The organism is Pseudenterobacter timonensis (assembly GCF_900021175.1).
Lineage (GTDB): Bacteria > Pseudomonadota > Gammaproteobacteria > Enterobacterales > Enterobacteriaceae > Enterobacter > Enterobacter timonensis.
In genome coordinates this window covers 342,705-396,639 of the sequence record NZ_FCOP01000013.1, presented here as the reverse complement: position 1 = coordinate 396,639, position 53,935 = coordinate 342,705, and the positions used below count along the sequence as shown (strand labels likewise).

Sequence of the window (53,935 nt, the reverse complement as noted above, 5' to 3'; positions counted from 1 at the left end):
CGTCGTGGATAACGCGGCGGCCACCTTAAACCGGGGGGGAAGAGTATTCTTCGTCGGGGCCGGATCGTCCGGGCGCGCCGCGGTACAGGCGGCAGAGGAATATGCGCCAGGCAAACATGCCGTTATCGGGCTTGAGGCTCGGGAGGAGGTGGGAAATTACGATCGCGGCGTTTCCGATCTGCAGGCGCGGAACTACAGCGAGCACGATATGTTGCTGGCGTTAACCATCAGCGGTAAAACACCCTGGGTTTGGGGCGCTATGCGCCACGCATGGTCGCTCGGTTCGCCGGTCGCTATCATCACCCAGGATGACCGGAGCGAGGCGGCCCAGCTCGCCAGCATGGTCATTACTCCGCAGACCGGGCCGGAAGTGGTCGCCGGATTTGGCAACAACAAGGCCAGCGTCGCGCAGAAGATGATAATTAATATGATCCTCACCGGACTGGCGGTGCGTACCGGCAGAGTGTATAGCAACCTGCGTGTCGATCTGGAGGCGAGCAGCACCAGATGGGCTGAACGGCAGATAGCCATTGTGATGGAAGCGGGAGACTGCACCCGCGCGACGGCGAAGGCGGCGCTGGAAAGCGCTAACTTTCATTGTAAAACCGCGATCCTGATGGTGCTGACCGGCATGGATGTCTGGAAGGCGCGCGAGCTGCTGGATCAAAACAATGGTTTTCTGCGCGTGGCGCTACAGGAAGCGCCATAACGACGCTAACATAAAAAAGCCCGCGTAGCGGGCTTTTCTGTTTTAAACGGATCAGAACTGATAGATCATGCCCACGCCGACGATATCGTCTGTAGCGATACCCTGCATGGCGTAGAAATCCTCATTTTCATCCAGCAGGTTGATTTTGTAATCAACATAGGCGGAGAAGTTTTTGTTAAAGGCATAGGAAGCGCCAACGTCGATGTAGTTGACCAGGTCGACATCTTCGGTGCGGCCCTGCGGACGGTTTGCGCCGCCAGGATAAGTCAGATCAACGCCTTTAGAGTAGACCCACGCCAGAGACGGACGCAGACCGAAATCGAACTGATACTGAGCAACGGCTTCAAAGTTCTGGGTTTTATCCGCAATGCCATAGTCCCCGTAAGGGGTCATGTTGCGCGTTTCAGCGTACATCATCGCCAGGTAGATGTTGTTTGCGTCATATTTCGCGCCAATGGTCCAGACATCCGCTTCTTCGCCACCCGCAATCAGCGCGTTGTTACGGCCTACGCCTTCCTGCTCGTTGGTACGGTCGGAAGAGGCGTACGCGGCGCCCAGGCTCAGACCTTCCAGATCGCCGGAGAAGTCGTAAGACGTTGACATGCCGAAGCCGTCACCGTTCTGGAAGCGAATATCGTTGTGGCCGTTCTTGGTGCCTTCCTGATCTTCGTTGGCGTTGGAACCTTCATTGGCGCCCTGATACTGCAGCGCAAAGTTCAGGCCATCGACCAGGCCGAAGAAGTCCTGGTTACGGTAGGTTGCCACGCCATTTGCACGGCCTACCATAAAGTTATCGGTCCAGGTATAGGAGTCGCCGCCGAACACCGGCAGCATATCGGTCCAGGCTTCCACGTCGTACACGACGCCGTAGTTACGGCCGTAGTCGAAGGAGCCAACGTCGGTGAGTTTCAGACCGGCATAGGCGAGACGGTTGAAGGATTTGTCTCCCGCGCTTTCGGTGTTGTTCGCGTAGGTTTTATATTCCCACTGACCATAACCGATCAGCTGTGAGGTGATCTGAGTTTCGCCTTTGAATCCGACCTGCACGTAGGTCTCATCGCCATCATCGCCAGAGTTATCGGAGAAGGTGTGGCGCGCGTCGACTTTACCGTAAAGATCAACTTTATTGCCGTTCTTATTATACATTTCAGCCGCGTTGGCCGCGCCAGCCAGTAATAAAGCGGGTACTAAAATAGCCAGAACTTTTCTTTTCATTATATATCCCTTATAAATATAATCTCTATGAATATATGTAGTTACGCTCCGTAACTACATTCGCGATACTATTCTATCTGTCCGGAAACAGTTCCATTATTAAATGTAATTAGAAGCTAAAAAGTATTTCAAAATATTTATAATGTTCTCATTATTTTTCTTATGAATGTGATTGGTTACTATTATATTAGATAAAAATAGATTTCTATTTCAGCATGTTATGTGTTCTATGTTGTTATTTGTTCGGGTGATGTGTTTCAGGGGGAGGAAAAAAGAAAGGCCCGGCACGTAAACGCCGGGAAAGTGGATGATGTTTGAAAATAATTTCAAAATAAAAGCAGGAGACTTAAAACGTACTTATCATCGCACAACATTTTTTCACCGACAACGTCTGGTGATATCCAGTTCAGGAATATAAAAAGGTAATCATTCGACATGAATAAATAATTGGGCAGAATGTTTTCCTGCAAGCGAAATAGCAGAAATCGTAATCATAAGGCGCTCGTTTACGTGTGATGAGGCCGTATCAGGCCGATTGGCGCGGGGCCAGGCATGTCAATCTGTGATAATCTGTTGCCAGTCTCTCTCTTCCGGTTAAAAGTATGCAGGAAAAATCATCAGTGACTGAGTCGGCACGCGGGGTGGAGAAATCTACCGCGACGGTGCAGGCGCTTTTAAACCAGCTGTTGGCTATCTATGATGCCAAAACCCTGGCCGCCAGGCTGAACGACATCGGGGAAAGCCGCTGGAGCCCCGCCATTCTGAAACGTCTCGTTACCAGCGAGCGGGCAGGGCGCCGGTTAAGCGAGAATGAATTTGATTTTTTGCGCGGCCTGCTGCCCCGTCCGCCCGCTGCGCATCCTCACTATGCGTTTCGTTTTATCGATCTGTTTGCCGGTATCGGCGGTATCCGTCACGGCTTTGAGGCCATCGGCGGCCAGTGCGTCTTTACCAGCGAGTGGAACAAACATGCCGTGCGCACCTATAAGGCGAACTGGTACTGCGATCCTGACCATCACCGCTTCAACGATGATATTCGCGACGTGACCCTGAGCCATAAAACCGGCGTGAGCGATGAAGAGGCGGCGCGACATATTCGCCAGCTCATCCCGGCGCACGATGTCCTTCTGGCGGGCTTTCCCTGTCAGCCTTTCTCGCTGGCGGGGGTCTCGAAAAAGAATGCCCTGGGGCGTGCCCACGGTTTTGCCTGCGATACCCAGGGAACCCTCTTCTTTGACGTGGTGCGGATAATTGACGCGCGCCGGCCGCCAATCTTTGTGCTGGAGAACGTTAAAAACCTCAAGAGCCACGACGGGGGGAAAACCTTCCGCATTATCATGCAGACCCTGGATGAACTGGGCTATGACGTGGCGGACGCGGATGAGATGGGGCCGGACGATCCGAAAATCATCGACGGGAAACACTTTTTGCCCCAGCACCGGGAGCGCATCGTCCTTGTGGGTTTTCGGCGGGATCTGAATCTGCGCGGCGACTTTACGCTTCGGGATCTCCCTGCGCTTTATCCGGCGCGCCGTCTGACCCTGGCCGAGCTACTGGAGCCGGAGGTTGACGATAAATTCATCCTGACGCCGGTCCTCTGGAAATACCTTTATCGTTATGCCAAAAAACACCAGGCGAAGGGCAATGGCTTTGGTTTTGGTATGGTCGACCCGGCTAATCCGCACAGCGTGACCCGCACGCTCTCGGCCCGCTACTACAAAGATGGCGCGGAGATCCTGATCGACCGCGGCTGGGATAAGGCGCTGGGGGAGAAACATTTTGACGATCCGCAGAACCAGCGTCGGCGCCCGCGCCGTCTGACGCCCCGGGAGTGCGCGCGACTGATGGGGTTTGAAACGCCGCAGGGCTATCGCTTTCGCATTCCGGTATCAGATACTCAGGCCTACCGTCAGTTTGGCAACTCCGTTGTCGTCCCGGCGTTTGCCGCTGTGGCCAGGCTGCTGGAGTCGCGCATCAGGCAGGCGGCAGCGTGCCGTCTGAGCGAGGCCGTCGATGACGGATGTACACAGTAAGGCGACTCGCAGCAAAAACATGCGTGCTATCGGCACGCGTGACACCGCCATTGAGAAACGGCTGGCGGGGCTGCTGACGCAGGCGGGATTCACCTTCCGCATGCAGGACGCGGCCCTCGCCGGGCGGCCCGACTTTGTGCTGGATGACTATCGTTGCATCATCTTTACCCACGGCTGCTTCTGGCACCATCACGACTGCTATCTCTTTAAGGTGCCCGCGACCCGCACCGCGTTCTGGCTGGAAAAAATTGGCAAAAACGTCGCGCGGGATGCTCGCGATACCGCCACGCTTATCGGTGAGGGCTGGCGGGTGTTGATTGTCTGGGAGTGCGCGCTACGTGGCCGCAAGCGCCTCGATGATAACGCCCTGACGGAGCGGCTGGAGGAGTGGATCTGCGGCGGCGGGCAGGCCGCGGAGATCGACACGCTGGGTATTCATGCCCTGACGGTGGCCGCGCCCTGAATCTCTTCGCGGCAACGTCCTGTCGCCATTCTTCCTTTACGCTGAAAAATGTTCCACGCCGTGCGTAAAGTTTCGGGGTTGGCCGTTTTGCTTCATACTATCTGTTCAGATTGCAAAATAAGAAGGATGACATTTTGGCAGGAAGTAGCTTATTAACGTTGCTGGATGATATTGCCACGCTTCTGGATGATATTTCGGTAATGGGGAAACTGGCGGCGAAAAAGACCGCCGGTGTACTGGGCGATGATCTCTCTCTTAATGCCCAGCAGGTCACCGGCCTGCGCGCTAACCGGGAGCTGCCGGTTGTCTGGGGCGTGGCGAAAGGATCGTTTCTCAATAAGGTGATCCTGGTGCCGCTGGCGCTGCTTATCAGCGCCTTTATTCCCTGGGCCATTACGCCGCTGCTGATGATCGGCGGGGCATTTCTCTGTTTTGAAGGGGTGGAGAAGGTTATTCACTCCTTCTCCCATAAAGAGGGCGAAACGCCGCAGGCACGTCGGGAGCGGCTCGAAGCGCTGGCAGCGCAGGACCCTAAGGCCTTCGAGCGCGATAAGGTGAAAGGGGCGATTCGCACCGACTTTATCCTGTCGGCGGAAATCGTCGCCATTACGCTCGGCATCGTTTCCGAGGCGCCGCTGCTCGACCAGGTACTGGTGCTCTCCGGGATTGCCATTCTGGTGACGATTGGCGTCTATGGCCTGGTCGGTTTTATCGTCAAGCTGGACGATATGGGCTACTGGCTGGCAGAGAAACAGAGCGTGGTGGCAAAGGGGATCGGTAAAGGGCTGCTGGTGCTGGCCCCGTGGCTGATGAAATCGCTCACGATTATCGGCACCCTGGCGATGTTTTTAGTCGGCGGCGGGATTGTCGTACATGGCATTGCGCCGCTGCATCATGCAATTGAACATCTGGCCGCAGGGCTCGGCGCTTTCGTCGCCGCGGTACTGCCTACGCTGCTGAATATGGTGGTGGGTTTTATCGTCGGCCTGGTGGTATTCGCGGGCGTTAAAGCGGTGGAAAAGCTGCGCGGTGGCGTTTCGGAGTAAAATTCAGACGGTGCGCTGTGCAAAAAGGCCATTCCTCGTCTAAATTGAAACGGTTTCACCCTGATAAAGGAGGCAGGTATGGTCTTTTTAGTCAGTGATGAAGTCAGACCGAAAAACGGTGGCCCACGCATGATTGTCACCGGCTATGCCAGCGGCATGGTGGAGTGCCGCTGGCACGATGGCTACGGCATCAAGCGCGAAGCGTTTCGTGAAGAGGAGCTTCAGCGCGGCGATGGACGGCAACGGCACGAGAAGGCTTAATCACGCAGCGCCCGGCTTGTCCGGGCGTTTTTGTTGTTGACGTTGATTCCGCGCGGTGCTTTTTTTAAGAGATGACCGCCGCGGGTCAATGTTATGCGAAAAGAGTAGGGCGGTCAGCAGGGAGAGAGCGTGCAACGTGATACCTTCGTTGAAAAAAGGTCAGTTCTGAGGCGGTTACGCAATCGTCCGGAACGCATCGTCAATCTTTGTTTTCTGTTCGTCCTCATCTTCTCAACGCTTTTGACATGGCGCGAGGCGGTGTTGCTGGAAGAGGCCTATATCTCAAGCCAGAAAAACGATCTGGAATCGGTCTCCAGCGCGCTGGACAGCAAGCTGCAGTTTAACATCGACCAGCTTCTCTTTTATCGGCACAGCATGGGGGAGGCCCTGCAGACGCCGCTGGCGTTCCAGATACTTCGTAACGAAGTGACGCGATTCCCTCAGGTTCGCCGTCTCACCTGGTGGCAGCTGGCGGTGGAGGAGAAACGCACGCTGCCTCTCAAAGGGGTGTCAGATGCCTTTGTTGCCAGAACCAGCCTCCTTTCCCGTGATAACGCCAGACTGAACAACGAGCTGACGGCGGCGCTGGAGGTCGGTTATCTGCTGCGTCTCGGCGCCCAGCCTGATTTAGCCCAGAAGCGGGTCATGTATGTCTCCCGCGCGGGCTTTTATCTGGCAACGAACAGCCAGGAACGTGACTACACCATTGTTTCCCGCTATTACCACTACGTCACCCGCCCCTGGTTTACGCTCCAGTCAGAGCGCAACAACCGCGCCGGCGGCCTGAAATGGTTTATCACGCCATCTTCTCCGGAAGGGCTGGACAAGCCTCTCATCACCGCCAGCGTGCCGGTCTGGTTTGACCGCTACTGGTATGGGGTGCTGGCGATGGATTTCTCGCCGTTGTTGATGAAAAAGCTGCTGGCGGAGGCTTTAGAGGACCATGCTGAAGGGCTTTACCAGCTTTATGACAACCGGCTTCACCCGCTTATCTCCTCCACCGGCCAAAGCGCGGCTTTTGACAAACGCGAGCTGGCGCAGCTGGCCCACGCTATAGGTAACGATACGGAAGGAGGGCTGCGGCTGGGAGGCCGTTACGTCAGCTGGCAGCGGCTTCACCATTTTGACGGGGTACTGGTGCGTGTTCATACTCTGCAGCAGGGGATACGGGGCGATTTCGGCAGCATCAGTATTGCGCTCTTCCTGCTCTGGGCGCTTTTTACCGGCATGTTGCTTCTCTCCTGGGTGGTGATACGGCGCATGGTCAACAACATGTACGTTCTTCAGCACTCGCTGCAGTGGCAGGCGTGGCACGATCCGCTGACCCGCCTGCACAACCGCGGCGCGCTGTTTGAACGGGCGAAAGCGCTCTCTGACGAGTGCCTCCAGCAAAAGCGGCCCTTCTCGGTGATTCAGCTTGATCTGGACTTTTTCAAAAGCATTAACGACCGCTACGGCCATCAGGCGGGCGACCGGGTGCTTTCGCACACGGCGGGATTGATTGCCGGTTCGTTACGCAGCAGCGATGTGGCAGGCCGCGTGGGCGGAGAGGAGTTTTGCATTCTGCTGCCGGGCGCAACCGCAGAGCAGGCCGCCAGCGTAGCGGAACGTATCCGCGCTTTAATCAACAGTAAGGAAATTCTGGTGAGGAAAAGCACCACCCTGCGCATTAGTGCCTCGCTGGGCGTGAGCAGTTCACAGGAGCGAGGAAATTTTGACTTTGAGCAGCTCCAGTCGATTGCCGATGCGCGCCTCTATCTGGCGAAGCAGCAGGGACGGAATCGGGTCGTCGCCTCCAGCCCTTCCTGAATATAAGGGAAAATACCAGGATAACTCTTAAATTAATGAGAGGATGTTTTGGTAACGATCCCGCAGAAGCCTTGCGCCGCGCGGAACGCGCCTTATAAATAATGTTAAGCTATATAAAAGAGGCTATTCGTCTCAAGAATAAAGCTTGTCATGCAAATTATTTGCAGATAAGGTAATTCTTACATCAGATTTCCTGGTGTAACGAATTTACAAGTGCTTCTTGCAAAAGCAAGTTTGATCCCGGCCATTCCATGACCGGGATTTTTTTCGTTTTAGCGATTATATTCCGTCACGCTAAAATCGCGGATATCCAGTTCAAACGCCTCAGCCAGCTCGCGGTAAGTGTGAAAATCCTGTCCATTGATACTCACTTTTTCCGGTTCGCCTTCAATGCGATGGACTTCGCTTTCGCTGATCTCATTGATGGCAGCGAGCAGGGCGTCGATATCCACCGTCTCCTCGTGCTTCGCATTCGGGTCTCTCATAACCCTTACCTCTCTTTGGATCGGTCCATCGGTAAGTATAGACTGCCTGGAAAAAGAGCATTCGTCTCTTTCAGCGCTGCCAGACGGGAGCTTTTGTTCTACACTGCTCAAAACCACAGGAGGAGCTTATGAAGGTCAACGATCGGGTAACCGTCAAGACGGACGGTGGGCCGCGCCGCCCTGGCGTGGTGCTGGCAGTCGAGCAGTTTAATGAAGGCACAATGTACCTGGTATCGCTGGAGGATTATCCTCTGGGGATCTGGTTCTTTAACGAAGTGGGCCATCCGGACGGCATTTTTGTCGAAAGCGCGGAGTGAGGTGATGTCGGGCTGGCCTGCGCCGCCCGACAGGCCAGACGCGAACCAGAGGAAAATCTCTGGCCAGGCCAGAGATCAAATAAAAAGCAGAAGAGGGAAAGTTAACGCATATTGACAAAGATACCGTTGGTCACGTTATCTGTCAGACGAACAACATGATAGATCACTTGCTTATTATGGGTTTTGATTTTCCGTTTGATATTACCTTTATGTGATGAAACCGTTTTCGCTTTAATATTCATCTGATCGGAAATCTGAATTGTCCCCTGACCTGCCATCCACATTCGTAGCATACTCGATTCAGTCCGACTTAATGATAACGTAGGTAAATTAACTACTCCTACATTTTTAACTTCTTTATTCAGATAATCACCCAAAATGTCATCCAGCGACTCGGGTTTGATCGACTTAGAACTGATCAGCAAATTGTTTCGTACCAGCAAATATTCATCAAAATGGATATTCGCTATCGCCATAAAAACAATAAATAAGGTCTTAGGATGTTGATTAATGATTTGCTTAATGTGCTGACTGTTAGCGGGATCATGAATAAAACAGTCCTCATTAATAAACACCACGCCAGGCCTGCAGGTGTCACAGGCGGCTGCAAGTTCGTCAACGGTGTGGACATCGTTGATCTCTCTTTTTCTTACCCCTCTGCTGGCCAGATACCCGGTTAGCCCTAGCCGGGTGTAACTGCATAAATCCATAATGATCGTTGACATGGCATACCCTCACTCAATGCGTAACGATAATTCACCATCTGCCTGAGAGCTCAAAACAGCCATACGGGATGGAAAAAAAACGAATAACCTGTGAGCGTTACAAGAACTTTCAGGCGAACTCACTATCCCGTAAAGTTACGTATAATTTGCCAGGAATCATCTTAAAGTAAAGTAAATGTTGCGGAGTGTGAGGGGCATAAAAATAATTAAACCGCACCAGATATATCCTGGAAGATGTTTGTCAGGTTTTACTTTAGGAATTTCCTCAAAGAAACAATATGAACATCAGGGATTAGCCCCGGCAGGTAATTCCCGAATAATGTCTGCCAGCAGATCGAATATTTCACCGAATAAATGTTCGCAAAAAGGGGCGATAAGTGGCATGAGCAACGCCATTAATATCAATCCCACCGTCAGAGTGACCGGAAAGCCAATGACAAATACGGAAAGCTGCGGTGCCATGCGATTGAGTAAGCCCAGCGACAGGTTCACGGTAAGGAGCAGGGTAATAACCGGCAGCGCCAGCATCAGCCCGTTGAGAAAGACGAGCCCGGCGGCACGGGTCAGCGCCAGAAAAGCGTTACTGTTCACCGGGCTGGCGCCGACAGGGAGCGTATGAAAGGTATCCGCCAGCATGGAGATGAGCCACAGATGGCCGTTGAAGCTGAGAAATAGCAGCATTGCCAGCATGTCGATAAGGCGTGCCAGTACCGGCATATTGAGATGGCTGCCGGGGTCGACAAAGGTCGCGAACGACAGCCCCATCTGCAGGCCGATCAGCTCCCCGGCGGTGCGCACCGCGGCAAAGGCAAGCTGCATGGTAAAACCAATCGCCACGCCGATCAGCATCTGTTGTAGCGCCAGCCAGCCCGCCTGCACCGAGAAAATGGGCACATCCACCGGCGGCAGGGAAGGTGCGATGGCAAAAGTCATCAGCAGCCCTAGCCCCACTTTAACCCGTTTAGGAATCGCTTTTTCGCTCAGGATGGGGGCGGTCATGATCAGCGCCATAATGCGCAGAAAGGGCCAGAAGTAGAGCCCCAGCCAGGCAAGCCATTGATCGCTGGTAAAGTGCAGCATGCGCGCTTAGCCGATGATATAGGGCAGGTTAGTAAACAGGTTGCGCATATAGTCCAGCAGCAGGTTCAGCATCCACGGCCCGGCAATAATCATCGCCACAAACACGGCGATGATTTTTGGAATAAACGACAGGGTCATTTCGTTAATCTGCGTGGCGGCCTGCAGGATGCTGATGATAAGGCCGGTCACGAGGGCAACCAGCAGCAGCGGGGCGGCCACGGCGATGGCGATTTTCATCGCTTCCGTGCCCATCATCATCACCGATTCTGGGGTCATGGCGCGTTCCTTAACTGTAAAAACTCTGGGCCAGCGAGCCGACCAGCAGCTGCCAGCCGTCCACCAGCACAAAGAGCATGATCTTAAAGGGAAGGGCGATGGTGGCTGGCGGCACCATCATCATCCCGAGCGCCATCAGGACGCTCGCGATCACCAGATCGATAATCAGAAACGGAATAAAAATGGTAAAGCCGATCTGAAAGGCGGTCTTAAGTTCGCTGGTCACGTAGGCGGGCAGCAGAATGCGCATTGGTACCGCCTCCGGCCCCTGTAGCTCGCCGCTATTCGCCAGCCGGGCAAAGAGCGCCAGATCGGCCTGTCGGGTCTGGCGCAGCATAAATTCACGCAGCGGCTGCGCCCCTTTTTCGAGCGCCTCCTGCATCGAAATTTTCTCTTCGCTAAACGGCAGATAGGCGTCGGCATAAATCTTGTCGATAACCGGCGACATAATAAAAAAGGTCAGAAACAGCGCCAGGCCAAGCAGCACCTGGTTGGGCGGCGCGGAGGGGGTGCCCAGCGCGTTGCGCAGCAGGCCAAAAACGATGATGATGCGGGTAAAGCTGGTCATCATCAGCAAAATGGCCGGGATAAAGGTCAGGGAGGTGATAAAGACCAGCGTCTGCACCGACAGCGACCAGCTTTGTCCCCCTCCGGCCAGCGGCGTAGAGACCAGGCCGGGAAGCTGGGCATAGACGGCAGGGCTAAACAGGGCCGCGCCTGCAAGCGTAAGGGATAACAAACGGCGCATCAGGATCTCCCGGAACGCTTAAGCAAATTCTTCATCACCGCCTGAAAATCGGCGGGGCGCTCCACCTGCGGCGTATCGACAACCGGGGCGGCAGGCAGCGTATGTAACAGACTGATTTGCGAGGCGGTTACCCCCAGCACCAGCCGGGCATCTTCCACCTCAACCACCACCACCCGCTCGCGGGGACCCAGCGAGGCGCTGGCGCTGACCTTCAGGCCGCGGGCACCGGCGGTTTTCCCCGCCAGACCAAAGCGCTTCGCCAGCCAGGCGGCGATAAGAATAAAAGCAATAATACCGAACAACGCCCCGCTCACATGGATCAGCGGCGAACCGGGCATAGCAGAGGGCTGGGTGAGAGTTGCCTGGGTTTTCATGCTTAACGGCTCAGACGACGCATACGTTCAGACGGGGTAATGATGTCTGTGATGCGCACGCCGTACTTATCAGCCACCACCACCACTTCGCCCTGGGCGATAAGATAGCCGTTGATCAGAATATCCAGCGGCTCGCCAGCCAGCCCTTCCAGCGCCACGACCGAGCCCTGGGTGAGGCGCAGCAGCTCTTTGATGGTCATGCGGGTACGCCCCAGCTCCACGGTCAGCTTGACCGGGATATCCATAATCAGATCGATATCCTGCAGCGTGCCGCTGACGTCGCCGCCGCCCAGCTGCTGGAATACGGCGTCCGCCGCGCTTTTACCCGGCGCCGCTTTTTGCTCGCCTAACGCTTCAGCCCACAGATCGTCCAGTGCTCCGCTGTTTTCATCGGACGGATTGTTCATATCACTCATTTGGGCTGTTCCTCATTCAGCGAATTTAAAATCGGGTTGATCAGGTGTTCGACGCGTAACGCGTACTGACCGTTAAGCGTGCCGTACTGGCTGGTCAACACCGGTACGCCATCCACGTGGGCAATAATGCGATCGGGTTTTTCAAGGGGTAATACGTCGCCGGGCTGCAGCTTCAGGATCTGGGAGAGGCGCAGCGGAATATCGGCAAAGTTGGCAATCAGCTCCAGCTGTGAGTGCTGTACCTGACGCACCAGATTTTCCCGCCAGTTCTGATCTTCGTGGCGGGAGTTCTCCAGCGGCGGGTTGACCAGCACTTCGCGCAGCGGCTCGATCATGCTGAACGGCAGGCAGATATTAAATTCGCCGGTGAGGTTGCCAATCTCCACGTGGAACGGCGTATTAACCACGATATCGTTCGGGGAGGTGGTGATATTGGTAAATTTCACCTGCATCTCGGAGCGCACATACTCCACCTCCAGCGGGTTAATCGCCTTCCAGGCGTCGCTGTAGGCTTCCAGCGCCAGCTTCAGCATGCGGTTGATGACCCGCTGCTCGGTATGGGTAAACTCGCGTCCTTCGACCTTGGTCGGGAACCGTCCGTCACCGCCGAAAAGGTTATCCACCGCGATAAAGACCAGGCTCGGCGAAAAGACAAACAGCCCGGTGCCGCGCAGCGGCTTGAGGTGGATCAGGTTAAGGTTGGTCGGCACCGGCAGGTTACGCGCAAACTCATGATAGGGCTGAATGCGGATCGCCCCGACGGTAATATCCGGGCTACGGCGCAGGAGGTTAAAGAGCCCCATGCGGAACTGACGCGCAAAACGCTCGTTGATGATCTCCAGCGCCTGCAGGCGTTCGCGCACCACGCGGCGCTGGGTATTGGGATCGTAGGGGCGAATATCGCTCTCGCCCTTCGCCCCCGGCTGCGGATCGTCGCTTTTATCGCTGTCGCCGTTGAGCAGCGCATCGATTTCTGCCTGAGAAAGAATACTGTCGCCCATGTGATTACCGCAGGATAAAAGCTGTGTAGAGAACGTCGGTCACTTCCTGGCGCGGCTGACCGCTCACCAGCGGCGCGGCCAGCGTCTGCTTGATCGCCTCTACCAGTTTCTGTTTCCCTTCGTCGGTGGCGAGTCCGCTGGCATCCTGACGGGAGAAGAGCAGCAGCAGGCGGCTGCGCACTTCAGGCAGATAGTCGTTCAGTCGCGCGCGGGTCGCTTCGTCTTTCAGGCGCAGGGTAATACCGATATAGAGCACGCGGTCGGCGTCGCCCAGGTTAACGGTAAAGGTGTCCAGCGGGAAAAAGACCGGCGCTGCCGGGGGAGGCGGTTCTGCCGCCGCCGCCGTGGTCGGCGACTTCTGCATACGCCAGTAGCTGTAGCCCGCGGTGGCGCAGGCGGCGAGCGTGATCAACACCAGCAGCGGGATCCAGATGGAGCGCTTGCTCTTTTTGGTGATAGCGGAATCAGTCATCTGATAGGGGCTTCCTGTTTCGGTACTGCTTATGCGGTGATTATCCCGCGTCCGCCGCCGGTCAAAGCGTGGAAAAGACGGGGATAATCATGCTACCTCTGGCGTTTAGGCGAAGATGTCTACCGCTCCGTTGCCCCGGGCGGCGGCCTGAAGCGTGGTGGGGAGGGGAAGAAGCTCGTCGTTCTCATCCTCTCTGGCGCCCTGCTGGCCGGAGCGAGGGGCGTTGTGCTGTGAGGAGGAGTGCTGCTGGCCGCTAAAGGTATCGCTGCTGATGGTGCTCTGGGTCAGCTGAATACCGTTATCCGCTAGCTGGGTGCGCAGCACTGGCAGGGCCGCTTCCAGCGCGGCGCGCACGTGGTTATGCGGCGAGCTCATCTGAAGCTGCGCCTGGCTGTCATCGAGACGCAGCGAAATCTGTACCTGGCCCAGCTCCTCGGGGTGCAGGCGCAGCTCCGCGCTCTGCTGCCCCTGGCGGGTAAAGAGCGTGACGTGCTGGCTAATCGCCTGCTGCCATTCCGCGGTGCCCAGCGGCTGGCTGATGACCGCCGCGCTGGTGACCTGGCTGGCGGCAGGCGCGACGGTCACGCTGTTGCTCATCACCGGGGCGAGCGCGATGCCAGGCGTAGTGGCGTTTTGCGCAGCGGGTGACAGATCCTTCAGCGCGCTGGTTTCCGCTGCTTTCACTGGGATGCCGTCAGCGGGCAGAGGCGCTTTGTCGGCTGGCGTCGCACCCTTATCCTGCCCGGTTGCCACATCGATCAGGGCGGGCTGGTTACCGTCTCCCGCGGCCGGGATAGCCGCTGTCGTGATGGCCGCGCCGATGACGGCCGTCGCGACAGGCTGTTCAGCCGACGCGGTGGCGGTTACGGAGGGCGGGGGGGCGATCGTCGTGACGGCTTGCGGTGGCGGCAGCATCGCCATCAGCGCGCTCAGCCCCGCCAGATCGTCGTCGCTCAGCTCGCTTTTGCTCTGCGCCTTTTGCGCCGCCGCGGTGAGCGTCCTGAGCGCGTCGTCCTGAGCCACCGGCACCATTCCTGCCGGCAGGATCTGCTCCTCCTGAGACGTTTCGTTCAGGGCATGACGCGCCAGCAGATCGGCAAGCCGGGTCGGCGCATCGCGCGTCTGCAGCAGAGGTGTTTTCCCGGTAGCGTTTTTCAGTTCGCCAGGCGTGAGGGGCGTTTCCCCCTCCTGCGCCGGACGGGTGGTCAGCGCCTGCGCCAGCAGGGAGAGGAAGTCGTGACTGCCCTCGTCCGGAGTAGCCCCGGGCGTGACGCCAGCGGGCTCGTTGTCGGTAGTCAGCAGGTGTTGCAGGGTGATCATTCCGGTTTCCTCATTGTTGCCCGCTGGGCAAATTCATCCATCTTTTTCTGGTCCAGACGGTTTTCCGCCAGCGCGGCGGCGGCGGTTTGCCTCTCCTGCAGGGTGGTCCACGCCTGCAGCCGCTGTTTTTTCTCGCGCCAGAAGTCGAGCGCCCGCTCAACTTTGCTGCTCCACTGGTTAAGCTGCTGGCGATGCTGTTCAATGGCCACCTCCAGCGTCTGAATAAACTGCTGATAGTTGATCCAGCGCTGGCTGCCGATGCCCTGCACCATGTCGCTGTTGAGGCTGGTGCGGTACTCCTGCTGATAGTCCATCAGCATTCTCAGCTGCTCTTCCGCCTGCTGGTAGCCGCGGCGCATGGCCCCGAGCTGCTGCGCGGCATCGTCAACCTCTTTCTCTGCCAGATCTTTTAGCGTTGCTAACGCGCCGTTTTGCGCCACAATCGTCGCCCTCCATCCCGGTTATGCCTGCGGGAAAATCAGCTCCAGCGCCGCCGTGGAATCTTCCCAGCCGGCACGTTCGAAAATACCCTGCTGTAAAAAGGCCTCCAGCTGCGGCCAGAGCGCAATCGCCTTGTCGAGCATGGGGTCGCTGCCCCGGGCATAGGCGCCAACGCTCACCAGATCGCGGTTACGCTGGAAGCTGGAGAGCAGCTGTTTGAACATCCTTACCCGGGCGTAGTGCGGTTCCGTAATCAGCGCGGTCATGGCGCGGCTGATGGACGCTTCAATGTCGATGGCCGGATAGTGCCCGGCCTCCGCCAGCCGACGCGACAGCACGATATGGCCGTCGAGGATCGCGCGCGCCGAGTCGGCAATCGGATCCTGCTGGTCATCCCCTTCGGTGAGCACCGTGTAAAAGGCGGTGACCGAGCCGCCGCCGCTGATGCCGTTACCGGCGCGCTCCACCAGCGCGGGCAGTTTGGCAAAGACCGAGGGTGGATAGCCTTTGGTGGCGGGCGGCTCGCCAATCGCCAGCGCAATCTCACGCTGCGCCATCGCGTAGCGGGTGAGGGAGTCCATTATCAGCAGCACATGCTGGCCCCGGTCGCGGAAATCTTCCGCAATGCGCGTGGCGTAGGCGGCTCCCTGCATACGCAGCAGCGGAGAGACATCCGCCGGGGCGGCAATCACCACCGAGCGGGCGCGCCCTTCGGCCCCGAGAATGTTCTCGATAAAATCTTTCACCTCGCGTCCGCGCTCGCCGATAAGCCCCACCACGATCACGTCCGCCTGTGTATAGCGGGCCATCATTCCCAGCAGCACCGATTTCCCCACGCCGGAACCGGCGAAGAGGCCCATACGTTGTCCGCGCCCTACCGTCAGCAGGGCGTTGATGGGGCGCACGCCGGTATCAAGCACATGCTCAATCGGCGTACGTTGCAGGGGGTTGAACGGCTGGGTGATGAGCGCGCCGGTTTCGGTGGTATCGGGCGCAGGCAGGCCATCCAGCGGTTTGCCGCTGCCGTCCAGCACACGGCCCAGCAGCGCCGGACCGAGGGGAAGCTGTTTCCCGCTCTGCAGGCCGTCGCCCGCGCCATTTTTGGCGTAGACGCGGGCGCCGGGCAGAATACCTTCCACCTCTTCCAGCGGCATAAGAAACAGGCGCTGGCCGTTAAAACCGACCACCTCGCTCTCCACTTCCCGCGTCTCGTTACCCTCCTGGCGCTCGATGATGCAGGTGGCCCCCAGCGGCAGCTGTAGCCCGGTCGCCTCCAGCACCAGGCCGGTGGCGCGGGTAAGGCGCCCGTAGCGGCGCACGGAGGGGAGTTGCGTCATCTTCGCCTCAAAGGCGTCAAGGGTGTTAAGCCAGCGGGTGAGACGGGCAGTCATCAGACGACTCCTGGCGCCGCGAGGCGGCACAGTTCCTGCCAGCGCGTCGCCACGCTGGCGTCGAGGTCGCCCTCGTCGGCGGAGATCTTGCAGCCGCCCTGGTGCAGCGTCGGATCGCCGCGCAGCCGCCAGCCGTGCAAGCTGAGGGTGGCGCCGAGCATCTCCTCGACGCGCTGGAGATCGTCAGGGTGAACCCGCAGCTGCGGCTTTCCGCTGAAGAGCGGCTCCTGCTGCAGCAGGGTCTGGATCTGTCGGATGAGGGCTGAATTATCCACGGCGGGCGTCTGGCCAATCACCTGACGCGCCGCCTCCAGCGCCATCTGCATCAGGCGCGAGGCGATTACGCTGTCCAGCGCGTCAAGGGTATGTTGAAACTCGCTCACCAGCTGCTGCATCCGTGCGTGAAGCGGCGCCTGCTGCTGGCGGGCCTGCTCCAGCCCCTGTTCAAGCCCCTTCGCCATTCCTTCCTGATAGCCCTGTTCATGGCCCTGCTGCCGGCCTTCGTTCATGCCGGCGTTAAAGCCCTGCTCGTGCGCCTGCATCTGCAGCTGGGCCAGCATCCGGGCGCGCTGCTCCTCCTCGCTCAGTTCAGGGGGTGCGGCGGGCTCCTCCTCATTTTCTGGCGCGAAGGCGGGGACAAATTCAGAGAGGGGAGGCGCCAGATCGTCAGGCGTCCAGCGCTTCCACGGCAGCTCATCAGACATAGGTATCCTCTCCGCTGCCGATCACCATCTCGCCGGTTTCCGCCAGACGACGCACGATAAGCAGAATCGCTTTCTGCTCGTTCTCCACCTGAGAGAGACGCACCGGGCCGCGGTTGGCCAGATCGTCGCGCAGAATATCCGCCGCGCGCTGGGACATGTTGCGCAGGAACTTCTCGCGCAGCGGCTGCTCGGCACCCTTCAGGGCGATCAGCAGCGATTCCGAATCCACCTCCTGCAGCAGACGCTGGACGCTGCGATCGTCCACATCCACCAGGTTTTCGAAGAGGAACATCTCGTCGATGATCTTCTGCGCCAGTTCGCCGTCGAACTCGCGTACGGCGGTAATAACCGCCTCTTCCTGCTGGGATTTCATCAGGTTGATGATCTCCGCTGCGGTTCTTACGCCGCCCATCTTGCTGCGCTTGAGGTTCTGGCCGTCGAGCAGGTTGTTCAGCACCTCGGTCAGCTCCGCCAGTGCCGCCGGCTGCACGCCGCCAAAGGTGGCGATACGCAGCATCACGTCGTGGCGCAGACGCTCGTCGAACAGCGCCAGAATATCCGCCGCCTGGCTTCGCTTGAGGTGGACCAGAATGGTGGCGATGATCTGCGGATGCTCGTCGCGAATCAGGTCGGCGGCGCTCTGCGGCTCCATATAGTTAAGCGTTTCGATGCCGCTGGCGGTGTCGCGCGTCTCCAGAATATCTTCCAGCAGGCTGGCGGCCCGCTCCTCGCCCAGCGCCTTGATCAGCACGGAACGCAGGTATTCATTGGCGTTGACGTTCAGCGCGGCGAACTGTTCCGCCTCGCGCTCAAACTCTCCCAGCACCTCGGTGAGCTGCGTGTTGGAGATCTGCCGCACGTTGGCCATCGCCGCGCTGAGGGTCTGCACCTCGCGATCGGAGAGGTGTTTAAATACCTCGGCGGCGCGATCTTCCCCGATGGTCATCAGCAGGATGACGCTTTTATCTGTACCGGTAAGCGGGTTACTCATGATCTGTACTCATCCACTGGCGAATGACCAGCGCGACCACGCGCGGATCGTTATCGGACATTTCGCGAATGCGCTGGCTCATCACCTCGGCGCCCATACGCTGGTTAGCCCGGCGCTGCTGGAGCTGTTCATCCTTGCTGAGGCGAACTTCCACCGCGTCATTCTCTTCTTTAACGGCCTGCATCTGCGCCTGGGCCGCTTTCGCCTGCTCGGTGCGGCGGGTCAGTTGCGGGCGAACCGCCTTGCGCCACAGCAGCCATGCCACCAGCAGCACCAGCAGCCAGCGCCCGGCGCTCATCAACTGATCGATAAAGGCCTGCTGCTGCCAGAACGGCAGTTCGCCCCCGGTTTCATCGGTCGCGGTAAACGGCGAGTTGACCACGTTGAGGGTGTCGCCGCGTTTTTCGGAGTACCCCATCGCTTCGCGGGTCAGATCCTCTATCTGCTTCATCTGATCGGCGGTCAGCGGCAGCGGCTTGCCATCCGGCAGGGATTTATAGTTAACCACCACGGCCACCGACAATCGCTGCACATCCCCCACGTTCATTTTGGTATGGCGAATGGTGCGATCGACCTCGTAGTTGGTCGTTTCGTTACGGCTGGTGTTGCGCGGACCGCTGCTGCTGGCGGTAGAGGTAGTCTGCTGCTGCGCGTTCTGCTGCCCGTTCTGGTTATTGGCCGGCGGAGCGGTGATCGGGCCAGCGTTCGCGGGGGCAGGCTGGTTAGAGAGGGCACCTGGCACGCCGCCGGGGTAAGCGCCGCCGATCTGAGTGGTTTCGTTCAGCTGGCGCGAGCGCATGACCGCCTGGGCAGGATCGCCGTTCGGGCTGTACTGCTCTTCGGTCTGCTCTTTATTGGAGAAGTCGATCTGCGCGCTCACCTGGGCATGGACGTTGCTCGCCCCAACAATCGGGCCGAGGATCGCCTCGATACGGCGCTGCACGCGGCTTTCGACGTCGTTGGCATATTTAAGCTGCGCGTCGTTCAGATCGCGGCCGCTGGTGTTGCTTTGGGTCAGCAGATGGCCACTCTGATCGACCAGCGTAACGTTGCCCGGCGGCAGGCCCGCCACCGCGCTGGAGACCAGATGGGTCACGGCGCTGATCTGCCCTTCGTCCAGCGCGCGGCCGGGCTCAAGGTTCACGGTAACGGAAGCGGAAGGGGACTTTTGTTCACGGACAAACAGGGTCGGCTTGGGCATCGCCAGGTGCACCCGGGCGCTTTTCACCGGCCCCAGCGTTTCAATGGTGCGGGCCAGTTCTCCCTCCAGCGCCCGCTGGTAGTTCACCTGTTCGCTGAACTGGCTGATACCAAATTTTTCCTGATCGAGCAGCTCAAAGCCGACGGCGCCGCCTTTGGGCAGCCCCTGCTGCGCCAGGCGCAGGCGCAGCTCATGCACCTTATCCGCCGGTACTTCCAGCGCGCCGCCGTTATCGGAAAAGCGGTAGGGGATATTCATCTGGGTCAGCTGGGTCACAATGGCCCCGCCGTCCTGATCCGAGAGATTGCTGTAGAGCGTGCGATAGTCAGGGCTCTTTGCCCACAGAACCATCGCGACGATAATGGCGATAGCGGCGGCACCGGCCACAATCAACGGGATTTTGGGGTTGGCGCGCAGGCGGTTGATCCACTCAGCTGATTTATTTTGTGGCGCGGCGGCTGTGGCACTCATAGCGCACCTCGCAAGGCAAAGTGGATAACGTTACTCGTGTAGTGAAACAAAACTGACTCCCGGGTCGGCAAACACGACAAAAGGTCCATAGAGATGGCCCTGCCATTATTGGCCGCTTCACGATTTTCTATGGGCCAAATAACCTGGTTTTTTAACGCTATTTAGCGCCTTTATCTTATTGACAAGATGCTAATCTTGGCCGCGTAAAATTCCATCAGGGGAGCGTCATGGCTATACAGGGCATTGAAGGGGTAGTGAGTCAGCTACAGGCAACGGCGCTGAGCGCCCACAATCAGAGCGTTGCCGACGCGCCGCAGGAGGTGAGCTTTGCCGGCCAGCTTCACGCCGCCCTCGACCGCATCAGCGACAGGCAGACCGCCGCCCGCGTCCAGGCAGAGAAATTCACCCTCGGCGAGCCGGGCGTGGCGCTCAACGACGTGATGGCCGATCTACAAAAAGCTTCCGTTTCGCTGCAGATGGGTCTGCAGGTGCGTAACAAGCTGGTGGCGGCCTATCAGGAAGTCATGAGCATGCAAGTTTAGGTTATCTAACCTAATGATATTTATAATTAATAACCATCCGATCCCACGGCGTGGGGCATGGATGGGGCAAACTCACTCAATTTCTGGTTGAGGATGAGTACCTGGTCCTGGTTATTTTCAGCCATCCAGGATCCGTACACCCGGTAAACCATTTGCGCGTCGGTGTGGCCCATTTGCTTCGCGATGAAGTTCGGGTTGGCACCGGCAGCTAACGACCAGCATGCATACGTGTGCCGGGACTGGTATGCTCTGCGATAGCGAATCCCGGCGCGTCGCATTGCCGCTTCCCACGACTGGTTAATCGACCCCACTGCATAATGATGCCCGGCACGGCCATTACGTGATGCGATCTGCGGGTTGAACACAAACGTGCATGGATGCACATCGGTACGGCCATACTCGCGCAGTTTCACCTCAACCTGATACTGCTTACCCAGGCGTGTTAACTCGGCCTGGCTCTTCAGCACGTCGATCGCTGGCTGAATGAGGTTGATGATACGGTCCGTCCCGGCCTCTGTTTTCGGAAGGGTGAACTCCTTCGTTAACGTGTGGTTCCGGCGGATCATCATCGTACCCGCTTTCAGGTCGATATCTTCCCAGGCCAGCGACACAAGTTCTCCGTGGCGCACGCCGGTGTAGACGGCAATAGACCACATGTTTTTCAGTTGCTGGTGGGCGCAGGCGTTAATCAACCTGACAAACTCATCGCGCGTCAGCGGGTCAGGCTCGCATCGTGACCGCTTAAGCATGGCGATCCCGGTGAACGGATTCACCCGTACATAACCGCTATCAGCGGCAAACTTAAACATCCCGCCCATGGTCTTCATGTAGTTGTTGACCGTTCTGACTGAGCGGCCCTTAACCGGCGTTTTCTGTCCTGCCTTCAGGGTGTGATAACCGGTCAGCAATTCCTTTCTGATAAACAGCAGGTCTTCCTGTGTTACTGCAGATACCAGCCTGTCACCGCCGATCCTTGGTACCATATTGCGCGCTATAGATGAATAACGTGCCATCGCGTTGGTGCTGATCTCCATGCGTTTCAGTTCAAGCCATTTATTTGCCAGCTCCAGCACGGTGATTTCCTTGCTCTCCACCCCAAACCTTTTCAGGTTAGGCGAGTCTGGGAATTGCGCTGCATAGTTGAAGTTGCCGGTCTTAATCGAAAAGCACACCGACGCGCGCAGCTCGCCAGCGACCTTTCTGTTTTTTGGTGTATCCGGCACTCCGAGGCTTTCACGCACCCGGCTGCCTTTATAGATGAACCATATGCGGAGCGTACCGCCATGGTTTTCCACGCCTGTTGGGTATGCTGACTTAGCCATTATTCCCTCCTGACGTCCAAGAGCCCGCTAAGCATAAACGGATCTTCATTGGCGCGCACCCGGCTGTTTCTTTGACATGCTCTCAACCCACTGGTCGACAGCCTTACGGTTGTACATGCATTCGCTGTTTTTCTTCGGCACTCCGTCCGGTGAGACGTGAAGGTATTCCCGTCCTACCATCCAGCATTTTTTGCGGGCCCGCTCGATAGTGCCCGGGCGAAGGCCGGTAATCTCGACGAGCTTTTCTTCGGTTACCCAGTCGTTGGGCACGATTAAGGTCATTTCGCTCATGGGTTTCTCCAGGCAAAAAGAACCCGGCGCAGGGCCGGGCAAAATGGGGGATAACGGAGCAGTGCTTTCGCACCCAATAGCCAGCTCATAACTGGCTATCAGTTGCGTTAGTCGTCAGGTATATTGAGTCGTATTGAAAAGGAGAGGTGCATGGCTACCTATAAGCAGATCCAGGAATACGTCAAAGCTCATAATGGTGTAAGCGTAAAAACATGCCATATCGCACATGTTAAGCATCTGCATGGGTTCCAGATGAAACAGGCACCGAACCGCATTTCTCCTGACTCAAGGGTGTATGAATGCCCTGATAAGTTCGTCACCTATATAGAGCAAGCGATGAAGCATTTCGGGATGATCAGTTAACCTCCTCATGCCGCACGCTGGGCGCGCAGCGATTTAATGTGCTCGCTCGTCTCAAGCTCGGCGCGTATCTGAGCCGCCTCGCGGTGATCGAGGTGCTCAAAGTCATTGTTGAATCGGTCGATTGAAGCGGTGTTAATCCGGCCCTGTCGCCAGTAGCGGACTATCTGAGAAGTGCAGCTATGGATGATGACGGGCCAACTGTGCTGGTCAGCGTAAATCTGACCCCGTTGAATTAGCTGGAACATTGGCTGACTCCTGCAAAAGTAGGTAGACGATTGCCACGGCGCGAAGTGGATTACGGTGAGTGGCGGTGACGCCTAATTCGTGTGATGCCATCCATACAGTCTTGCCTGATGGAACGAGCCTGATCCGATGTTTCTTCATTACCGGGAAAAGCTCTTCCGCTTTGTGCAAAGGGAAGAAGCCAGTGGTTGCTTTGGTTCCACACCAATCCCGGCTAAGCTGAGCACCTCCTGAGTGATGAGGACTGATTTCTGCTTCATATTTCGGCTTAAGAAGGTTTGCGATAAGCACGCTGATTTGACCATCACTGAGTTTGGTGTAATCCATCAGAAGCCCCTTTGCTTACGGATAAGTTCCAAATCAGCCTGGCAACTGGCGCACGTCTGGCAGCCTGGCACGGCAGCGCGCCGCGGCGCTGGGATATCCTCGCCGCATTCCGCGCAATGCTCTGCTGATACGGCGTTGCGGTTGAGCCGGTGAGCGGAAAGGGCAGCGTTACGCTGAAGCTCTTCAATCTCTGCTGCTGTATCGATGATATCGGCCATGGTCAATACTCCCGGAACTGTCGGTTAATTGTGTTGAATGTGAACGCCAGCAATAAAAAAGGCCGCTTTAGCGACCTGGTTATTAGTGCCTTCATGCTGCACCGCCATTTTTTTCAGTTAGCACCAGCCTTCCGTCGCATAGAGCACGGATGATTTCCTGATACTCCCAGCCGAAGTACATGCTCTCGACGTAGACCCGCAGAGGAGGATAATCATGCTGTTTGCGGCGAATGAAAGCCTCCGCTGCTTCACGGGTAAAATGAGCGTTGATGTTCTGCCACTCTTTACGTGTACCGCAGACAGTGTGTCCGTCAAGGTCCGCCAGTACTTCCCACTGAGCGTCTTCATCGAGATCCGTAAAGGCTGTGTCGCATTGGTCAATGCAGAAGGCGTTTAACTCTTCCTGCTGCTGTTCATCAAGATCGTCCCAATATTCTTGCGGGCTATCCCATTCGCAGTCTTCGACATGGACTATCTTCGATTCTCCGAACTCCTCCGTCAGGCCATAAATGGTTGCCTGCTTCTGGACCATGAAAATCGGATCGGCGGTGGCGTGACGATTAACACCCTCCCCCCGATGGTGATATGTCAAACGTTCAATGAAATCTGCGAATGTTTCCGGCGTTAATTTCGCGCCGTTTGCTATCGAATCGCTCATGAATCAACTCCGAAGCGGCGATTAAGCCGACCTGTGTATACGACGAACTCCAGGAGGCTAACTCCCAGAGCTTCAATTTTCTTGTGGTGCTTGTTTATGATGGGAGGCACCGTTTCGTTCCGGTTAGGCTTTGGCTTCTTGCGCATGGCCTGCTGGATTTCTTCGGTGCAGCGGCGGCAGGCGGCGCGAATTGCGTTGTCTGTTTCTGGCGTCATGCGGCCTCCGTTTTCACAACGTCGATGGCGCAGCCGGGTAGCAATTCAACCGCGGCGGTGGCGCACTGATTTCCCCAGTGGTGCCAGCCCGGCGCCGCGCAGCGGCTAAACAGCTCAATGCGCGGCACATCACCGTAAAGCAGCTCCAGCCGGTGGCGCACTTCCCACGGCTTTTCGCTATGCGCGCCGAGCGGGCTGTAGACCACCTGCTTAATCCCGGCGTGCTTACGTTCCAGCCCAGCGCCGCGGGTGGCAATCAAGAGGTCTTCGGTATTTGCACGGGTGTGGTTGCCGCCGTTCATGCGCGTCTCGGCGTTAAGCAAATCGAGGAAGTCGTAAAAGTCGGTGACTTCACCCTCGGCCAGCGCCTTGTTGATGCGCAGTTCCGCGTTCTGATTCAGCTTCACCCAAGTAAACCCTTTCATCGTGCGAACGGTAAAACCCCAAGCCTCGGCCAGTTCGATTGCCTCCTGGTTATGCGTGCCGGTGTACCACATCGCCAGCACCGAGTTTTCCGCAGCTAGTTCCCACACAGGGAGGCGCTTTATGTCGATGAGCTTCATGGTGGAGTAGTGGTCGGCGGCGGCCCCGTTACTGATGGTATTGCCGTAAGACCAGGGCGGATCGACATACAGAAGTGAGTATTTCGCTGTCATGCTGCCTCCTGTCTCTCCCGATATTCCTCAGCGAGCCGCTGCGCCTTTAATGGATTGGCGACCACTTCACCCCATGGCATTAGCCAGCCGTTACCCATGAAGGGAAGGCGCAGTGTGCCAACCCTTATGTCGTCGTGAGCGTGAGTCATAGAATGGACTCCATTTCGTCGATGTAGAGGCCCTGAGCAATCAGGCGGCGACGGCGGGCGGCGCGCGCTATGCACTCCTGCCGTCTGCCTTCCTGCGACTGCTGTATTGCGCGCCGGGTGAACAGCCGTGATTTGCCCTGCGGTGTTACGACTTTTGGCTTCGTGACCAGGTCGAAAGTCCGGTCGCAGATGCCGTCCCCGTTGAGCCATTTTTCCGACTCAACTATCTGCGCTATCTGTCCGGTGCCGCGGGTAATGCCGTTGGCGACCCGGTTAAACTCGATGAGCGTTACGCCAAATTTCTCAGCAATTTCGCTGCCGGTTACTGGGCGACCGCGCGTCTGAATCATCCAGATAACGCGCTCACGGAGGCCGGAGAATTGCCCGGTTCGCCCTGGCCTGCGGTAAAATGGTGTGCGTTTCATGGCTCCACCTACTTGATGATGAGTGAAGGTTTGCCGAGTTTTATTTGCGCGCCAGGTACATCCACGCCAGCTTCGATTTGGTGTTTGATAGCCAATTTGTCTGGCTTGATGCTCGTCTCGTATTCGACGAATTCAGGAGGAAGTGCGCTGGCATCTGTAATCTCTACTGACTTGGAAGGCGCGCGAACCGTTACCTGATGAATGCCTGCCTTCAGTGATTTCTTTCCTGCTGTTTCGAGGGAGGTGGCCACATAATCTTTCATGCTCGACACACGGTTTTCTGCGGCTTTTGCGCGCTCTGCAAGACGCTTGCTTTCTTCTTTCAGCGCCTCGGCATAAGCAGATTCGTTTTTGCAGACAGCAAGGATCTGCTCGACCTTTGCTTCCAGCTCCCACTCAATGCCATCAAGGGTGTCGGCTATCATTTCAGGCTCCATGCCTGAATCAGTCAGCTTTGCGAAATCATTGGCGATCTGGTAAAGAGCTGTCATTGCGTAACCTCTTCGAATTTTGCTTTGCATTTGGCATAGACGGCCTGAAATGTAGTGGTCAACTAAAACTGGCCACGGCTTTAGATTTTTTCCAGTATCGGTTTTCCGATTCGTTTGGCGGTAACCCACCGTTATAGTCATGCGGCCTGAGCGAGCTGTAATACCCGACGATATAGTCTGTGATCGCATGAGCAGCTTCGCTAAAGTTTATATAGCCTGTCACTGGCACCCACTCGTTTTTCAGACTTCTGAAGAAGCGTTCCATCGGGCTGTTATCCCAGCAGTTTCCGCGTCGGCTCATACTTTGCCTGATCCGGTAACGCCACAATAACTGCCGGAACTGCCTGCTTGTGTAGTGGCTACCCTGATCACTGTGGAACATCACTCCTGCTGGTTTACCTCGGGTTTCCCACGCCATTTCCAGCGCTTTGATGGTTAGCTTGCTGTCCGGTGAGAATGACATTGCCCAGCCTACCGGTTTCCTGGCGAACAGATCGAGAACAACGGCGAGGTAAGCCCATCGCCTGCCTGTCCAGATATACGTCACATCGCCGCACCACACCTGATTAGGCTCTGTCACTGCGAACTGTCGCTCAAGGCGATTCGGGATAGAGATGTGTTCATGACCACTACGTTTATATCGGTGGGTCGGCTGCTGACAACTCACCAGACCCAGTTCTTTCATGATCCTTCCGGCAAGCCAGCGTCCCATTCTGAAGCCTCTCAGGGTTGCCATAATGGCGATACTTCTCGCGCCAGCAGAGCCATGGCTAATGTTATGCAGCTCCAGAACCTGACTACGTAATACAGCCCGCTTGCCGTCTGGCTTTTCAGGGCTATTTTTCCAGTATTTGTAACTGCTGCGATGAACCCCGAACACGTGGCAAAGTGTGACCACAGGATACTGCGCCCTGAGTTTCTCGATTAACGAGAACTGTTCAGGGAGTCTGACATCAAGAGCGCGGTAGCCTTTTTTAATATTTCATTTTCCATTTCAATACGTTGTAGCTTTTTCTTCAGCTCACGTATTTCAATCTGTTCCGGGGTTATAGGGGAGGCTTTAGGTATTTTACCCTGTCGTTCATCCCGCAACTGCTTTACCCATCGAGTCATGGTAGAAAGACCCACATCCATAGCACTGGCCGCAGCTGTAACGGTGTAGTTCTGATCAAGGACCAGTTGAGCGGATTCGCGTTTAAACTCTGCGCTGAAATTTCTTTTTTTCATTGAGGCACCTGTAATGTTCTGAGATGAGCATATCACCTCTGTTCAGGTGGCCAAATTCAGTAAACCACTACAAAAAGCAGGCGATGAAGTTAAAAATCGCGACGGTAAAGGTTATGTCAGGGTTGTTCTTCACCAAAAATTCTATCTAGCACATCGGATTATTTATGAGATGCACCATGGAGCTATTCCTGCAGGCTATCAAGTTGACCATATTGATGGCGAAAGACTGAACAATAATATTGAAAACCTCAGGCTGGCAACCAACAGCATTAACCAGCGAAACAGGCGGAAAAGCTCGAAAAACACATCAGGAGTAACAGGAGTTTGTTTTGACAAAAACACCGGAAAATGGGTTGCGAGACTTTGCAAGAAGCACCTTGGGAAGTTCGTAAACTTTGAAGATGCATGTACCGCTCGCGCTGAAGCTCTCCGCAGTCATGAAGGTTTTACATCCCGCCACGGTGAGTGACATGGATAAATCCGACTTCATCAAAGTTGTTATTGGAAAGCCATGGGCCAACAGGAGTTGCACATTCCGTGCGATGGATTGCTGGGCATTGGTGGTGCTGTATTATCGGCACGTTCTCGGCATTGAACTGCACCAGACGCCGGACTACGAAGCCGGTAAGGACTTCTTCACCTGCTATAAGGGTGACGTCGTTTTCTGGCGCCAGGTCGATAAACCTGTCGAGGGAGGGATATTCGTCGGGTACCGCGGCACGCAACCAGCGCACGTTGGCCTGGTACTGAACCGGAAGGCGCTGCACTCGCGTGGAGAGAACGGAAGTGTACGCATGGACTCGTTGCTGGTCATTCAGCGGGCATTCACCAAAGTGGAGTACTTTTCGTATGGCGCTGGTTGAGATATCGAATTTTCCAGGAACGCCTAAGCTGCGTTGCAGGGTGCCAAACGACACCCTTTTTTATGACTGGCTGGCGGCCAATGACGCTACCTTTCACCGTGATCTGCTGATCGTCCGTAACGGCGTGAAGCTGGGCGATGACGATGAGCTGGCGTTTGAACTGAGCGAACTGGACCATATCCAGATATTCGACCAGCCGAAGGGCGTAGTAGATGACATCCTGAGCCCTATTTTTAAAGTGGTTGGACAGGTATTTTCGTTCCTTGCACCTAAGCCAGCCATCGCCAACACCGGTGGTAACTCTGTCGATTCGCCCAACAATAGCCTGACAGGGCAGACAAATACCGCCCGCGTCTATAAAGCGAAGCCTGATATTTACGGACAGGTCAGGTCGTTCCCGGATCTGATACAGGAATCTGTTTTCGAGTACATCTCAGAGACACCTAAAGATGGCGGCCTGAAGTACGTTACAGAGTGGATGTGTATTGGCATCGGAGAGTATGACTACGAGTCTGTGCGCTATTCAGAGTCGAGTTTAGGCAGTATGGCTGGCGCTGAATACCAGTTCTACAAGCCAGGTGAGGTAATCTCCCAGATAGTAGAGGGTTACAGTTTCGATGATGTAGACGGGCAGGAAGTTCCGGGACAGAACGAAGCCAGCGACTTCCCGATCGAAACAGCAACGGCAAACACGGTGGTCAGCGGAACGTATTCCGGCGGCCAGATAGCGATGAAAATCGTTAAGCAGGCTGAGTTCGACTATTTCATGGGGCTGGTGCTGCCGCACGCTGTAACCTTCACCATCAACGTGACGTATAGCACGGCCTCCGGCAACGTGACTACCGATGCGACATTCTCCGGAACGCTGATCTCCGCCGTTGAAACAAACGATGGCGCGGTTGTTAACCCGGTGCGCTGGTACACGTTCACAATGAACCAGCTGGAGGGTCCGCAGGACATCCCGGCGAATGCCACGATCAACACCACGAAATTCATCCTGAACGATAACGAGGCGCTGGTGGTTGGGCCGTTCTTTTCCCCGGTCGAGTCAACGCAGCTGTGGCTGCATACCCAGTCCAGCCTCGGCGGGAAGAAAGAGACCAACTGGAAGGTTGTCATCTGGAAAATCGACGACGACTACAACCAGGTGCCGGGAACGCAGCAGACGTTTACGTACCGGCAGACGACGCCGCACCAGTCGACGAGTGAGGTGTTTTATCGCACTGACAAGATCACTCCGACCGGCGGGTTCGGGAAATACGCGGTCAGCTTCCAGCGCACGGATAACTCCGGTGACGCGTCACTGCTCAAGGTCGAAGAGATCCACAGCATCAACATCAGGACAAACGTCGTTCACCCGACCGACACGCTTGTGCGAGTAAAAGTCCGCGCGACAGAGAACGCTCTTGGCAGCCGCGAGCGCAAATATAACGCACTGGTGACGCGCCACACCATTACGTACGACCTGGACACGCAGACGGTGGATTACACCCTGAGGCCGTCGCGCTCGTTCGCTGATGCGGTTGCGCACACCTGGCTGATTATGGGCGAGCAGCCGGTCAGCAGCATTGACCTGTACGGGCTGTATTCGATCGCTGAAAGCCTTCCTGATGAGCGCCTGGGTTACTTCGACTACACGTTTGATGACGAGAACGACTCGCTGGGCGACCGTGTGCAGGCGATCTGCAATGCGGCGTCTGTTGTGGCGTACTGGGACGACGGCGTGCTGACATTCACCCGAGATCAGAAAGTTGATTACCCAGCGGCCGTATTCAACCGGGCCAACATGAAGACGGACGATTACAAAATGACGTACGAGGCCACGCTTCCTGGCGGCTACGACGGCGTACAGGTGTCCTACGTCCACCCGACCACGAACAATAAGACGTACATCAACTACCGCGTGCTGAACGGCGCCATCGTCGAGCAGGAAGCGGAAAACCCGAACAAGTTGGAGATAGTCGGCTTCCGTAACGAGTATCAGGCCCGGGAGCGCGCATTACGCGAAACCAAGCGCCTGATCTACTCGCGCGTGAAGATGAACGCCAAAGTGTTTGAGGACGGCATTATCCAGGTCGGTAGCGTCATTCAGATGCCAGACATCTACGACAGCAACCAGCAGGGTGGTTACGTCACCGGCCGCTCCGGTAACAACTTTGATACCAGCGAGCCGATCACATTTACTGGGGATATGTATGTGCTTGTCACCGACAGCATGGGTAACCCGACGCTGCGCTATCCGGCTACGGCCCGCAGCGATACAAAGTACGGCTTCACCGCAGCAATACCCAACATTCAGCTCAATATCTGGAACGGAGACACTGTGCAGCTCCCGTCGCGCTACCTCATCGCGACCGTTGAGGAACTGGACAGTCAGCTATGGACAGTCAACAGCATCAAACCGAACACAGATAACACGGTATCTCTGACCGTCGCGGAATACAGCGACGCCATCTACCAATAAGAACCGTCCCCGACCAACCGAACCCGGCCACCGTGCCGGGTTTTTTTATGGAAAAATTATGAGCACTACACCAACTAATCTGCCAGTACCCAGCGAAAAGCCGCAAGACCTGAAGTTTAACGCCGGGAAAATTGACGAGTTCGTTACCTCACTGGTAAACACTTATGTTGACCGCTTCGGTAATGAGCATTACACCATTGAAGGCCTTAAGCAGCTTGTACTACAGCAGATTTACAATCTTGGCTGGAATCTGAAAGGTACATTCCAGGGCGGTGGTACTGTGACAGCAGCTGGCGACCTTTTGCAGGACGAAAGCACAAATATCTGGTACAGGTGGGATGACCTCGAAACTTTGCCAAAAACTGTGCCAGCAGGGTCCAGTCCTAAATCTGCAGGCGGAGTTGGTGAGGGGAAATGGCAGCCAGTTGATGTCAGCGATGTACTTAGAAAACAATTGAACTCAAATTCTGGTGCATCACTTGTCAGGGCTGAGGATGGAAGAACTGTTCAGGAATGGCTGGTCGCAGTAGACTCTGGGGAATATAAAGCAAAAAACATAGCTGGATTTAGCCGCATTGATTATCTTGTTCATTCAAGAGGAACATTTAAAGTTTTATTTCAGGGGGACTCGCTTACTGCTGGTTACGATATGGTTTCCACAGATGCTAATCCGATTGATGGCACAGATAATGCTAAACATGCAACAACAACATTCCCACAGAGGTTTGTTGATTTTATTAATGAACAATCAGGTTGCAATGTAACAAAGACTGTGAGGGCTATTTCTGGGTATACAGCAATTCAAAGCTTGAATAATCCTGACTGGCAGACTAATCCTAATTGTGATGTGGCAATAATAATGCTTGGCGTCAATGACGCCGATGGTGGTTCTACGCTAGATGTTTATATGGATAGCATGGAAAAGCTGATCAGAAGGCTCATAAACTGGGGAATGTGCGTGCTGTTTACCCTTCCTTCAGGCGGACCTCGTCCTGGCGCAGCATGGTTTCTTTGGTCAAAGCGCATGCGCAATCTGGCAACACTATATGGATGCCAAGTATATGACCCTCAAGAAAACGTATATGCACGCCACAGAGGTGCCATTTCTTCAGATACCCTGCATTTTAATAGTATGGGTTATGCGACTCACGCACATCAGCTTGTTTCAATGTTTATGGGGGGGGGGACTTCTTACTACATACGATAAGATATCGAATGAGACATATATGTATCCTGGTGTAAGTATGGATAACTATGCTTACTGCGATGCAAAAGGTAATATTAATGTTTCACCTGCTGACTCATGGACACGCGCGAAAACTACAGGAGTTTTACCTGCAAATCAGGCGGCATTATGCACATTCTCATTCTTTCTTGATGCGGCGGCAGCAAACATTACTGGAAAGGTTCAGGGGGATTGCTATGTTTTAATGCGGGATACCAACTGGTTTACAGGAACTCCAGACAAGCCTGCAGTCCCTTATTACTTACGAGGCGATACACAGGCCCCTTTCTATAGCACTGCCACAGAAATAGGTACAGGTTTTGTTCCAGGTCCAATTGGTGCTAATGGTTCTTATACTGATGGAGCCACACAGTACCTCGGAAGGATTATTGGCCGTGGATGGCATACAATCACTATTGCTAACAAACAGGATGGCACTACAACTAGCGATTGCTATGTTAATGCAATAGTTGTTAATCCTGTACCAGTTGGATTTGCTGCGCATAACCTATGGCTGCAAGATGAAAAGAAAATTCGTGTCACGCACTCTAAGAAGATACCTAGCCCGTCAGGTATCACTTCTATTCCTACTGCAGTTGCTTTGAATTCGTTTCACCTTCGTTGCCCTCAAGCTTTGCTGCCTACAGGAAGTGGTGTGACGCAATCAGATTTTAGCGTGTATTTTAATGGTGGATTTGCAAAAATTAGAATTGTTAGTGCTGATGGTCATGCTTATGAAGGGCTTGTGATTCGCAACGGCTCAGGAGTTAACTTCCGGGTAATACCAAGTTTCTGCAACATATCAGGCAACATACCTACAGTTACAGCAGTACTAAGTACCGCGACACCCACAACAGTATCCGCTGGTTCGTTCGCAGCCAACATGCCTGTTGATTCAATCAAAGACTTCAATGCTGGAATGGCAAGTATCCCAGCAAGCACTGGGATGGTGGGCGGCTTATATCTCAACTTCGCTCTCTCATGGCCCACATCATCCCCGGTAACTTACTGGAATGTTGAGATTGAAGGAGGAGATTACTTTGGTAACTCTGAAGGGGCTCTAGGAACTATATAGAACCCTTCATACAATATCTACTTATGTGGGCTTTGCAATGTTGCGCATTACAAGTTCGCGGCAGCTAGACTATTATGAAAAAAATTGTTGAAAATTACAACAATAAGCGCCCTAAAGGGCGCTTATTGTTCTATTTCTTAATAAGACTAAATGACCATCCTGGGTTTATATGTATCATGATGCTTTCTCCTTTATTAAGCTCATGATATTTCATAACTTGATCTTTGTATGCCATGTCTTTGAGGGGGTAAATATTGAAATATGATGCGTACAAAGGGACAAGCAGGGCAGATAGCAACAATGCTGATAATGACTTGCCGCCAGTTAATCTATGTATTACATACAAAGCAAAAGCAAAGAAGAATATATTAGTTACGATAAAATAACGCTGACCGGCGCCCGGGTAAAGAAATACAGGCCATTGCTCAGCTTCATTCGCCATCATGGGGCGCGCAAGAGAAAATGAAATCATTATCACAGGGAATAGCATGCAGACTCTCATGTTTTTGCTACCCTTGACGAACATTATAACGAGGATAATAGTCAAAACAATAAAGCTGATAATGTTTAATGCTGAATTGGCATCTATGATTTGCGTTTTAACATTATCAAAAAAAGTACCAACCACTACTCTGTAATTAATTATTTCCGACAATAAAGAGAAGCTAGCACCAAGAGGTGCAGCTGTTCTGTTTTCGCTGGATGTTGTTAGAATGGCTACAACCTGAATAAGTGTCAGGGCGGCAGCTATAATGTCAAAAGAATTGACCCCTTTTATTGCATTCCAGATGCCGCCCCTTTCATAACATCTTTTAATAAACAGGCATGGAGCAACAAATACGATGAAAGGGCCGCTAAGTGCAGCAATAAAAAGAACTAAAAAGTCGTGGGCATCGCCTAATTTAGTCTCTGGTTTTTCAGCTACTAGAACCATCATAAGGTATACAGAAAGATACCAGTGGGCGTTAGTTATATTTACGTATCCTTCATCTATATTTGGCATCGCAATGAAATACACTACCATCGCGAACCTATACCATATATTGATGCTTTTAAATCTCGATGAGAGAAGAAACATAATCATGAAACAACGCAAAGAAATCGCACAAACATTGGCAATTAATGGAGCATTTTCTAAGCCAAACTGAAGAGCAAATCCAAAAACTAGCTTGGATATAGTTTGATAATATCCGTTCTGTGGTGCGAATATCGTAGAAAAGAATCCTTCGTTATGTATGAATTGCATCCACACTACGCCATCCTCTGCCCATGGTTGCGCATTGAATATGATGTCTGGTCTGCGTAAAACAATTGCACAAAAAGAAGCTATGAATATAGCAGTCATCATCCATAGCGAGTTGTATTTCATATTATTCATATAAATATCCGTTTACTTCCTGTTTGCTTTTAAGATGTAGCGAGGTCTTTTTTTAACTTCAAAGTAAATCCTTCCAACATATTCTCCAAGAACACCAATTCCTATCAGTTGAACCCCTCCAAGAAAAAGGACAGAAACAAGCAGTGAAGGATAGCCACGAACAGGGTTTCCGAAAGCAAGCGTGTCTATAATCATCCATGCACCATACATGAAAGCCATTCCAGCAACGAACAGACCGATGTAAGTCCACATACGAAGAGGGAAGGTGGAGAAGCTCGTTATCCCTTCAAGTGCAAGGTTCCATAACTTCCATCCGTTGAATTTAGTATTCCCTGCGACACGTTCCGCACGAGCATATTCGACAACATCAGTTCGCCCACCAACCCATGACAGTACACCTTTCATAAACAGGTTACGCTCTGGCATGAGTTTGATATTTTCAACTACTTCTCGGGACATCAGTCTGAAGTCACCAACGTTTTCCTCGATCTGCGGGCTACTGATTTTGTTGTGGAGTTTATAGAACCATTCAGCGGTTTTACGCTTCAGCCTGCCATCCGTCGAGCGGTCAGAGCGCTTAGCCAGAACCATATCAGCGCCTTCCTGCCATTTCTCTATGAGATGCGGGATAACTTCGATAGGGTCTTGTAGGTCCACATCAATCGGGATAATCGCATCACCGGTAGCGCTATCAAGCCCGGCAAATAGTGCAGGCTCTTTACCAAAGTTGCGAGTGAATGACAGGGGTATCACAAGCGGATCTGAAACAGCTAGCGTATTAATAATAGATTCTGTAGCGTCCTTGCTTCCATCGTTGATAAATACAATTTCAACTTCATGCTTCTTTAACTCTTCAAATTCCCGAACTGTTTTATAGAAGATAGGAATAGCATCCTCTTCATTAAAAACAGGAACGACCAGAGAAATCTTCATTTCGCATCCCTAAAGACAATGAATTTAGAATAAATAAACCCACATACAAGGCTGATGGCAGAGAAGCCTACCAGAGTTATTATTGGCGGCAGGCCACATCTGTCAGCTGACCAGCCAACGACAGCGCTCAGACAGCCCATAAAACCAACATAGAGCATGTAGCGCATGGTAGTAGTCTGAGAATTAAAAGTGAACCTGGCGTTTGCATAAAAGCTGAACGACACAGCAATCACGAAACCATAGAAGTTAGCCAGGGCCTGATTTGTATGCAGCCCGTAGATGCAAATCGCGAAAACTACCCAGTGAATCAGGGTATTGATTACGCCGATAGATGTGTACTTCAAGAATAGTTTTAACATTTTTCAAATCAATCATTTCCGTGAATGCAGAAGTCTATCATCCTATTCTCAGTTGATCGACACCGCCGATCAGTAATACTGTATTAATATACAGTATCTATCGGAGGTTATCATGGCGAGAGAAAAGGACAAGACAGAGGCATTCATCAGCGCAGTGCAGATCAACCCAAAAGGTTACAGGTGGCTGACTACACAGGATTTTGTGGACGCTTTGCGTGAACGCAAATGGCATTTCACGCTAACCGATGCGAACGAATGGATAGAGCGATACCAGCCCGACTTCGTAGACAAAACTCCTGAGCACAGCGATAACCGTCTCTGGATGCTACGAAATATGGGGAGGGTGCACTGATGGGCTTTCCGTCTCCTGCTACTGACTACGTAGAGCGCTCATTAATGCCGACTGATGTATGCGGTGTCGGCGCTCAGACAAGAATACTCGAGACAGATACTGGTTACGCTGTCATAGAGCCTGCAGCAAGTAAATGCGCATCCGATGTGCTGCTCATACTCTCAGACTGCAGAACGCAGTTCGCTAAGCTGATGGGTGGCGCATTAATCACTGATGACGGAGAAGCGATAGAAGGTGAGGCACTTGCTGATGTGGAGGTGCTGGGGCGGGTCACTTACTTCATCAACCGCATCAAGGATGATGACGACTGCCCAGTGATGTGATGGGGCATGGGTGGGACATAAAACAGCACTCGATCTAAGGTGAACTTAGACGATTGATGTTTTAGACGACTGTTACCATCTGTTATTTGGCGCGCTCTTGGACGATCTTTGTCGTTTATGAAAAATGTATGCTCATGTCATGAGCATGCAGGTATAACCCCCCGACCATTTCGCTGGCAGCATGGCCGCTTTAATGCCACAATATTTTTTTCTTCGCATGCGGGAAAGATGATGAAAAAAATAGCAATATTGGCCGCGCTGATGACATTAAGCGGGTGTGTGCAGGTAGACAGATATGAGGATGTGGTGAAACATCCTGCCCCTGCAAGCCTGGTGGGGTACTGGCAGTCAATGGGGCCGCAAAGCGCGATGGTAAGCCCGGAGGCGATCGCGACGCTGGTGGTAACGAAAGAGGGCGATACGCTCGATTGCCGCCAGTGGCAGCGCGTGATCGCGGTGCCGGGCAAAATCATGCTGCGCTCGGACGATTACTATAACGTAACGAGCAAGCGCGACGTCTATTCGCTCGACCTGGACGATGGCGTGCTGGAGTATGACGGCATGGAGCTGCAGCGCGTTGATCGCCCTACGGTGGAGTGTGCGGATTATCTTGGCAAAAATCCGCTCACCAGCCCGCTTCCCTGAATCATGCTGCCGGGTGCGGTTTTTCCGCCCCGGCAACCCGTTATAAGACCTCTTCCAGTACCCAGACGCTGACGCTGCCGCCGTTACAGGTAAAGACCCCTTCGCCGTTTTCGTCAGTTTCGACCGTCTCTTCCCGGTTGCTCAGATAGTCCCGCCAGCGTTTATTGCCGTAGTTTTCCCCCAGCTGTAACCTTTTTTCGCCCGCGTCGCCGTTGGACAATACCACCACGCAGCCCGGATCTTCCGCGGTGCCGCTGCGGCTGAAGGCGATACAGTTAGGGTGATCGAACCAGAGCGTCTGAACGCCGTGGGCAAAACGCTGGCGGGCCAGGATCAGCTCGTGGAGCTGCTCAATAACCGGCATGTCGATATGATACGTTTCGCCGTCGCTGCCGGTATCTTCATAGCTGGCGCCGAACAGATCGGGATAAAAGACGCTCGGCACCCCGTTTTCACGCAGCAGAATAAGGGCGTAAGCGAGGGGTTTAAACCAGGCCTCCACCGGCGCTTCCAGCGCCTGCAGCGGCTGCGTGTCGTGGTTAGCGACCAGCGTCACGGCGTGGAACGGATCGGCCTCTACCAGCGTGCCGGTAAAAATCTGGCTCATGTCATAGTCGCGCCCCTGCTGCGACGCTTCATGGAAGTTCATCTGCAGCGGCGCGTCGAACAGCATGGTCTTGCCGTCGACCTGCTCAATGTAGCGCTGCAGTTTATCCACCTCATGGGACCAGTACTCCGCGACGATAAAGAGCGGCTCAGGCGCCACCTCCTGCACGTGCTCGATCCACTCTTTATAAAACCAGGCCGGAATATGTTTTACCGCGTCGAGACGAAAGCCGTCGCAGCCGGTCTCTTCCATTACCCAGCGGGCCCAGTATTTGATCTCCTCGGTCACCGCGCGGTTACGGTAATCGATGTTTTCCCCCATGAGGTAATCGAAATTGCCCATCTCGTTATCGACCTGGTCGTTCCAGCCGTCGCCGGTATAGTCGTTGACGATTTTATAGATCCCGTCCTCGGTGGGGTTTTCGATATGGTCAATACCGCTGAAGCATTTGTAATCCCAGATAAACTGCGAATATTTCCCGGCGCGGCCGGGGAAGGTGTAGCGCGTCCAGGCCTCGCATTCAATGATCTCCTCATTGATCTGGGTCCTGTCCTGTTCGTTGACGCGCTGGACCCGCACCGCCTCTTTCTCGTCGGCGCCCATTTTGTGGTTGACCACCACATCCAGCAGCACCGCGATATCGTGAGCTTTTAGCGCGTTAATCGCCTCCAGCAGCTGTGCTTTGTCGCCATATTTAGTGGCAATGGTTCCTTTCTGGTTAAACTCGCCCAGATCGAAGAGATCGTAGGAGTCATAGCCGACCGAATAGCCCCCGGCTGCGCCCTTACAGGCGGGCGGGAGCCAGATCATATTGATACCAATTTCGTTGAGATTAGGCGCAAGGGCAGTCACTTCTGGCCACAGTTCCCCGCCGTCGGGGTAGTACCAGTGAAAGCATTGCAGAAGGGTGGGGTTGCGCATACAACATCTCCTGAGTCTATGAGTCTCAAGTATGGAATACGAAGCGCAAAATTTCCGGCATACGCAGCATAAGATACTCGTATGCCGGGAAAATTATGGGTTAAGTTCGGCGTTCTGCTGTGGAACGAGAATATGCCCGCCCTGATTGCCGTAGGCTGACAGCACCGATTTTTGAATGGAGGTCTGGCCGACCAGTTTTGCCAGCTCGTCCATTCTGACCTGCAGCAGCGCTTTCACCTGGCTTTCATTATGAAGGATGGCGCGCAGCGTCGGCCTCAGCTGCTCCTGCATCTGCAGGGAAGGCTGCATCGTCTGCGTCAGGCCGGACAGTTTTTGCACCGCACTGACATACTCCGTCTCACAGGCTATTAACTCATCCCATAGTCCCTGGCTGGCCAGTCGCAGCATAAGCGTGCTTTGATCGAGAAGCTGTTGATACAGGGTATACAGTTGCGGTGCGTTGCTCATTAGACAGCGTCCTGAATTAGGTTTGGCATACCAACGGACTCCTTCCAGCCGTCTGCGATGTTGCGCAGCAGCGATTCCACCTCTTCGATGGCCCCGGCGTCGTTATGCAGATTGGCCTGAAGGAGACGGCGAACCATGTAGGCGTAGAGGCTGATTAAATTTTGTGCCAGCTGGTCGCCGCTCTCTTCATCAAGGCCAATTTTGAGACCATTTTCGATGATATTGATGGCCTTCGAGAGCGCTTCGCCTTTCGCCGGAAGATTGCCGTCCTGCAGGAACAGCCGCGCCCGCACCAGCGCGCTAAGCGCGCCGTCGAACAGCATGGTGACCAGCTGATGCTGGCTGGCGCTCATCACCGCGCTTTCAACCCCAATTTTTGCATAGGCCTGTGTGCCTTTTGCGCCGTACATGTTATCCCCCTCGGGTCAGATTAGTTTTTGCTGTTCGTATTTTCGAACTGCTGGGTCAGGTAGCTGCTGGTGGAGTTGAGCGAGTTCATCATGACGTCCAGCTGCGTGAACTGCTCTTTATAGCGGGCAACCATCGAATCAATACGCGCGCTGGTGGCGTTATATTGCTCCGTTAAATTATTCAGCGTCTTGCTGACGCCATCTTTCGCTGCCTGGATGATACCGGTGCTGGAGAGCCAGCTCGTCAGATCGGTGGCGATGGTGGTGGTCATCCCGGTGTTTTTGCCATCTCCCACCAGTAACTCTTTAATACCGGCTGAGCTGTCTTTAAGCCCGTTGGTGAGTTTTGTATCATCTACTTTAAGCTTGCCGGTGCTCGGGTCGGAGGTGATCCCCACCTGCGCCAGCGTCTTGATCGACGAGCTGCTGGCGGTGTTGCTCAGAATGCTTTTTAGCTGCGTCTGGATGGTGCGCAGCGTGGTGTCGCCCAGCAGGGCGCCGTTGCTGCTGCTCTGCGCGTCCGCGCCTGCGTCAACCGCCACATATTTCGTCAAGCTGCTGAAGGTATCCTGCAGCGAGTTATAGGCATCCACCCAGTCGGTGATCGCTTTTTTCGCTTTCGAAGGATCGCTGGTAATGGTCAGCGTCTGGTTGCCGGTCGTGACGTCGTTAAGGTTAAGCGTAATATTTTCCAGCGCGTCGCTAATCGTATTGCTGCTGTTTTCGATATCAACGTTATTGACCTTGAGCATCGCGTTCTGCGCGGTGACGCTTTCGATCATTCCGTTTGAATTGTCATCTTTTTTGCCGTTATACCCCATAAAGCTTTGCAGGACCGTATCGCCGCTGACACTGATGGTCATGGCATTGGCAGCGCCCGTCTCTTTGGAGGTAATGGAGAGGCGATATTCCCCGTTCCCGACATTAATAATACTGGCGGTAACCCCGGCATCGGCTTTGTTAATCGCGTCACGAATGCCGTTCAGCGACGAGTTTGCGGCGCTGATATCGATAGTAACGGGCTTCTTATCGCCGCCTTGCTGAATGGTAATTTTGCTGTCTGATGTTGCAATTGTGGCTTTGCTGTCTTTCTGCGTTGTGCCTGTAGTGAGCGTCTGCGCCTGCGCCAGCTGGCTTATGCTAATCGTATATTTCCCCGTGATGGCGTTCCCGGAGGTGGTGGCGCTAAAGGCGGTGGAACTGCTGGTGGTTGACGTTGCCGTAAAGAGATCGGCTTTATTTAAGGCCGTATTCGCCGTCTGGAACGTTTCCAGCGCGCTTTTCAACGTGCCGTAGGCGCTAAGTTTTGCCGTATAGGAAGACTGCTGATTTGAAATCGGCGTTAACTGCTGTTTCTGAGCAGCGGTCAGGCTGTCCAGAATATCTCCCAAAGCCAGACCCGAACCAACTCCCAGCGTAGAAATACTTGCCATCTTAATTCCTTAATCTATCGACACGTAGAACGAATAGAAGGGTTATCGGCCTGAACTGCGCAAAGTTTACGGTTGAATCGCGTTTTTTAATGGCGGGAATAAGGCGTATAGAGAGGGATATTTCCGTGGCTAAAAAAATCACTGACGATCGCAAAAAAATTCTAAAGGTTGTTTTGCGCCAGACGATAACACCTTTGACGGCGATGAAGCCGATGGGTGGAAGCCCGACTCGAAACTCTGATTTGTAACACAGGAAACGTAATCATGGCACAAGTCATTAATACCAACAGCCTCTCGCTGATCACTCAGAACAACATCAACAAAAACCAGTCGGCAATGTCTACCGCCATTGAGCGTCTCTCTTCCGGTCTGCGCATCAACAGCGCAAAAGATGACGCTGCGGGCCAGGCGATTGCTAACCGTTTCACCTCTAACATTAAAGGCCTGACTCAGGCGGCTCGTAACGCCAACGACGGTATCTCCGTTGCGCAGACCACCGAAGGCGCGCTGTCTGAAATCAACAACAACCTGCAGCGTATCCGTGAGCTGACCGTACAGTCTCAGAACGGTACTAACTCCCAGCAGGATCAGGATTCTATCCAGGACGAAATCAAATCCCGTCTGGACGAAATTGACCGCGTATCCGGTCAGACCCAGTTCAACGGGGTGAACGTACTGGCGAAAGACGGTTCCATGAAAATCCAGGTTGGCGCAAATGATGGCCAGACCATCACTATCGACCTGAAAAAAATTGACTCTTCCACATTAAACCTGACTGGTTTTAACGTGAATGGCAGTGCAGATAAGGCCAGTGTTTCAGCTACTGCCGATGGGCTTGTTAAAGATGGTTATGTCAAAGGACTGACCTCTTCTGATGGGAGTACTGCGTATACTAAAACTACTGCAAATAAAGCTGCGGCAACTGCAGACATCCTGGCTGCGTTGAAAACAGGTGATAAGATCACTGCGACTGGTGCAACTAGCCTCGCTGATGCCGCAGTAGGAACTACTTATACCTACAACGCAGATTCTAAGACGTTCTCATATACGGCGACTGATGTTACCCAAGCTAATGCTGCAGCAAATCTGATTCCAGCAGCTGGCAAGACAGTTTCAGCTTCTGTTGACATTGGTGGCACCAAACAGAATGTAGTTATTGACGATGCTGGTAATATTAAATCCAGTGATGGCGATCAGTTGTATTTAGATTCCACTGGTAACCTGACTAAAAATACTGCAGGTTCACCAGATCAAGCAACACTTGATGGATTATTGAAGAATAAAGACAGTGGTGGCGCAGCAGTTCCGACGACTATTACAACTGATACGGGTGTAAAATATACTGCAGCTGGTGATACTGGTACCGTCAATATCGAAGGCGCAACTGTCTCAGCGACTGCTTTTACGGGTAAAGCTTATAGTGCTACTATTGGTGGTAGTGTGTATAGTGTTACTGCTGCTGGTACAAGCGATGGTTTTATCGCTGATGGTTCCTTAACAAAAGATACTGATACTGTATCAACCTTTTATGCACAAGCAGATGGCAAAATTACTAACAGTGCTGGTAAAGACATTTATAAAGGCGCTGACGGGGTATACAGCACTGAGAATAAAACCTCCAAAACGGCTGATCCGTTGGCAACTTTGGATGATGCGATTAGCACTATCGACAAATTCCGTTCTTCCCTGGGTGCTATCCAGAACCGTCTGGATTCCGCGGTAACCAACCTGAACAACACCACCACCAACCTGTCTGAAGCGCAGTCCCGTATTCAGGACGCCGACTATGCGACCGAAGTGTCCAACATGTCTAAAGCGCAGATTATCCAGCAGGCGGGTAACTCCGTGCTGGCTAAAGCGAACCAGGTTCCACAGCAGATCCTCTCCCTGCTGCAGGGCTAATCGCCTTTTGCTTGCTCAAACCCCGCTCCGGCGGGGTTTTTTCGTTTCAGTCGCGCTAAAACTGCTAAATAACCCCCCATTTCACCCACTATTCACCCGATTAAAACCCCTCCAGAAACGGATAATCATGCCGATAACTCAATTAACGCAGGGCTGTTTATCGTGACTTCACTCTATACCGCTGAAGGGGTAATGGATAAACACTCGCTGTGGCAGCGTTATGTTCCGTTGGTGCGTCACGAAGCATTGCGCCTTCAGGTGCGCTTGCCGGCGAGTGTTGAACTTGACGACCTGCTACAGGCAGGCGGTATCGGATTGCTGAACGCAGTTGACCGGTACGACGCTCTGCAAGGAACGGCATTTACGACTTACGCAGTACAGCGTATTCGTGGTGCGATGCTGGACGAGCTGCGCAGTCGTGATTGGGTGCCGCGCAGCGTTCGCCGCAACGCGCGCGAAGTGGCACAGGCATTAGGACAGCTTGAACAGGAGCTGGGACGTAACGCGACGGAGACCGAAGTGGCAGACCGTCTGGGCATCCCGGTGGAAGAATATCGCCAGATGTTGCTCGATACCAATAACAGCCAGCTCTTCTCCTATGACGAGTGGCGGGAAGAGCATGGCGATAGCATTGAGCTGGTTACCGATGAACATCAGCAGGAAAACCCGTTACACCAGTTACTGGAAAGTAACCTCCGCCAGCGCGTGATGGATGCCATTGAAGCGTTACCGGAGCGCGAACAGCTGGTGTTAACCCTCTACTACCAGGAGGAGCTCAATCTCAAGGAGATTGGCGCCGTGCTGGAGGTAGGGGAGTCGCGGGTCAGCCAGCTGCACAGCCAGGCCATTAAACGCTTACGTACAAAGCTGGGTAAGCTATAGGTGAACACTCGCCCGAAAAATGCCGCACAACGTATTGAAACCCAGGAGTTATCATGACGGTGCAGCAACCAAAAAGACGGCCTTTAAGCCGCTACCTCAAAGACTTTAAACACAGCCAGACGCATTGCGCCCACTGTAAAAAGCTGCTCGATCGCATCACGCTGGTGCGCCGGGGCGAAATCGTCAATAAAATTGCCATCTCCCGTCTCGACACGCTAATGGATGAAGCGGCATGGCTTGAAGAGCAAAAAGAGTGGGTGGCGCTCTGCCGCTTCTGCGGCGATCTGCACTGCAAAGAGCAGAGCGACTTCTTCGATATCATCGGCTTTAAGCAGTTTCTCTTCGAGCAAACCGAGATGAGTCACGGCACCGTGCGCGAGTATGTGGTGCGCCTGCGTCGTCTCGGGGAATACCTCACGTTAAAAAATGTCTCCCGCGAACTGCTGCGCGAAGGCTATCTGGATGAAAATCTGGAGCCCTGGCTGCCGCCCACCAGCACCAACAACTACCGCATCGCGCTGCGTAAGTACGCGCAATATAAAGCACAAATGCCGGGGCGGTTGATGCAAAAACTCTCGACTCAGGCAACTTCTGATATATATTAAAAATGAATAAGATGTAGCGCAGTCGCCTTTGTGGTTCCGGGCGAAGGCTCTACACTACGCAGAAATTCCACATCACGGGGTATCTATGAAACTTGCACTTCTCGGTCGACAGGCGCTGATGGGCGTCATGGCGGTGGCGCTGGTCGCAGGAATGAGCGTGAAAACGTTCGCGGCGGAAGGGCTGCTCAACAAGGTTAAAGAGCGCGGCACATTGCTGGTAGGACTGGAAGGCACCTATCCGCCGTTCAGCTTCCAGGGTGACGATGGCAAACTGACCGGGTTTGAGGTGGAATTTGCCGAGTCGCTGGCGAAACATCTCGGCGTCAAAGCCTCCCTCAAGCCGACCAAATGGGACGGTATGCTGGCGTCGCTGGACTCCAAACGCATTGATGTGGCGATTAACCAGGTCACCATTACCGACGAGCGGAAGAAAAAATATGATTTCTCCACCCCCTATACCGTCTCCGGTATCCAGGCGCTGGTGAAGAAAGGCAACGAGGGCAGCATCAAGTCCGCCGCCGATCTGAAAGATAAGAAAGTGGGCGTTGGGCTGGGGACCAACTACGAAGAGTGGCTGCGCCAGAACGTGAAGGGCGTGGATATTCGTACCTACGATGATGACCCGACCAAATACCAGGATCTGCGCGTAGGCCGTATCGACGCCATTCTGGTTGACCGTCTGGCGGCGCTGGATCTGGTCAAGAAAACCAATAATACCCTGGCGGTGGCTGGCGATGCCTTCTCCCGTCAGGAAGCGGGCGTCGCGGTCCGCAAAGGCAACGAGGATCTGCTGAAAGCGATCGACGCGGCCATTGCAGAGATGCAGAAAGATGGCAGCCTGAAGGCGCTCTCCGAGAAGTGGTTCGGCGCTGACGTCACTCAGTAAGCCAGGCTTTGCGAAAAAGGCGCTTTTAAAAGCGCCTTTTTTATTTCTGCCGCACCAGCGTGCATAATAAAAATGAACAGGGATACAGGAGGTTTCATGTCTTTGCAGAATTTAACGCATTTTCCGCGGCTTGAATTTATTGGCGCGCCTACGCCGCTGGAGTATCTGCCGCGGTTTTCTGACTATATCGGGCGCGATATTTTTATTAAGCGTGACGACGTCACCCCCATGGCGATGGGCGGTAATAAGCTTCGCAAGCTGGAGTTTTTAGCGGCGGATGCGCTGCGGGAAGGGGCCGATACCCTCATCACCGCCGGCGCCATTCAGTCTAACCATGTCCGCCAGACGGCGGCAGTCGCAGCGAAGCTGGGGCTGAACTGCGTGGCGCTGCTGGAAAACCCGATCGGCACGCGCGCAGAAAACTACCTCACCAACGGCAACCGCCTGCTGCTGGATCTCTTTAACATTCAGGTGGAGATGTGTGACGCCCTGATCGATCCCGCCGCCCAGCTCGAGGAGCTGGCCACGCGGGTGGAAGCGCAGGGGTTTCGTCCCTATGTGATCCCGGTCGGCGGCTCGAACGCGCTGGGCGCAATGGGCTACGTGGAGAGCGCGCTGGAGATTACCCAGCAGTGCGAAGGCGCGGTTACGATCTCCTCGGTGGTGGTCGCCTCGGGCAGCGCCGGTACCCACGCGGGGCTGGCCGTCGGGCTGGAACAGCTGATGCCGGAGGTCGAGCTGATTGGCGTAACCGTGTCGCGAAGCGTCGCGGATCAGAAGCCGAAGGTGGTCACGCTCCAGCAGGAGGTGGCGCAGCGGCTGGAGCTGCAGGCGAAGGCGGATATCATGCTGTGGGATGACTATTTCGCGCCGGGCTACGGCACACCTAACGAAGCGGGGATGGAGGCGGTTAAACTGCTGGCGCGCCTGGAAGGAATTTTGCTGGACCCGGTCTATACCGGCAAGGCGATGGCGGGGCTGATTGACGGTATTGCCCGGAAGCGCTTTAAGGATGAAGGGCCCATTCTGTTTATCCACACCGGCGGCGCCCCGGCGCTCTTCGCTTATCATCCTCACGTCTGACTGGGTCGAAAAGAATAATGCAAGAAAGTATCCAACTGGTTATCGATTCACTGCCCTATCTGCTCAAGGGGGCGGTATTCACCCTCCAGCTCAGTATCGGCGGTATGTTTTTTGGGCTGGTGCTGGGCTTTGTGCTGGCGCTGATGCGCATGTCCCCCCTGTTGCCGGTGCGCTGGCTGGCGCGTTTTTACATCTCAATCTTTCGCGGTACGCCGCTTATCGCCCAGCTCTTTATGATCTATTACGGTCTGCCGCAGTTTGGCATTGAGCTGGATCCGATCCCGGCGGCGATGATAGGCTTGTCCCTTAACACGGCGGCCTATACCTCTGAAACGCTGCGCGCGGCGATATCGTCCATTGATAAAGGCCAGTGGGAAGCGGCGTCGAGCATCGGCATGACGCCCTGGCAAACCCTTCGCCGGGCAATTCTCCCCCAGGCGGCGCGGGTGGCGTTACCGCCGCTCAGCAACAGCTTTATCAGCCTGGTGAAGGATACCTCCCTGGCGGCCACTATCCAGGTGCCGGAGCTGTTCCGTCAGGCGCAGCTGGTCACCTCCCGCACGCTGGAGGTCTTTACCATGTATCTGGCCGCCTCGCTGATCTACTGGGTAATGGCCACGGTGCTCTCGGCACTGCAAAACTATTTTGAAAATCAGCTTAACCGCCAGGAGCGAGATCCGAAATGAGCGCAATCGACATCAAAAACCTGGTAAAGAAATTTCACGGACAGACGGTGCTGCATGGCATCGATCTGGAGGTGCAGAAGGGCGAAGTGGTGGCGATTATCGGGCCAAGCGGCTCGGGCAAAACCACGCTGCTGCGCAGTATCAACCTGCTGGAGCAGCCGGAGGGGGGAACCATTCGTGTGGGTGATATTACCATCGATACCGCCCGATCCTTCAGCCAGCAGAAAGGGCTGATCCGCCGCCTGCGCCAGCACGTCGGGTTTGTGTTTCAGAACTTTAACCTCTTTCCGCACCGTACGGTGCTGGAGAACATTATTGAAGGTCCGGTCATCGTAAAAGGCGAATCCCGGGAAGAGGCCTCGACCCGGGCGCGTGAGCTGCTGGCGAAGGTGGGGCTTTCCGGCAAAGAGACGAGCTATCCCCGGCGGCTCTCTGGCGGCCAGCAGCAGCGCGTCGCCATCGCCCGTGCGCTGGCCATGCGTCCCGACGTGATCCTCTTTGACGAGCCGACCTCGGCGCTCGATCCTGAGCTGGTGGGCGAGGTGCTGAACACCATTCGTCAGCTGGCGCAGGAGAAACGCACGATGGTGATTGTCACTCACGAGATGAGCTTTGCCCGGGATGTGGCTGACCGCGCCATCTTTATGGATCAGGGACGCATCGTGGAGCAGGGACCGGCGAAAACGCTCTTCACCGCGCCGCAGCAACCGCGTACGCAACAGTTTCTGGAGAAATTCTTGCTGCAGTAACATTATCAAGCATATTTGTCCCGGTTTGTTACGCCGGGGCAAATTATCTTTTCGCTTACCCCATATAGCCATTCATTTCTGCTGAATCATCGACAGAGACCGCATAAAAGCCGTAGTTAATCGGCGTTGGGTCGATATTTTCTATATATAAATATGATTTATGTGTTAGGTTATATTCACGAAAATAATGATTAACGCGAAGGGGTTTCATTCGTTTGGTATGAATGATATAGACTTTTTTACATGGCGACGGGATTGCGCCCTCCGGTTTAAAGCAATGACCACAGCGGACGAGGTGTTTCAGGAGCTTCAGCAACAAACCTGTCATCTTGAATTTGATTATTACGCCCTGTGCGTCCGGCATCCTGTGCCGTTTACGCGTCCCAAAATTTCCGTCCGTTCCAGCTATCCAGCCGAGTGGCTGGCGCAATATCAGTCGGAAAATTATTATGCTATCGATCCGGTATTAAAACGGGAAAATTATGTGCACGGGCATCTTCCGTGGACTGATGAACTCTTCGTTGACGCCCAGCCGTTATGGGATGGCGCACGCGACCACGGCCTGCGTAAAGGCATCACACAGTGCATGATGCTGCCTAACCACGCGCTCGGCTTCCTCTCCGTCTCCGGGAGGCAGCAAGCGAATGGCGCGCTGGATAAAGAAGAGATTGAGCTGCGTCTGCAGATGCTGGTGCAAATGGCGCTCACCACGCTGCTGCGTTTTGAAGATGATATGGTGATGCCGCCTGAGATGAAATTCAGCAAGCGTGAAAAAGAAATACTGAAATGGACAGCGGAAGGGAAAACGTCGGCCGAAATTGCGATCATCCTCTCTATTTCAGAGAATACCGTGAACTTTCACCAGAAAAATATGCAAAAGAAATTTAACGCGCCGAATAAAACACAAATTGCCTGCTATGCCGCCGCGACGGGGCTTATCTGACAGAGAACCGGTTCTGCGTGCCAGACACAAAAACGGCTGAATGCATCACGCTTTCAGCCGTTTCTTTTTTACTGACGGTAAGCCTGTTTAATTTGCTTAACGGTGCTGGCAAATACGTCAGCCTGGCCAGAGGCTTCCATTTGTGCAATTTGCTTTTCCATTTTAATGATCACACGGCCCGCATCAGCCTGGCCCATTGCCTGAAGCATCAGGGTCAGCAGCGCTTTCAGGCAGGAGACTTCCTGCGCCAGTTGTTGGTTATTCTCCGCAGTGGCGAATTCAGGGGTGCTCATTTATTTTCCTCTCAATGTTACGGCGCTTAAGCGCGACGATGAACGATAAGGCGCGGGAGTATACCACAAGCTTGCGAAAAAAAAGCAGAGGTTGATTTTTGTACTTTTCTCCCGCCTCCTTATTTTGTTAAACATGTATTTTATATAAACTTTTATAACGGTGCTTAAACGGAAGTGTTTATTGTTTGTTGTTGTCTGGTTAATCATTGTTACAAAAAAGAGGCCGCTTTTTTTATCTTATTTTGAACTGGAACTTTTTCGTAACTCTTCGAAAACAGGCGATTAAAAATGGCCGACAAAGCTTGGTACGCCTGGAAAGTGCTTTTCTACTACTGTAAAAAGTAATTTCCAAAAACGCGAACCAGGCCGATTAACGACGTTTTTAACGTTTTAAAGTTGCGAGGAAAACCGTTAATATAAGTGAAATTAAGCCGTCGATAGCGTTATCCCTATTCTGGAGAGTTTCCTTTGATCAACGTCCTTCTTGTTGATGACCACGAACTGGTGCGCGCAGGGATACGTCGCATTCTTGAAGATATAAAAGGTATTAAAGTTGCGGGCGAAGCCTGCTGCGGTGAAGATGCCGTCAAATGGTGTCGCGCCAATTTCGCCGATGTCGTGCTGATGGATATGAGTATGCCTGGTATCGGCGGGCTTGAAGCTACCCGCAAAATTGCCCGCGCCTGCCCGGATACGAAAGTCATTATGTTGACCGTCCATACGGAGAACCCGCTGCCTGCCAAAGTGATGCAGGCCGGGGCGGCAGGCTACCTGAGCAAAGGGGCCGCGCCGCAGGAGGTGGTGAATGCCATTCGCTCCGTGCACGCAGGGCAGCGCTATATCGCGTCGGATATTGCGCAGCAGATGGCGTTAAGTCAGATTGAGCCGCAAAAGACAGAATCACCGTTCGCCAGTTTGTCTGAGCGTGAATTGCAGATTATGCTGATGATAACCAAAGGCCAAAAGGTGAATGAGATTTCTGAGCAGCTGAATCTCAGCCCGAAAACGGTGAACAGCTACCGCTACCGTATGTTCAGTAAACTGAACATTCATGGCGATGTCGAACTCACTCACCTGGCCATCCGTCATGGTCTGTGCAATGCGGAGACCCTAACCAGTCAGTGAGTGACGTGTTCGATTCAAAATCTTTTCTTAAAACCGTAACCAGCCAGCCGGGCGTCTACCGTATGTATGACGCAGGCGGTACGGTAATCTACGTGGGAAAGGCGAAAGATCTCAAAAAACGCCTTTCCAGCTACTTCCGCTCTAATCTCGCTTCGCGCAAAACCGAGGCGCTGGTGGCGCAGATCCAGCAGATTGATGTCACCGTTACCCATACGGAGACGGAGGCGCTGCTGCTGGAGCATAACTACATCAAACTGTACCAGCCGCGCTATAACGTGCTGCTGCGCGACGATAAATCCTATCCGTTCATCTTCCTGAGCGGGGACACCCACCCCCGGCTGGCGATGCACCGTGGCGCTAAACATGCGAAAGGGGAGTACTTTGGCCCCTTCCCGAACGGCTACGCCGTGCGCGAGACGCTGGCGCTGCTGCAAAAAATCTTCCCTATTCGCCAGTGTGAGAACAGCGTCTATCGCAACCGCTCCCGCCCCTGCCTGCAATACCAGATTGGACGCTGCCTGGGGCCCTGCGTGGAGGGGCTGGTGAGCGAAGAGGAGTATGCGCAGCAGGTGGAGTATGTGCGCCTCTTTCTCGCCGGGAAAGACGATCAGGTCTTAACCCAGCTGATTGAACGCATGGAGAAGGCGAGCCAGGCGCTGAACTTTGAAGAGGCGGCCCGCATCCGCGACCAGATCCAGGCGGTGCGGCGCGTGACGGAAAAACAGTTCGTCTCCAACAATGGCGACGATCTGGATGTGATCGGCGTGGCCTTCGATGCCGGCATGGCCTGCGTCCACGTGCTCTTTATCCGCCAGGGCAAAGTGCTGGGCAGCCGCAGCTACTTTCCAAAAGTGCCGGGCGGCACCGAGCTTGGGGAAGTGGTGGAAACCTTTGTCGGCCAGTTTTATCTGCAGGGAAGCCAGATGCGCACGCTGCCCTCCGAGATCCTTCTCGACTTCAGCCTTGACGATAAAACCCTGCTGGCGGACTCCCTCTCCGCGCTGGCGGGGCGACGCGTAAACGTGCAGACCAAACCGCGCGGCGATCGCGCCCGCTATCTTAAGCTGGCCCGCACCAACGCCGCCACGGCGTTGACCACGAAGCTGTCGCAGCAGTCCACCATCCACCAGCGGCTTGCCGCGCTGGCAACCTTTTTAAAGCTGCCTGAAGTGAAGCGGATGGAGTGTTTCGATATCAGCCATACGATGGGGGAGCAAACCGTGGCCTCCTGCGTGGTCTTTGACGCCAACGGCCCGCTGCGGGCGGAGTACCGCCGCTATAACATTACCGGCATCACGCCGGGGGATGATTACGCGGCGATGAACCAGGTGCTGCGTCGGCGGTACGGTAAAGCAATCGAAGAGAGTAAGATCCCGGACGTCATTCTTATCGACGGCGGGAAAGGGCAGCTGGGGCAGGCGAAGGCGGTTTTTGCTGAACTGGACGTCTCCTGGGATAAAGCGCATCCGCTGCTGCTTGGCGTGGCGAAAGGCACCGATCGTAAAGCCGGGCTGGAGACGCTCTTCTTCGAACCCGAAGGGGAGGGGGTAAGCCTGCCGCCAGACTCTCCGGCGCTGCATGTTATCCAGCATATTCGCGACGAATCGCATAATCACGCGATCAGCGGCCATCGCAAGAAACGGGCGAAGGTCAAAAATACCAGTACGCTGGAGACGATAGAGGGGGTCGGGCCAAAACGTCGGCAGATGCTGCTGAAGTACATGGGCGGATTGCAAGGATTACTTAACGCCAGCGTAGAGGAAATCGCAAAAGTGCCAGGTATTTCGCAAGGGCTGGCAGAAAAGATCTACTACTCGTTGAAACATTAAGGGCTCTGTAGCAACATAGAGCTAAATTTTACTGACAACAAACAGTTACCGTCACTATGCGATTGAATATCCCTACGTTGCTCACGCTTTTTCGCGTTGTACTGATTCCATTCTTTGTACTGGCGTTCTATCTACCGTTCGTGTGGGCTCCTTTTGCCTGCGCGCTCATCTTTCTTATCGCGGCAGTGACGGACTGGTTTGATGGCTATCTGGCGCGCCGCTGGAACCAGAGCACCCGTTTTGGCGCCTTTCTCGATCCGGTAGCGGATAAGGTGATGGTGGCAATCGCCATGGTGCTGGTGGCTGAACACTATCATACCTGGTGGGTGACGCTGCCGGCGGCAACCATGATCGCCCGCGAGATTATTATCTCCGCGCTGCGCGAATGGATGGCGGAGCTCGGCAAGCGCAGCAGCGTGGCGGTCTCCTGGATCGGTAAAGTTAAAACCACGGCGCAAATGGCGGCGCTGGTGTGGATGCTCTGGCGTCCGAACGCGCTGGTGGAGTGGGCAGGAATTGGCCTGCTGTGGGTCGCGGCGGTACTGACATTGTGGTCTATGCTGCAATATCTGAACGCTGCGCGGGGGGATTTGCTTGATCAGTGATCGTTTCGCCGTAAATTTCAGCAAACGATCCTGACAGGCAAAAAATATCGTTGACTCAAAAGATCATATCAGTAGAATGCAACGCATCGAACGGCGGCACTGATTGCCAGACGATAATAAAATCAAGCGATTAGCAAAAGCTTGAAAATGCGGGAATAGCTCAGTTGGTAGAGCACGACCTTGCCAAGGTCGGGGTCGCGAGTTCGAGTCTCGTTTCCCGCTCCAGTTTAAAGCATCGGCGATAGCGGGTGCTGGTCGAAAGACAACAGATTTAAGGCGCGTTAGCAAAGCGGTTATGTAGCGGATTGCAAATCCGTCTAGTCCGGTTCGACTCCGGAACGCGCCTCCACTTTCTTCCCGAGCCCGGATGGTGGAATCGGTAGACACAAGGGATTTAAAATCCCTCGGCGTTCGCGCTGTGCGGGTTCAAGTCCCGCTCCGGGTACCATTGGGGAAAGCCAGAATAATCAAAGCAATAAGCAGTGTCGTGAAACCACCGAAAGGTGGTTTTTTTGTTTTTGTCCCTATTTTATTCGGCGCTATTACGGTATATCTCCCTTAACAAGCACGCCCGCCTCTTTAAGCGCAAGTACGACATTCATTTGCTGGTTATGATTAGCAGGAGGATGGGGCAGGCCGGAGATGCTACGTTTCCATAGCTGAGGTGGCGTATGCGTTGCCTCTGTGTCAGCCATTACAATTTGTGCTGCACGAATCGTATACTCTTTATTCGTTCCATTTAACGCTTGCGGAGAAAGGTACAATCCCCTCGGAACATTTTTTACCCACCCAAACTGACACAGGCTTAGAAAGGCTGATTTTGGGCAACCTTTCTCTTTTCCGCTGACCGCGCGAAGCCAGGCCTCCACGGGAGATGAGCCTGCTCTGATAAGTTCAATGGCCTGGAGCGTAATACTGCCATAAAGGGTCTGGCTGGCTTTCATGGTTTACCTGTGAGTAAAAGCGGTTTATCGAATCCCGCGATGATATCATCAGGAAAAAAGATAGCAGGTAGAAAAGTTAAAAATGTCAACAAAGCAGGTTGTTAACCAACGCAAGGCGCTATGGGATGACTTCTGTCACAACCAGCATATTATTGAAAATAGCGCTCCTCTCTTCGATATCGATCCGCAATTTATGGTGCGTATCCGAAAATCAGGCAGAACTAACGTCAGAAATATCCTTGCACGTAGTGAGTCGATGGAGGCAAACGTAATCGCGCAAACGGCGATCCTTACAGACGATATTTTGCATCAACGCGAGCAGTATGACGGGCTCATCTATATGATGTTTACCTGCCACCAGGACGAAGTCTTACCGCTCTATATTGGTAAGACGGAATCGAAAGGTCGTACTAACCTTATTTCAGCCAATATCAAAGATGTGGCAAGGGTGAAAGATAAATTTGCCCGCTGGGGCGATAATTATCAGTATCATATCGGAGATCTGAGCGCGATCGTGTTGCCCGGCCATGATGCCAGACACATGACCATAAAATACCAGCGTTGGGCGGAGAGCCTGTTTGTCGCTTATCCGGCGGAAAAGCCCCAGTTAAAGCAAGAGATTAGATTCTGGTGTAAAGCCTGGAACAGAAATGATACGGGCATCTGGCCGGAATTTGGACCGACCCGGCTCACTTTTCTGGAATACCTGCTGATTGGCGTGGCCAGTTCCCTTTTTCCAGAGACCTTATTAAACCGGGAAGGCCATAGTCGAAGCTAGAGTTCTGTCAGGCCCTGACCCGACAGAAATAACCCAGGCAAAAGCGAATCGTTACCTTTTTTCTGTGTTACCCTCCCACCCCACATAATATTG

At 54.1% G+C, this 53,935-nt stretch carries 66 protein-coding genes and 3 tRNA genes (1 of these 69 running past the window's edge); 31 read left to right on the top strand and 38 right to left on the bottom strand.

Features of this window, described 5'->3' with window-relative positions:
- A protein-coding gene (locus BN3796_RS17335; protein WP_061709602.1) for an N-acetylmuramic acid 6-phosphate etherase crosses the window boundary here: on the top strand, positions 1-709 show its 3' portion. 155 nt of this gene lie to the left of the window's left edge; the window shows 709 of its 864 coding nt (coding positions 156-864); its start codon lies off the left edge, out of view; it ends in the stop codon at positions 707-709.
- Between the two features lie 51 nt (positions 710-760).
- Here BN3796_RS17335 and ompC read toward each other — a convergent pair whose 3' ends face one another.
- Positions 761-1,924: a porin OmpC gene (gene ompC, locus BN3796_RS17330; protein WP_061709601.1), complete on the bottom strand. Its 1,164-nt coding sequence runs from the start codon at positions 1,922-1,924 to the stop codon at positions 761-763.
- Positions 1,925-2,526: 602 nt separating this feature from the next.
- On the opposite strand from ompC, the gene BN3796_RS17325 reads away from it, so the two are divergent.
- From BN3796_RS17325 to dgcQ, 5 genes are all read left to right on the top strand, one after another.
- Entirely contained in the window at positions 2,527-3,957 is a 1,431-nt protein-coding gene (locus tag BN3796_RS17325) for a DNA cytosine methyltransferase (protein WP_187374042.1), read from the top strand.
- Positions 3,938-4,420, top strand: a complete 483-nt coding sequence (locus BN3796_RS17320) for a very short patch repair endonuclease (protein ID WP_061709599.1) — start codon at positions 3,938-3,940, stop codon at positions 4,418-4,420. Before BN3796_RS17325 ends, BN3796_RS17320 begins: the two co-directional genes overlap by 20 nt.
- Positions 4,421-4,554: 134 nt before the next feature.
- Positions 4,555-5,466 (top strand): DUF808 domain-containing protein, encoded by a 912-nt coding sequence (locus BN3796_RS17315; RefSeq protein WP_061709598.1) that lies wholly within the window; start codon positions 4,555-4,557, stop codon positions 5,464-5,466.
- A gap of 78 nt (positions 5,467-5,544) precedes the next feature.
- The gene (locus BN3796_RS17310; protein ID WP_061709597.1) at positions 5,545-5,727 is read left to right on the top strand and encodes a YodC family protein; all 183 of its coding nucleotides are present in this window, start codon (positions 5,545-5,547) and stop codon (positions 5,725-5,727) included.
- 129 nt (positions 5,728-5,856) lie between these two features.
- Positions 5,857-7,536 carry a cellulose biosynthesis regulator diguanylate cyclase DgcQ gene (gene dgcQ / locus BN3796_RS17305; protein WP_061709596.1) on the top strand — a complete coding sequence of 560 codons (1,680 nt, stop codon included), beginning with the start codon at positions 5,857-5,859 and terminating at the stop codon, positions 7,534-7,536.
- A 272-nt stretch (positions 7,537-7,808) separates the two neighbouring features.
- On the opposite strand, the gene BN3796_RS17300 is transcribed toward dgcQ, so the two are convergent.
- The gene (locus tag BN3796_RS17300) at positions 7,809-8,021 is read right to left on the bottom strand and encodes a DUF2525 domain-containing protein (RefSeq protein WP_061709595.1); all 213 of its coding nucleotides are present in this window, start codon (positions 8,019-8,021) and stop codon (positions 7,809-7,811) included.
- A 128-nt stretch (positions 8,022-8,149) separates the two neighbouring features.
- Here BN3796_RS17300 and dsrB point away from each other — a divergent pair, with 128 nt between their 5' ends.
- Complete coding sequence (gene dsrB / locus BN3796_RS17295; protein WP_061709594.1) at positions 8,150-8,338, top strand: protein DsrB; 189 nt, start codon at positions 8,150-8,152, stop codon at positions 8,336-8,338.
- 101 nt (positions 8,339-8,439) lie between these two features.
- On the opposite strand, the gene rcsA is transcribed toward dsrB, so the two are convergent.
- The 14 genes from rcsA to fliF all read right to left on the bottom strand — a co-directional run bounded on the left by rcsA (position 8,440) and on the right by fliF (position 19,949).
- On the bottom strand, positions 8,440-9,063 hold the full coding sequence (gene rcsA / locus BN3796_RS17290) for a transcriptional regulator RcsA (protein ID WP_061709593.1): 624 nt from the start codon (positions 9,061-9,063) through the stop codon (positions 8,440-8,442).
- A gap of 285 nt (positions 9,064-9,348) precedes the next feature.
- Positions 9,349-10,143, bottom strand: a complete 795-nt coding sequence (gene fliR, locus BN3796_RS17285) for a flagellar biosynthetic protein FliR (RefSeq protein ID WP_061709592.1) — start codon at positions 10,141-10,143, stop codon at positions 9,349-9,351.
- 6 nt (positions 10,144-10,149) lie between these two features.
- Positions 10,150-10,419: a flagellar biosynthesis protein FliQ gene (fliQ, locus tag BN3796_RS17280; RefSeq protein ID WP_061709591.1), complete on the bottom strand. Its 270-nt coding sequence runs from the start codon at positions 10,417-10,419 to the stop codon at positions 10,150-10,152.
- 10 nt (positions 10,420-10,429) lie between these two features.
- Positions 10,430-11,167 carry a flagellar type III secretion system pore protein FliP gene (gene fliP, locus BN3796_RS17275; RefSeq protein ID WP_061709590.1) on the bottom strand — a complete coding sequence of 246 codons (738 nt, stop codon included), beginning with the start codon at positions 11,165-11,167 and terminating at the stop codon, positions 10,430-10,432.
- Entirely contained in the window at positions 11,167-11,541 is a 375-nt protein-coding gene (fliO, locus tag BN3796_RS17270) for a flagellar biosynthetic protein FliO (RefSeq protein WP_061709589.1), read from the bottom strand. Before fliO ends, fliP begins: the two co-directional genes overlap by 1 nt.
- Positions 11,542-11,543: 2 nt before the next feature.
- Positions 11,544-11,957, bottom strand: a complete 414-nt coding sequence (gene fliN, locus BN3796_RS17265) for a flagellar motor switch protein FliN (RefSeq protein ID WP_061709588.1) — start codon at positions 11,955-11,957, stop codon at positions 11,544-11,546.
- On the bottom strand, positions 11,954-12,958 hold the full coding sequence (fliM, locus tag BN3796_RS17260) for a flagellar motor switch protein FliM (protein ID WP_061709587.1): 1,005 nt from the start codon (positions 12,956-12,958) through the stop codon (positions 11,954-11,956). The genes fliN and fliM overlap by 4 nt, the downstream gene beginning before the upstream one ends.
- Positions 12,959-12,962: 4 nt before the next feature.
- A complete protein-coding gene (gene fliL, locus BN3796_RS17255; RefSeq protein ID WP_061709586.1) occupies positions 12,963-13,430 on the bottom strand; it encodes a flagellar basal body-associated protein FliL in 468 nt (155 codons plus the stop codon).
- A gap of 105 nt (positions 13,431-13,535) precedes the next feature.
- The gene (locus BN3796_RS17250) at positions 13,536-14,750 is read right to left on the bottom strand and encodes a flagellar hook-length control protein FliK (protein WP_061709585.1); all 1,215 of its coding nucleotides are present in this window, start codon (positions 14,748-14,750) and stop codon (positions 13,536-13,538) included.
- Positions 14,747-15,190, bottom strand: a complete 444-nt coding sequence (gene fliJ, locus BN3796_RS17245) for a flagellar export protein FliJ (protein ID WP_061709584.1) — start codon at positions 15,188-15,190, stop codon at positions 14,747-14,749. Before fliJ ends, BN3796_RS17250 begins: the two co-directional genes overlap by 4 nt.
- 21 nt (positions 15,191-15,211) lie before the next feature.
- Positions 15,212-16,582, bottom strand: a complete 1,371-nt coding sequence (gene fliI, locus BN3796_RS17240; RefSeq protein ID WP_061709583.1) for a flagellar protein export ATPase FliI — start codon at positions 16,580-16,582, stop codon at positions 15,212-15,214.
- On the bottom strand, positions 16,582-17,286 hold the full coding sequence (gene fliH, locus BN3796_RS17235) for a flagellar assembly protein FliH (RefSeq protein WP_061709582.1): 705 nt from the start codon (positions 17,284-17,286) through the stop codon (positions 16,582-16,584). The genes fliI and fliH overlap by 1 nt, the downstream gene beginning before the upstream one ends.
- Positions 17,279-18,277 (bottom strand): flagellar motor switch protein FliG, encoded by a 999-nt coding sequence (gene fliG / locus BN3796_RS17230; RefSeq protein ID WP_061709581.1) that lies wholly within the window; start codon positions 18,275-18,277, stop codon positions 17,279-17,281. Before fliG ends, fliH begins: the two co-directional genes overlap by 8 nt.
- The gene (fliF, locus tag BN3796_RS17225) at positions 18,270-19,949 is read right to left on the bottom strand and encodes a flagellar basal-body MS-ring/collar protein FliF (protein WP_061709580.1); all 1,680 of its coding nucleotides are present in this window, start codon (positions 19,947-19,949) and stop codon (positions 18,270-18,272) included. Before fliF ends, fliG begins: the two co-directional genes overlap by 8 nt.
- Before the next feature lie 227 nt (positions 19,950-20,176).
- Here fliF and fliE point away from each other — a divergent pair, with 227 nt between their 5' ends.
- Positions 20,177-20,491: a flagellar hook-basal body complex protein FliE gene (fliE, locus tag BN3796_RS17220; protein ID WP_061709579.1), complete on the top strand. Its 315-nt coding sequence runs from the start codon at positions 20,177-20,179 to the stop codon at positions 20,489-20,491.
- 26 nt (positions 20,492-20,517) lie between these two features.
- On the opposite strand, the gene BN3796_RS17215 is transcribed toward fliE, so the two are convergent.
- Together BN3796_RS17215 and BN3796_RS17210 are read right to left on the bottom strand one after the other, a co-directional pair.
- Positions 20,518-21,813, bottom strand: coding sequence for a tyrosine-type recombinase/integrase (locus tag BN3796_RS17215; protein WP_061709578.1), 1,296 nt, complete (start codon positions 21,811-21,813; stop codon positions 20,518-20,520).
- 45 nt (positions 21,814-21,858) lie between these two features.
- Positions 21,859-22,104, bottom strand: a complete 246-nt coding sequence (locus BN3796_RS17210; protein WP_014070846.1) for an excisionase family protein — start codon at positions 22,102-22,104, stop codon at positions 21,859-21,861.
- 150 nt (positions 22,105-22,254) lie between these two features.
- Between BN3796_RS17210 and BN3796_RS17205 the strand changes: the two genes are divergently transcribed.
- Positions 22,255-22,467 carry a hypothetical protein gene (locus BN3796_RS17205; RefSeq protein WP_061709577.1) on the top strand — a complete coding sequence of 71 codons (213 nt, stop codon included), beginning with the start codon at positions 22,255-22,257 and terminating at the stop codon, positions 22,465-22,467.
- Positions 22,468-22,472: 5 nt separating this feature from the next.
- Here the strand turns inward: BN3796_RS17205 and BN3796_RS17200 are convergent, their stop codons facing one another.
- From BN3796_RS17200 to BN3796_RS17160, 10 genes are all read right to left on the bottom strand, one after another.
- Complete coding sequence (locus tag BN3796_RS17200) at positions 22,473-22,712, bottom strand: DUF4222 domain-containing protein (protein ID WP_061709576.1); 240 nt, start codon at positions 22,710-22,712, stop codon at positions 22,473-22,475.
- Positions 22,675-23,037, bottom strand: coding sequence for a hypothetical protein (locus BN3796_RS20400; RefSeq protein ID WP_073885269.1), 363 nt, complete (start codon positions 23,035-23,037; stop codon positions 22,675-22,677). The genes BN3796_RS17200 and BN3796_RS20400 overlap by 38 nt, the downstream gene beginning before the upstream one ends.
- Positions 23,037-23,255 carry a TraR/DksA family transcriptional regulator gene (locus BN3796_RS17195; protein ID WP_061709575.1) on the bottom strand — a complete coding sequence of 73 codons (219 nt, stop codon included), beginning with the start codon at positions 23,253-23,255 and terminating at the stop codon, positions 23,037-23,039. The genes BN3796_RS20400 and BN3796_RS17195 overlap by 1 nt, the downstream gene beginning before the upstream one ends.
- A 91-nt stretch (positions 23,256-23,346) precedes the next feature.
- Positions 23,347-23,913 (bottom strand): hypothetical protein, encoded by a 567-nt coding sequence (locus tag BN3796_RS17190; protein WP_061709574.1) that lies wholly within the window; start codon positions 23,911-23,913, stop codon positions 23,347-23,349.
- A complete protein-coding gene (locus BN3796_RS17185) occupies positions 23,910-24,128 on the bottom strand; it encodes a hypothetical protein (RefSeq protein WP_061709573.1) in 219 nt (72 codons plus the stop codon). Before BN3796_RS17185 ends, BN3796_RS17190 begins: the two co-directional genes overlap by 4 nt.
- Positions 24,125-24,784, bottom strand: coding sequence for an MT-A70 family methyltransferase (locus tag BN3796_RS17180; protein WP_061709572.1), 660 nt, complete (start codon positions 24,782-24,784; stop codon positions 24,125-24,127). Before BN3796_RS17180 ends, BN3796_RS17185 begins: the two co-directional genes overlap by 4 nt.
- On the bottom strand, positions 24,781-24,933 hold the full coding sequence (locus BN3796_RS17175) for a DUF1317 family protein (RefSeq protein ID WP_061709571.1): 153 nt from the start codon (positions 24,931-24,933) through the stop codon (positions 24,781-24,783). Before BN3796_RS17175 ends, BN3796_RS17180 begins: the two co-directional genes overlap by 4 nt.
- Positions 24,930-25,358, bottom strand: a complete 429-nt coding sequence (locus BN3796_RS17170; RefSeq protein WP_061709570.1) for a hypothetical protein — start codon at positions 25,356-25,358, stop codon at positions 24,930-24,932. Before BN3796_RS17170 ends, BN3796_RS17175 begins: the two co-directional genes overlap by 4 nt.
- 8 nt (positions 25,359-25,366) lie before the next feature.
- The gene (locus BN3796_RS17165; RefSeq protein WP_032105028.1) at positions 25,367-25,849 is read right to left on the bottom strand and encodes a siphovirus Gp157 family protein; all 483 of its coding nucleotides are present in this window, start codon (positions 25,847-25,849) and stop codon (positions 25,367-25,369) included.
- A 58-nt stretch (positions 25,850-25,907) separates the two neighbouring features.
- Positions 25,908-27,076 (bottom strand): IS3 family transposase gene (locus BN3796_RS17160; protein WP_148381775.1). Its coding sequence is split into 2 segments (ribosomal slippage): positions 25,908-26,827 and positions 26,827-27,076, totalling 1,170 coding nucleotides; the frame shifts between segments, so codons are not numbered across the junction.
- Between the two features lie 46 nt (positions 27,077-27,122).
- Here BN3796_RS17160 and BN3796_RS20395 point away from each other — a divergent pair.
- The 5 genes from BN3796_RS20395 to BN3796_RS20775 are packed head-to-tail and all read left to right on the top strand — an operon-like array spanning position 27,123 to position 32,703.
- Complete coding sequence (locus tag BN3796_RS20395; protein WP_073885268.1) at positions 27,123-27,545, top strand: HNH endonuclease; 423 nt, start codon at positions 27,123-27,125, stop codon at positions 27,543-27,545.
- Position 27,546: 1 nt separating this feature from the next.
- A complete protein-coding gene (locus tag BN3796_RS17150; RefSeq protein ID WP_061710051.1) occupies positions 27,547-27,939 on the top strand; it encodes an NlpC/P60 family protein in 393 nt (130 codons plus the stop codon).
- Positions 27,926-30,403: a host specificity factor TipJ family phage tail protein gene (locus BN3796_RS17145; RefSeq protein ID WP_061709568.1), complete on the top strand. Its 2,478-nt coding sequence runs from the start codon at positions 27,926-27,928 to the stop codon at positions 30,401-30,403. The genes BN3796_RS17150 and BN3796_RS17145 overlap by 14 nt, the downstream gene beginning before the upstream one ends.
- A 58-nt stretch (positions 30,404-30,461) precedes the next feature.
- Positions 30,462-31,610 carry a GDSL-type esterase/lipase family protein gene (locus BN3796_RS17140; RefSeq protein ID WP_061709567.1) on the top strand — a complete coding sequence of 383 codons (1,149 nt, stop codon included), beginning with the start codon at positions 30,462-30,464 and terminating at the stop codon, positions 31,608-31,610.
- Between the two features lie 37 nt (positions 31,611-31,647).
- Positions 31,648-32,703, top strand: a complete 1,056-nt coding sequence (locus BN3796_RS20775) for a hypothetical protein (protein WP_148381816.1) — start codon at positions 31,648-31,650, stop codon at positions 32,701-32,703.
- Between the two features lie 130 nt (positions 32,704-32,833).
- Here the strand turns inward: BN3796_RS20775 and BN3796_RS17135 are convergent, their stop codons facing one another.
- Genes BN3796_RS17135 through BN3796_RS17125 form a run of 3 tightly spaced genes read right to left on the bottom strand, consistent with a single transcriptional unit; the run spans position 32,834 to position 35,373 of the window.
- Entirely contained in the window at positions 32,834-34,081 is a 1,248-nt protein-coding gene (locus tag BN3796_RS17135; protein WP_061709566.1) for a hypothetical protein, read from the bottom strand.
- A gap of 12 nt (positions 34,082-34,093) precedes the next feature.
- Positions 34,094-35,014 (bottom strand): glycosyltransferase family 2 protein, encoded by a 921-nt coding sequence (locus tag BN3796_RS17130; RefSeq protein WP_061709565.1) that lies wholly within the window; start codon positions 35,012-35,014, stop codon positions 34,094-34,096.
- A complete protein-coding gene (locus BN3796_RS17125; protein WP_061709564.1) occupies positions 35,011-35,373 on the bottom strand; it encodes a GtrA family protein in 363 nt (120 codons plus the stop codon). The genes BN3796_RS17130 and BN3796_RS17125 overlap by 4 nt, the downstream gene beginning before the upstream one ends.
- A gap of 351 nt (positions 35,374-35,724) precedes the next feature.
- Here BN3796_RS17125 and BN3796_RS17115 point away from each other — a divergent pair, with 351 nt between their 5' ends.
- Together BN3796_RS17115 and yedD are read left to right on the top strand one after the other, a co-directional pair.
- Positions 35,725-36,048 (top strand): hypothetical protein, encoded by a 324-nt coding sequence (locus BN3796_RS17115; RefSeq protein WP_061709562.1) that lies wholly within the window; start codon positions 35,725-35,727, stop codon positions 36,046-36,048.
- Between the two features lie 231 nt (positions 36,049-36,279).
- Entirely contained in the window at positions 36,280-36,693 is a 414-nt protein-coding gene (gene yedD / locus BN3796_RS17110) for a lipoprotein YedD (protein ID WP_061709561.1), read from the top strand.
- A 40-nt stretch (positions 36,694-36,733) separates the two neighbouring features.
- Here yedD and amyA read toward each other — a convergent pair whose 3' ends face one another.
- From amyA to fliD, 4 genes are all read right to left on the bottom strand, one after another.
- A complete protein-coding gene (gene amyA / locus BN3796_RS17105; protein WP_061709560.1) occupies positions 36,734-38,221 on the bottom strand; it encodes an alpha-amylase in 1,488 nt (495 codons plus the stop codon).
- Between the two features lie 93 nt (positions 38,222-38,314).
- The gene (fliT, locus tag BN3796_RS17100; protein WP_061709559.1) at positions 38,315-38,689 is read right to left on the bottom strand and encodes a flagella biosynthesis regulatory protein FliT; all 375 of its coding nucleotides are present in this window, start codon (positions 38,687-38,689) and stop codon (positions 38,315-38,317) included.
- Complete coding sequence (fliS, locus tag BN3796_RS17095; protein WP_061709558.1) at positions 38,689-39,099, bottom strand: flagellar export chaperone FliS; 411 nt, start codon at positions 39,097-39,099, stop codon at positions 38,689-38,691. Before fliS ends, fliT begins: the two co-directional genes overlap by 1 nt.
- Before the next feature lie 20 nt (positions 39,100-39,119).
- Complete coding sequence (gene fliD, locus BN3796_RS17090) at positions 39,120-40,532, bottom strand: flagellar filament capping protein FliD (RefSeq protein WP_061709557.1); 1,413 nt, start codon at positions 40,530-40,532, stop codon at positions 39,120-39,122.
- 264 nt (positions 40,533-40,796) lie between these two features.
- Between fliD and BN3796_RS17085 the strand changes: the two genes are divergently transcribed.
- The 8 genes from BN3796_RS17085 to sdiA all read left to right on the top strand — a co-directional run bounded on the left by BN3796_RS17085 (position 40,797) and on the right by sdiA (position 48,268).
- Entirely contained in the window at positions 40,797-42,434 is a 1,638-nt protein-coding gene (locus BN3796_RS17085; protein WP_061709556.1) for a FliC/FljB family flagellin, read from the top strand.
- A 162-nt stretch (positions 42,435-42,596) separates the two neighbouring features.
- The gene (locus BN3796_RS17080; protein ID WP_061709555.1) at positions 42,597-43,316 is read left to right on the top strand and encodes an RNA polymerase sigma factor FliA; all 720 of its coding nucleotides are present in this window, start codon (positions 42,597-42,599) and stop codon (positions 43,314-43,316) included.
- A gap of 53 nt (positions 43,317-43,369) precedes the next feature.
- Positions 43,370-43,921 carry a flagella biosynthesis regulatory protein FliZ gene (fliZ, locus tag BN3796_RS17075; RefSeq protein WP_061709554.1) on the top strand — a complete coding sequence of 184 codons (552 nt, stop codon included), beginning with the start codon at positions 43,370-43,372 and terminating at the stop codon, positions 43,919-43,921.
- 85 nt (positions 43,922-44,006) lie between these two features.
- Positions 44,007-44,807, top strand: a complete 801-nt coding sequence (tcyJ, locus tag BN3796_RS17070) for a cystine ABC transporter substrate-binding protein (RefSeq protein WP_061709553.1) — start codon at positions 44,007-44,009, stop codon at positions 44,805-44,807.
- 96 nt (positions 44,808-44,903) lie between these two features.
- Positions 44,904-45,890 (top strand): D-cysteine desulfhydrase, encoded by a 987-nt coding sequence (gene dcyD, locus BN3796_RS17065; RefSeq protein ID WP_061709552.1) that lies wholly within the window; start codon positions 44,904-44,906, stop codon positions 45,888-45,890.
- A 17-nt stretch (positions 45,891-45,907) separates the two neighbouring features.
- Positions 45,908-46,576, top strand: a complete 669-nt coding sequence (gene tcyL / locus BN3796_RS17060; protein WP_061709551.1) for a cystine ABC transporter permease — start codon at positions 45,908-45,910, stop codon at positions 46,574-46,576.
- Positions 46,573-47,325, top strand: coding sequence for an L-cystine ABC transporter ATP-binding protein TcyN (gene tcyN, locus BN3796_RS17055; protein ID WP_061709550.1), 753 nt, complete (start codon positions 46,573-46,575; stop codon positions 47,323-47,325). The genes tcyL and tcyN overlap by 4 nt, the downstream gene beginning before the upstream one ends.
- A 220-nt stretch (positions 47,326-47,545) precedes the next feature.
- Entirely contained in the window at positions 47,546-48,268 is a 723-nt protein-coding gene (sdiA, locus tag BN3796_RS17050) for a transcriptional regulator SdiA (RefSeq protein WP_061710050.1), read from the top strand.
- A 68-nt stretch (positions 48,269-48,336) separates the two neighbouring features.
- Here the strand turns inward: sdiA and BN3796_RS17045 are convergent, their stop codons facing one another.
- Together BN3796_RS17045 and BN3796_RS21260 are read right to left on the bottom strand one after the other, a co-directional pair.
- Entirely contained in the window at positions 48,337-48,561 is a 225-nt protein-coding gene (locus BN3796_RS17045; RefSeq protein ID WP_061709549.1) for a DUF2594 family protein, read from the bottom strand.
- Complete coding sequence (locus BN3796_RS21260; protein ID WP_425606129.1) at positions 48,548-48,628, bottom strand: hypothetical protein; 81 nt, start codon at positions 48,626-48,628, stop codon at positions 48,548-48,550. The genes BN3796_RS17045 and BN3796_RS21260 overlap by 14 nt, the downstream gene beginning before the upstream one ends.
- A 401-nt stretch (positions 48,629-49,029) precedes the next feature.
- Here BN3796_RS21260 and uvrY point away from each other — a divergent pair, with 401 nt between their 5' ends.
- The 6 genes from uvrY to BN3796_RS17015 all read left to right on the top strand — a co-directional run bounded on the left by uvrY (position 49,030) and on the right by BN3796_RS17015 (position 52,568).
- The gene (gene uvrY / locus BN3796_RS17040) at positions 49,030-49,686 is read left to right on the top strand and encodes a UvrY/SirA/GacA family response regulator transcription factor (RefSeq protein WP_061709548.1); all 657 of its coding nucleotides are present in this window, start codon (positions 49,030-49,032) and stop codon (positions 49,684-49,686) included.
- A complete protein-coding gene (uvrC, locus tag BN3796_RS17035; RefSeq protein WP_061709547.1) occupies positions 49,683-51,515 on the top strand; it encodes an excinuclease ABC subunit UvrC in 1,833 nt (610 codons plus the stop codon). Before uvrY ends, uvrC begins: the two co-directional genes overlap by 4 nt.
- A 56-nt stretch (positions 51,516-51,571) precedes the next feature.
- Positions 51,572-52,120 (top strand): CDP-diacylglycerol--glycerol-3-phosphate 3-phosphatidyltransferase, encoded by a 549-nt coding sequence (gene pgsA, locus BN3796_RS17030; protein WP_061709546.1) that lies wholly within the window; start codon positions 51,572-51,574, stop codon positions 52,118-52,120.
- Between the two features lie 149 nt (positions 52,121-52,269).
- Positions 52,270-52,345, top strand: a tRNA-Gly gene (locus BN3796_RS17025).
- Between the two features lie 50 nt (positions 52,346-52,395).
- Positions 52,396-52,469 (top strand) — tRNA-Cys (locus tag BN3796_RS17020).
- Positions 52,470-52,481: 12 nt separating this feature from the next.
- A tRNA-Leu gene (locus tag BN3796_RS17015) sits at positions 52,482-52,568 on the top strand.
- A gap of 94 nt (positions 52,569-52,662) precedes the next feature.
- Here BN3796_RS17015 and BN3796_RS17010 read toward each other — a convergent pair.
- Complete coding sequence (locus BN3796_RS17010) at positions 52,663-53,064, bottom strand: DUF6979 family protein (protein ID WP_061709545.1); 402 nt, start codon at positions 53,062-53,064, stop codon at positions 52,663-52,665.
- 82 nt (positions 53,065-53,146) lie between these two features.
- On the opposite strand from BN3796_RS17010, the gene BN3796_RS17005 reads away from it, so the two are divergent.
- A complete protein-coding gene (locus BN3796_RS17005) occupies positions 53,147-53,842 on the top strand; it encodes a hypothetical protein (RefSeq protein WP_061709544.1) in 696 nt (231 codons plus the stop codon).
- Positions 53,843-53,935: the final 93 nt, after the last annotated feature.

Bases quoted from the DNA above. Each gene is read 5' to 3' on its own strand.
- ompC (WP_061709601.1), bottom strand. From the start codon at position 1,924: ATGAAAAGAAAAGTTCTGGCTATTTTAGTACCCGCTTTATTACTGGCT.
- BN3796_RS17325 (WP_187374042.1), top strand. From the start codon at position 2,527: ATGCAGGAAAAATCATCAGTGACTGAGTCGGCACGCGGGGTGGAGAAA.
- BN3796_RS17320 (WP_061709599.1), top strand. From the start codon at position 3,938: ATGACGGATGTACACAGTAAGGCGACTCGCAGCAAAAACATGCGTGCT.
- BN3796_RS17310 (WP_061709597.1), top strand. From the start codon at position 5,545: ATGGTCTTTTTAGTCAGTGATGAAGTCAGACCGAAAAACGGTGGCCCA.
- BN3796_RS17300 (WP_061709595.1), bottom strand. From the start codon at position 8,021: ATGAGAGACCCGAATGCGAAGCACGAGGAGACGGTGGATATCGACGCC.
- dsrB (WP_061709594.1), top strand. From the start codon at position 8,150: ATGAAGGTCAACGATCGGGTAACCGTCAAGACGGACGGTGGGCCGCGC.
- rcsA (WP_061709593.1), bottom strand. From the start codon at position 9,063: ATGTCAACGATCATTATGGATTTATGCAGTTACACCCGGCTAGGGCTA.
- fliR (WP_061709592.1), bottom strand. From the start codon at position 10,143: ATGCTGCACTTTACCAGCGATCAATGGCTTGCCTGGCTGGGGCTCTAC.
- fliQ (WP_061709591.1), bottom strand. From the start codon at position 10,419: ATGACCCCAGAATCGGTGATGATGATGGGCACGGAAGCGATGAAAATC.
- fliP (WP_061709590.1), bottom strand. From the start codon at position 11,167: ATGCGCCGTTTGTTATCCCTTACGCTTGCAGGCGCGGCCCTGTTTAGC.
- fliO (WP_061709589.1), bottom strand. From the start codon at position 11,541: ATGAAAACCCAGGCAACTCTCACCCAGCCCTCTGCTATGCCCGGTTCG.
- fliN (WP_061709588.1), bottom strand. From the start codon at position 11,957: ATGAGTGATATGAACAATCCGTCCGATGAAAACAGCGGAGCACTGGAC.
- fliM (WP_061709587.1), bottom strand. From the start codon at position 12,958: ATGGGCGACAGTATTCTTTCTCAGGCAGAAATCGATGCGCTGCTCAAC.
- fliL (WP_061709586.1), bottom strand. From the start codon at position 13,430: ATGACTGATTCCGCTATCACCAAAAAGAGCAAGCGCTCCATCTGGATC.
- BN3796_RS17250 (WP_061709585.1), bottom strand. From the start codon at position 14,750: ATGATCACCCTGCAACACCTGCTGACTACCGACAACGAGCCCGCTGGC.
- fliI (WP_061709583.1), bottom strand. From the start codon at position 16,582: ATGACTGCCCGTCTCACCCGCTGGCTTAACACCCTTGACGCCTTTGAG.
- fliH (WP_061709582.1), bottom strand. From the start codon at position 17,286: ATGTCTGATGAGCTGCCGTGGAAGCGCTGGACGCCTGACGATCTGGCG.
- fliG (WP_061709581.1), bottom strand. From the start codon at position 18,277: ATGAGTAACCCGCTTACCGGTACAGATAAAAGCGTCATCCTGCTGATG.
- fliF (WP_061709580.1), bottom strand. From the start codon at position 19,949: ATGAGTGCCACAGCCGCCGCGCCACAAAATAAATCAGCTGAGTGGATC.
- fliE (WP_061709579.1), top strand. From the start codon at position 20,177: ATGGCTATACAGGGCATTGAAGGGGTAGTGAGTCAGCTACAGGCAACG.
- BN3796_RS17215 (WP_061709578.1), bottom strand. From the start codon at position 21,813: ATGGCTAAGTCAGCATACCCAACAGGCGTGGAAAACCATGGCGGTACG.
- BN3796_RS17210 (WP_014070846.1), bottom strand. From the start codon at position 22,104: ATGAGCGAAATGACCTTAATCGTGCCCAACGACTGGGTAACCGAAGAA.
- BN3796_RS17205 (WP_061709577.1), top strand. From the start codon at position 22,255: ATGGCTACCTATAAGCAGATCCAGGAATACGTCAAAGCTCATAATGGT.
- BN3796_RS17200 (WP_061709576.1), bottom strand. From the start codon at position 22,712: ATGTTCCAGCTAATTCAACGGGGTCAGATTTACGCTGACCAGCACAGT.
- BN3796_RS20400 (WP_073885269.1), bottom strand. From the start codon at position 23,037: ATGGATTACACCAAACTCAGTGATGGTCAAATCAGCGTGCTTATCGCA.
- BN3796_RS17195 (WP_061709575.1), bottom strand. From the start codon at position 23,255: ATGGCCGATATCATCGATACAGCAGCAGAGATTGAAGAGCTTCAGCGT.
- BN3796_RS17190 (WP_061709574.1), bottom strand. From the start codon at position 23,913: ATGAGCGATTCGATAGCAAACGGCGCGAAATTAACGCCGGAAACATTC.
- BN3796_RS17185 (WP_061709573.1), bottom strand. From the start codon at position 24,128: ATGACGCCAGAAACAGACAACGCAATTCGCGCCGCCTGCCGCCGCTGC.
- BN3796_RS17180 (WP_061709572.1), bottom strand. From the start codon at position 24,784: ATGACAGCGAAATACTCACTTCTGTATGTCGATCCGCCCTGGTCTTAC.
- BN3796_RS17175 (WP_061709571.1), bottom strand. From the start codon at position 24,933: ATGACTCACGCTCACGACGACATAAGGGTTGGCACACTGCGCCTTCCC.
- BN3796_RS17170 (WP_061709570.1), bottom strand. From the start codon at position 25,358: ATGAAACGCACACCATTTTACCGCAGGCCAGGGCGAACCGGGCAATTC.
- BN3796_RS17165 (WP_032105028.1), bottom strand. From the start codon at position 25,849: ATGACAGCTCTTTACCAGATCGCCAATGATTTCGCAAAGCTGACTGAT.
- BN3796_RS17150 (WP_061710051.1), top strand. From the start codon at position 27,547: ATGGATAAATCCGACTTCATCAAAGTTGTTATTGGAAAGCCATGGGCC.
- BN3796_RS17145 (WP_061709568.1), top strand. From the start codon at position 27,926: ATGGCGCTGGTTGAGATATCGAATTTTCCAGGAACGCCTAAGCTGCGT.
- BN3796_RS17140 (WP_061709567.1), top strand. From the start codon at position 30,462: ATGAGCACTACACCAACTAATCTGCCAGTACCCAGCGAAAAGCCGCAA.
- BN3796_RS20775 (WP_148381816.1), top strand. From the start codon at position 31,648: ATGGATAACTATGCTTACTGCGATGCAAAAGGTAATATTAATGTTTCA.
- BN3796_RS17135 (WP_061709566.1), bottom strand. From the start codon at position 34,081: ATGAATAATATGAAATACAACTCGCTATGGATGATGACTGCTATATTC.
- BN3796_RS17130 (WP_061709565.1), bottom strand. From the start codon at position 35,014: ATGAAGATTTCTCTGGTCGTTCCTGTTTTTAATGAAGAGGATGCTATT.
- BN3796_RS17125 (WP_061709564.1), bottom strand. From the start codon at position 35,373: ATGTTAAAACTATTCTTGAAGTACACATCTATCGGCGTAATCAATACC.
- BN3796_RS17115 (WP_061709562.1), top strand. From the start codon at position 35,725: ATGGGCTTTCCGTCTCCTGCTACTGACTACGTAGAGCGCTCATTAATG.
- yedD (WP_061709561.1), top strand. From the start codon at position 36,280: ATGAAAAAAATAGCAATATTGGCCGCGCTGATGACATTAAGCGGGTGT.
- amyA (WP_061709560.1), bottom strand. From the start codon at position 38,221: ATGCGCAACCCCACCCTTCTGCAATGCTTTCACTGGTACTACCCCGAC.
- fliT (WP_061709559.1), bottom strand. From the start codon at position 38,689: ATGAGCAACGCACCGCAACTGTATACCCTGTATCAACAGCTTCTCGAT.
- fliS (WP_061709558.1), bottom strand. From the start codon at position 39,099: ATGTACGGCGCAAAAGGCACACAGGCCTATGCAAAAATTGGGGTTGAA.
- fliD (WP_061709557.1), bottom strand. From the start codon at position 40,532: ATGGCAAGTATTTCTACGCTGGGAGTTGGTTCGGGTCTGGCTTTGGGA.
- BN3796_RS17085 (WP_061709556.1), top strand. From the start codon at position 40,797: ATGGCACAAGTCATTAATACCAACAGCCTCTCGCTGATCACTCAGAAC.
- fliZ (WP_061709554.1), top strand. From the start codon at position 43,370: ATGACGGTGCAGCAACCAAAAAGACGGCCTTTAAGCCGCTACCTCAAA.
- tcyJ (WP_061709553.1), top strand. From the start codon at position 44,007: ATGAAACTTGCACTTCTCGGTCGACAGGCGCTGATGGGCGTCATGGCG.
- dcyD (WP_061709552.1), top strand. From the start codon at position 44,904: ATGTCTTTGCAGAATTTAACGCATTTTCCGCGGCTTGAATTTATTGGC.
- tcyL (WP_061709551.1), top strand. From the start codon at position 45,908: ATGCAAGAAAGTATCCAACTGGTTATCGATTCACTGCCCTATCTGCTC.
- tcyN (WP_061709550.1), top strand. From the start codon at position 46,573: ATGAGCGCAATCGACATCAAAAACCTGGTAAAGAAATTTCACGGACAG.
- sdiA (WP_061710050.1), top strand. From the start codon at position 47,546: ATGAATGATATAGACTTTTTTACATGGCGACGGGATTGCGCCCTCCGG.
- BN3796_RS17045 (WP_061709549.1), bottom strand. From the start codon at position 48,561: ATGAGCACCCCTGAATTCGCCACTGCGGAGAATAACCAACAACTGGCG.
- pgsA (WP_061709546.1), top strand. From the start codon at position 51,572: ATGCGATTGAATATCCCTACGTTGCTCACGCTTTTTCGCGTTGTACTG.
- BN3796_RS17010 (WP_061709545.1), bottom strand. From the start codon at position 53,064: ATGAAAGCCAGCCAGACCCTTTATGGCAGTATTACGCTCCAGGCCATT.
- BN3796_RS17005 (WP_061709544.1), top strand. From the start codon at position 53,147: ATGTCAACAAAGCAGGTTGTTAACCAACGCAAGGCGCTATGGGATGAC.